We start from the raw sequence: 49,356 nt of genomic DNA on the forward strand, positions 1-49,356 counted from the left end.
TCACCCGGATTTCCCGGTTCCCTTTGGCTTTCGTGCAGGCATCCTTCAAAGGACAGCCTGTACACTCCCGACTCCGGAATAGTGCTCCAGCTTGACGTACTTTTCCTCGACGAGAAAACCCAAAATGGCTGTAAAAACCGTTTCAAGGACGTCTTTCATCCGCTCGGAGCGGAAGCGGTTAATGGTGCGGAAATCCGGCCGCTGTCTGGCCGCAAGCCACATGAACATGATATTTTCGCGGACGGCTTTGCGATCTGACGAGAGGAATAGATTCGCTGGGTGTAGGCGTACACGTTGACTTTCGCAAGCATTTTCGGATGGCAGCTATCCTGCCCCCCACCCGGGTAAGCAGCTGCAAAGATATTGTCGTCTAACCGATTAACCGCATCATTGACAATGCGGACCAGATGCCCCGCGGGAATATCTTCTTCTAAATCCATTGGCAGACAGAGTTGATCCATGTTATATTGAATGTACAAAAGAAGCCCTCCTTTGAATGGTTGCTCGTCACTTCCATTTACTAAGGTTTGGCTTCTTTTTGTTTTACAAAATTAAAAAAGGGGGTATCCCCGTCACCTCAGTGACCTCCATCCGATTCAAGGTTCCGAACAATCTGGTCAAAAAGCGGCATCGAGTTTAAAGACTATGAATGGCCGGAACCAGTACTTCCTAAATTCAGAGAGCATTAAAACGAAGTAACCGACTTCAATCAAGTCGGTTACTTTTTCATATATTGAACTTTTTACTAGCCAGTTGCTCTAAGACTGAGTCAAACCGTACGGGGGACGGTTTATATCCAAATGCTATTGGCTGGAATGAATCATTGTATGGGGTTTCAGGCCAAACGATTTCTAAAGAGAAAATACGGGAACATTAGGTGTGATCACAAGCATTAATCTTCCCATGCCAATAAAACCAGGTGAATCGAATAGCTTAATTATACAGGAAAAAAGGTACAGCCTTCTCATTTATTTTAGGGACTGTACCTTTTTTAATCCAAAGGGACTTTTTCAGTGGCCTCCCCTAACAGAGGGGTTTTCTTTTACCGACAATATGATAAAGTATTAGGACCAATTTACAACGAATCGATGACCGATTGAATCTCACGCAAGCTTTTGATTTCGTGCGACGGTACGATGTCATCCGTACGCTTTAGGCCGTGGCGGTTGATCCACATATTGCGCATACCGACGGTATTGGAGCCGAGAATATCCGTCGTCAGCTTATCCCCGATCATCACACCTTCATCCGCTTGAATCCCTAACAAACCCATTGCGTGTTCAAAGATCGCAGCCGCCGGCTTCCCTTGACCGAAATCTCCGGAGATGACGATATGATCAAAATACGGAGCAAGCTCAGGAACGCCTGCCAGCTTTTCCTGTTGCAAATCGGGCGAACCGTTCGTCAAAAGGAGCAGCTGGTACCGGCCCTTCAGCTGCTCCAGCACCTCGAATGTTTCCTCATAGACGATAGGGCGATTTCTTCGTTCTACGGGAAACAGCTCTCCAAGTTTATAGCCAAGCTCCTTGTCTTCAATGCCTACCGCTTTCAACCCGCGTGTCCAAGACTCGGTACGGTATTGGGGAGCCAGCGCTTGAAGCTTGCGAAATTCTTCTTGTTTCCCTTGGGTAAAATGCGCCCAGAGTCCTTCAAACGGGTTAATTCCGATCATTTTTGTGAACGGGAACGTCTCGTACGATTCATATAAAGCGCGGGCTTCACGTCGTACGGCTTCCTCCAACTGATCCGGATCCACTTGATAATGTTTAGCCGCTTCAGCACAGGTTGCTTGAAAAGCTTCTTTCACACTGCGGTCGTCCCACAGCAGCGTATCATCCAAATCAAAAAGTACTGCTTTGATCGCCATAAAAAGTGTTCCTCTTTCCAGATGTTAATCTTGTATTAACGTTACGTTGTATTTTTCAGCATACTCCTGAAGCTTGATTCTGGCGGAATCGATCGGAAACATATGATAGATCTTGGTGAAAACCCACCGTTTTCCTTTTGCCTTAAAGTTAATGACTATCGCGTCTTTGCTTATGGTAATATCCTTGATTTGGTCCGCGTCATAAAAACGGTCCCCACCAAATCGGCGGGAAGATAAGGTTTTTTTATCGATTTTCAAAAAAGGGCGCCGAATCCAATAAATCAGTAACGCCAGAAATATATAGCTTGCTCCTGTAATCCAATACAGCTGTTCTTGCCCGGGTTGATTCCGAAACACGATAAAGCAAAAAACACCGGTAGCCACGAGCAGCATCGGCAAAAACCAGCTCCGGCCTTTGAATATGACCGAACCGTCGGCATTTACTCCCGATATCTCACCTTTTCCGCTCTTCCTCCGCTGCATATTAGAAATTTTCGTATTTTTACGAACCATACGTTCCCACTTACGTGACATGATGAGTGCCCCTTATATCGTCATTTACACCTTGCGCGAAAATTTATCAATAAATCGGGTTGGATATTCGTATTCCAGAGCGCTTACATCATCCAGACGCTGCCACAAGGAGTCGTCCAGCTTCCAATCCACCGCTCCCATGTTTTCCTCGAATTGTTCCAATGTCCGCGCGCCAAAAATAGGAGAAGTGATGCCCGGTTTATGAATCAACCAGTTCAATGCCACCTGAGCCGGGGTCTTGTCCGTCTCATGGGCAACCGAAATCAATTCATCCAGAATGCGGAAGTTTTTCTCCGTATTGCGAATTTCCCAACGGCTTTCTCCCGTTTTAGACGCCAAACGCCCTTCCGTCGGTTCCTGTCCACGAACATATCTTCCTGTCAAGAAGCCGCCGCCAAGAGGAGCCCAAGGGATCACACCAACGTTTTCCTCCAAACAAAGAGGCAAAACCTCACGATCCATTGTACGGCATACTAAACTGTACTGCGGTTGAATGGAGATAAAACGGGCATAACGATTAAAGTCACTGATGCTTAATGATTTCATCAGCTGATAGGCCAAAAAGTTGGAGCAGCCGATATACCGTACTTTGCCTGAAGTAACCAGATCATCCAAAGTTCTCAATGTTTCTTCTATGGGCGTAATTTGATCCCATACATGCATTTGATATAAATCGATATAATCAGTGCCTAATCGACGAAGACTGGCTTCCACACCGTCGAGAATATGTTTTCGGGATAAACCGACGTGATTGACATTATTACCTGTAGGAAAGCGTACCTTGGTCGCCAAGATCACATCGGAACGACGCTCCCGAATCGCTTTTCCCACGATCTCTTCGGAAACACCGGAGACATACACATCCGCCGTATCAATAAAGTTTCCTCCGCGATCCAAAAAACGATGAACCATTTCAATCGAGTCTTGTTCGTTTGTCGTATTTCCGAATGTCATTGTTCCTAAACAAAGCTCGGAAACGGCAATTCCGCTTTTGCCCAAAACACGATAATTCATCCCTTAACCCCCCTTCTTACTTCTTCTCTTCCTGATCAACAAACTTGATGTTATCCAGTTGACCACGCAAGGAGGTTTTAAAAGAATCGATATACTTCCTTCTTAATCCATTGCGTTCATCCAGTTCGGCATCGGTTAGCCCTTCCGATTTCGCTTTGCGGGCCAATTCGTTAATTCGCCGCACCAATGCATCATGATTCGATTCACTCATGCCGATCCTCCCGGTAATGTCATTTCAAATTATACTTTGACATTACCGAATCTGATTGTCAAGAGAAGCAATACGGCACATGCGCAGCGATTAGGGAAGCAACAATTTTTGTCCTACTTGCAAATGGGAATTCTTAAGATGGTTGATCCCTTTGATCTGATGTATATATTCCCTTATATCCTGTCCTTGGTCCGCATATTGAGAGGCAATGCTCCAAAGCGTGTCCCCCGATTCAACCTCCACGTAAGAATATATCTGAGGCTGCGAGGATGCCGCATGAACATCTTGGTCAAAAAAGAAGCTGAACATCGTAGAGATAAAGAACACTGCACAAAAAAGCAAGGCACCCAAAACGGCAGCGTGAACATATGTTCCCTTATTATTATCATTATGCTTGGTTAGCATTACCTGGCGGGAATGATAGTTATGTATAAGCCGAGAATTTTGAATCATCATGATCGACCTCCAAACATTTGTTCTGTTTTTAATCTATCAGGAACATTTGTTTGTGTCAACCATTTATTCGAACTTATGTTTGTACGAACTCCGGTTCTATGTTATACTTCTAAGTAATGATTACCAAAAATGGAGTGATGATCTTGAGCAAAATTTCCAATCGGCAGCAGGCGATTCTAGACTTTATCAAGAATGAGGTCAGAGAAAAAGGCTATCCCCCTTCAGTAAGAGAGATCGGAGAGGCTGTGGGACTGGCATCCAGTTCCACAGTTCACGGGCACTTGGAACGTTTGGAAAAGAAAGGAATGATTCGCAGAGACCCGACGAAGCCGAGAGCTATTGAAATATTGGACGGAAGCTCGGCGGACGGCGCATTCTCCGTATCGGTTGCCAGAGTGCCTTTGATCGGGCGCGTTACCGCCGGCGTACCTATTACCGCGACGGAGAACATCGAGGATTACTTCCCGCTGCCCAGCCATTATGTAAAAAATGATAACGTCTTTATGCTAAGCGTAATCGGAGAAAGTATGATCGAGGCCGGTATTCATAACGGGGATTATGTTATCGTACGCCAGCAGCAAACCGCCAATAACGGAGATATTGTCGTTGCCATGACCGAAGACGATGAAGCGACAGTGAAAACCTTTTATAAGGAAAAGGATCATATTCGACTGCAGCCTGAGAACCCGACGATGGAGCCGCTGAGACTCAAGAACGTCACGATCTTGGGCAAAGTCATTGGTGTATTCAGAAATATTCAATAATTTTTTCCCTTTCACCGCCGATTCCGCCGGTTGAAAGGGATTTTTTATATCAACGCATTTATGGCGAGTCTTTGGAAAGCGAGGAAGGATTTTACCGCTGAAATCCACTTTTTATGAGCCCAGTGCACCGCAGGAAATCTTGTTGAGCGTTTGCAAGCATATGATCTGCGTAAAATAAGCCTGTTCCGGCGTTATGCGGATAAGCGGCTTGTTTAGGCTTGTTTATATATGATGCTCAATTAGAAAAACCAAAAATCTACGTCGTCACCATAGCTCCACCGTTGACATGAACAACCTCACCGGTCACATAGCTGGAATCATCTGATGCCAGAAACACGTAAGCCGGAGCCAGCTCGAACGGCTGCCCTGCACGCTTCATCGGAGTATCCAGGCCGAAGCGCGATACTTCATACGCCGAATAGCTGGAGACGATCAGCGGAGTCCAGATTGGCCCCGGAGCGACGGCATTGACCCGAATTCCCCGTTTCACCAAGGATAGAGCCAGCGAACGCGTGAACGAGACGACGGCTCCTTTTGTGGAAGAATAATCGATCAGCTCGGGTGCACCTCTATATGCGGTGATCGAGGCCGTATTCACAATCGCGCTTCCCGGCTTCAGATAGGGAAGCGCGGCTTTCGTCATATAGAACATCGGGTAAATGTTCGTGCTGTACGTATTGTGCAGCTGTTCGGCGGAAATGTCGGACACGCTTTCCTGCGGAAACTGAACGGCCTGATTCAAAATCAAGATATCGATTTTTCCAAAGGTGCGGAGCGTTTGATATACCGCTTCCCGGCACACCGTTTCCATCCTCAGGTCGCCGGGTATGAGCAAGCATGCTCTGCCGAGCTGCTCGATGCGCTGTTTTGTTTCGTATGCGTCCCGATGCTCATATAAATACGGGATGGCTATATCGGCTCCTTCCTTGGCAAAGGCGACGGCGACCGCCCGACCGATGCCGCTGTCACCGCCGGTAACGATTGCAACCTTGCCGCGCAGCTTGCCGCTGCCGACGTAGTGCGGGTTTTCAAAAATCGGACGGGGCGTCATTTTGTACTCCAGTCCGGGCTGCACCGGCTGATGTTGAGGCGGGAATGCAACCGGCTCCTCGGTACATTTCGTTTCTTTTCCATAATAGGGATAAACGGGTATCATATTGACCTCCTGAACTTCTTATTCAGATGGCCTATTGTATTCCAGCAGGATCGTAACTGTGCAGCCTGGCTGGAACTTGCGTCCACTCCGCTAAGGGAAAAAGCGATGGCCGCGCCTATGGAGCCTCATTCTACTTACAGAGGTCAGCCAAAAAAACGAATAATGCCCACAAAAAGAAAAATCCCTTAACGCTTAAAGCGCCAAGGGATTCCCCGATTAATAAAGCGTCAAATATTGATCCCGCTCCCATTGATGAACCTGAGTGCGGTAAATGTCCCACTCGATCTCTTTCAGCTCTATGAAGTGTGCAAGTGCGTGATCGCCGAGCGCGTCGCAAATGACATCGTCGCGGAGCAGCTCGTCCAACGCCTGCTTCAAATCAAGCGGAAGACTTGGAATGCCTTGCTCTTCCCGCTCTTCTTCACTCATCACATAAATGTTGCGGTCCGTTGGAGGCGGCAGTTGCATTTTGTTCCGGATGCCATCGAGACCGGCCTTCAGCATGACCGCCAGAGCCAGGTAAGGATTCGCCGCCGGATCCGGATTCCGCACTTCCACGCGTGTGCTGACGCCACGGGATGCAGGAATACGAATCATCGGGCTGCGGTTGCTTGCAGACCAAGCCACATAACAAGGCGCCTCATAACCTGGTACAAGCCGCTTGTAGGAGTTGACCGTCGGATTGGTTATTGCGGCAAAAGCGCGGGCATGCCGCAGTATGCCGGCCATGTATTGTCTGGCTGTCTCGCTTAAGCCCAGCTTATCGCTCTCATCATAGAACACATTCTCTTTGCCGTTGAACAATGATTGATGGCAATGCATTCCGGAACCGTTCACTCCGACCAAAGGTTTCGGCATAAACGTGGCGTGCAGACCGTGCTGTCTGGCAATGGTTTTGACGACCAGCTTGAAGGTCTGAATTTGATCCGCGGCTTTAATCGCGTCCGCATATTTAAAATCGATCTCATGCTGACCCGGAGCCACTTCGTGGTGAGATGCTTCAATTTCGAATCCCATTTCTTCCAGCGTAAGTACAATTTCACGACGGCAGTTCTCGCCAAGGTCGGTTGGTGCCAAGTCAAAGTAGCCGCCCTGGTCGTTTAATTCTGTCGTCGGATTGCCCTTCTCGTCGGTTTTGAACAAGAAAAACTCAGGCTCAGGCCCGACGTTCATTGCGGTGAAGCCCATTTCTTCGGCTTCTCTCAATACGGATTTCAGAATACCGCGCGGGTCGCCCGGGAACGGACGGCCATCCGGCAAATACACGTCGCATATTAAGCGGGCAACACGGTCTTCCGTTACCCAAGGGAACACGACCCAAGTATTCAGATCGGGGTATAAGTACATATCCGATTCTTCAATGCGCACATAACCTTCAATCGAGGAACCGTCGAACATCATTTTGTTATCGAGGGCTTTCTCCAGTTGACTTACAGGAATTTCCACATTTTTGATGGTTCCAAGCAAATCTGTGAACTGAAGTCGAATGAACCTTACGTTTTGTTCCTTGGCGATGCGCAGAATATCTTCTTTGGTGAAATTCTTATCTGTCACTGTGAAATCTCCTCCTTAAACTAAGTGGCAAAATTAACGGAGCATGCCCGGTACGCTTGAAAACGGTACCGGACATGCTCCGGTCAAAGCCTACTTTCTGAAAAAACGGGATAATTCTCCCTGGATCAAGGACACTTGATTAGGACGCCGGCCTCCACCCAAGAGCTGTTGTTTCAGTATCCGGTGAAGCTGCGTGTCGCTCAGCTCTCTACGCTTGACTTCCGTCTGCTCATTGAGTATGGTAGCATCCTCGGAATCCTTATCAACCGGCAGCAGCACCTGCTTGATCCCGGCGATGTTAACGCCTTTCTCGATCAAATCCTTGATCTCGAGGAGACGTTCTACATCATTAAACGAATACAACCTTTGGTTTCCTCCGGTCCGGGCCGGGATGACGAGCTCATGCTGCTCGTAGTACCGGATTTGTCTGGCGGTCAAATCGGTCAGCTTCATTACGATGCCGATCGGAAAGAGCGCCATATTTCTGCGGATTTCATCAGTCATGACCATCACTCCTAAGCTACTCTGGAACCTTACCTCTATTGTAACCTTACCGGAAAACATATGTCAAGCTGTGTTAGGTTTATGCCATATGTTATTTTTGATTACAGCGGCTAACTTCCTATAGCAATAAGTCCTGCTCCTGAGCAGCAGCCGTCAGAGCTTGTCCGCGGCTTTGGCAAGTGAAATAGCTGGCCGAGCTGCGGGAATTAAGCGAGCAGTCCCCGGTCGATCATGTTTTGAATGGCCGTCAGCACACCCATCTTGCAATGGGAGTAGGTTAATCCTCCCTGCATATAAGCGATATAGGGCTCCCTGATCGGAGCGTCGGCAGACAGCTCCAGGCTTCCGCCCTGGATAAAGGTACCTGCAGCCATAATGACGGGATGCTCGTAGCCGGGCATGTCCCATGGTTCCGGCACGACGTGAGCGTCAACCGCGGCGGCTTGCTGAATCCCTTGTACAAAAGCGATTAAATGCTCGGCGCCCGTGAATTGAATCGCTTGGATAAGATCGGTGCGAGGGTCGCTCCAATGCGGGCTTGTCGTAAATCCGAGCTGCTCGAACACCGCGGCGGCGAACACCGAGCCTTTCACGGCTTGTCCAACCAGATGAGGAGCCAGAAACAAGCCTTGATAGATGGATCTTGTCGTACCGAGCATAGCCCCGACTTCCCCCCCGATCCCCGGAGCGGTTAATCGATACGAAGCCAGCTCTACATACTTGGCTTTGCCCGCGATATATCCCCCGGTCTCCGCCAAGGCTCCTCCCGGATTTTTAATCAGCGAGCCCGCCATCAGATCGGCACCGACCTCGGTCGGCTCGACCAGCTCTGTGAACTCACCGTAGCAGTTATCGACAAAGACGATGATATCGGGACGGATTTCCTTGACAAAACGAACCATCTCGGCAATCCGGGAAACGGTGAAAGACGGCCGCCAGGCATAGCCGCGCGACCGCTGGATTCCGACCACCTTGGTGCTCGGGCCGATCCGGCGGGCAATTTCGGCATAATCGGGCGATCCGTCCTCGAGCAATCCCACCTCGCCATACGAAATTCCCCAATCCTGCAAAGATCCGTTTCCGTCACCCGGCTTCCCAATGACCTTATGCAGCGTATCATAAGGTCTTCCGGTGATCATGAGCAGCTCGTCACCCGGCCGGAGCACGCCGAACAATGCCGTGCCGATCGTATGGGTTCCCGATACGAAATGGGGACGGACCAGGGCCGCTTCCGCCCCGAACACATCGGCATATACGAGATCCAGCACTTCACGGCCGCGGTCGTTATACCCATAGCCCGTAGAAGCGGCAAAATGATAATCGCTCACTTTGTGCTTTTGAAAAGCGCGAATGACCTTCCATTGATTCCGGTCGACCACACGGTCAATATCTTTCAGCTTCTCCTCGATTTTTTGCTCAGCTTGCTCCATCAAACGGAGCACTCGATCCGTAAACATACCCTAGACGTCTCTCCCTTGTTCTCCCTCAGCAGGCCGGACTGCATCGTAGGCAGCCAGCATATAACCGATTTTATCGAATGCCTTGTGATTTACTCTTACCTTAAACAGCATATCGCTGCCGTCAACCTCATTCTCAAGCACCTCGCCAATGCGGTAGACCAGCGAGATCATATCCCCTTTGTCCGCCGGAATCCGGAAGGAACGGCTGCCGCCCGTCATACGGACTTCAATCCGCTCTTTGAGCCGAAGTAAATCTTCCTCCCGAAAAGCGGATATTTTCAGGAATTCCCCTTCCGTCGTCAGCATATCGGCCTGCTCCGGCGGGCAAAGATCGATTTTGTTGAATACCGTTATCCGATCTTTCCCGTGGGCGCCCAGTTCTTCAAGCACTTGGTCGACCACCTGCATCTGGGCTGCCATCATCTTGGAAGAGCTGTCCACAATATGCAAAATCAAATCGGCTTCGCAGACTTCTTCCAATGTGGCCCGAAAAGCAGCTACCAAATCATGCGGCAGGTTCTGAATGAAGCCTACCGTATCCGTAACCACGATCTCCAATCCGTTTGGCAGCTTCAGCGAACGCGACGTCGGATCAAGCGTGGCAAACAGCTGGTTCTCGACATATACATCCGCATGGGTCAGCTGCCTCAATAATGTCGATTTACCCGCGTTCGTATAGCCTACCAGCGCGGCTTGATACACACCGGACTTCTTGCGTCTTTCCCGGTGCAGACTCCGATGCCGGACAACCTCCTGCAGCTGCCGCTTCAGCTCGCTGATCCGGTTGCGGATATGACGGCGGTCTGTCTCGAGCTTCGTTTCCCCGGGACCGCGCGTTCCGATACCTCCACCGAGCCGGGACAGATTTTTGCCCTGACCGTACAGCCGCGGCAGCAGATAGGTCAGCTGGGCCAGCTCCACCTGAATAATCCCCTCCCGCGTTTTTGCGCGCTGCGCGAAAATATCCAATATGAGCTGTGTCCGGTCGATGATTTTGACATCCAGAAATTGCTCCAGATTCCGCACCTGAGCTCCCGAGAGCTCCTGATCGAAAATGGCGGTATTCGCCCCGGTTTCCTCGATCATGGCTTTGAGCTCCTCGGCCTTGCCCCTGCCGATAAACCATTTGGAATCGGCATATTCCTTATTTTGCGTAAGCGAGCCGAGCACTTGTACCTTTGCCGTCTCCGCCAGACTGGCGAGCTCGGAAAGCGAAAATTCCGGATCATAGGCTTCCCGCATTTTTTGCTCAGCGGTAACGAGACTGACCAGGATGGCCTTTTCCTGTGCGTTCGGCATCACTTCGTAAGATGTTTTTTTCATATATGTTTATACTTCTCCTTTTTATAATCTCCACTGCTTCGCACTGAAGCAAGAAACAGGAATAAGGAACGTTCACGTTCATTGTAAACGTCCCTTCGCCGAATTACAATTCAATGATGAATTTATAATGATTCTTTCCGGACTGAAAGCGTTACAAACCCTCTTGATGACTCCTAACCGTATTGTTATAAGCCGATTTGTTTTTTTCTAAACGGATTCGTCAGCTGATCTTCATAGAGATTAAAATCCTGCGGGAGCAAATTCATTAAATCCTGTTTGTTCGGCTTCTGGGCTTTGCTTAACAACCGAACCGCCTGATACCGTATGGCTTTCTCAATCAAATTTCTGACATATCTCGCGTTGCTGAAATGCAGCTCTGTCAGCTTTTGAATATAAAGATGCTCTTTTATTTTTTTTATCGTCTCGGGCATTAACACATATTCGCGTTCGGAAGCCATTTTCTCCGATATCTTGATCAGCTGATCCACTTGATAATCAGGAAAATCAACTTGAATGGGAAATCGTGACGGCAGCCCGGGGTTCGTTTGCAGGAAATGATCGATCTCATCAGGGTACCCGGCCAGGATCAGGATAAAGTCGTTCTTGTGATCCTCCATGGCCTTGACGAGGCAGTCAATGCTTTCCTTGCCAAAATCCTTCTCTCCGCCCCGCGCCAGGCTGTAGGCCTCATCAATAAACAGAATCCCGCCCAGCGCCTTTTTGACCATTTCACGGGTTTTTAGCGCCGTATGGCCTATGTACTCTCCAACAAGGTCTGCACGCTCCACCTCGATCAGATGCCCTTTGGACAAGACGCCCATCGATTTAAACAGCTTGGCAACGATTCGGGCCACTGTCGTTTTGCCTGTCCCCGGGTTTCCTTTGAAAATCATGTGGTACACATGAGACCCCGCATGCAGGCCGGCTTCCGTTCGAAATTGCTTGATTTGAAGCACCGCATATATTTGGAAAATCAGTTCCTTAACATCTTCAAGACCAATCATGCCGTCAAGCTCTTTAAAAATGTCCGAAAATGTTTCGAGATGCGCAGGTATGGTTTTCCCGTTAATTTCGATCATCTGCGCTGCAGGCGGTTCCTGGTTGTTGAAGACAACATTAATTTGACGGTCCCTTTTGGTTATTTTACGCGTGTCCTCCTCCATCGCTCTCACCTCTTCACTCATTTTATGCATCAAGCCGCTGTGATCATGTTTTAAACTTTTGGCGCTTGTACTAAGGCTTCCTATTTTTGAATAGGGGATGAGACAATAATCGACACATCCTTCTGTTTACTCACGTGACTTTTGTATAATAAAATTGAACTGACGAACTTATGGGCGGGGACGATCACGATGGACCGAAAAGAGCTGGAGATTGAAGACATTGTTGAACAGCGGGGTATCAGTTTGGGAATGTTCAAGGAATGGAATAAGGAAAGCATCAATAACGAACCAGAAAGCTTATTTATAAACGCGAGCTGATAATCAATGAGGCGGCCCCTAGGGACCGCCCTTTTTTTCGTAAGGCATCAACCTCACTTTGAGATGATGATGGAGAACAGTTTATAATATACCAAGTTTGGCTGCAGCCTTTTGTCATATTCGGATCTGATTCAGTTTACGGTCCAGCACATAAATGTTTCCGTTCAGATCAGAGTAAAGCCTGCCGTTCAGGTCGCTCTATTTCTCGACTTTGCCGTCCGTTTCAATGCGGTATATACCGTGAGCCCCATTTTCTTGATCCCGAGAAAACCGGTTATACGTTCCGATCACCAAGCTCCCATCCTTTTCAGCACTGACCACCTGAATATCGTGAGTATTCAATTGATCATTGATGACGTGACAGTACCCTTGGCTTTGGTCAAAGTCAATTCGCCCGCAAGATCCGCGTTTCTTACAGTGACCTCTTCCGGTGCGGTACGGATCACCCAAGAGGCCCCATCCTGATTTTTTTAGCGCTTCACCGGATCGTATCCACCGGCTCATCGATACGCCATCCTTTGCCTTCGACATAGCGCAATTTAATTGTTTTTTCTTCAAATTCATCAAAGAGCGGTACTTGGAAACGGAAGGATCTCGTTCCTTTGCCGTCTTGGATTAATGTCGCCTTGGCATCTGCCCAGCCCGTCATACTTCCGCCGTCAGCCTCAGGTTGGGCCAATTTCCCTTCAATTTCCACAATAGAGCCGTTCTCCGTCTGCTTTTTCCAATAAGCCTCCGCCTGTTCAGGCGTATAGATCTCTTCGATATAGGAGATGAATTTGTCCTTCGTATCTAAATCGCTGCCCATCCAACGGTAAGGATGTTCTTTCCCCGGAACGGAAAAGGACTCGCTGATGTGTTGTCCGTCGCCGCCCAGCAGAACAGCTGCAATACTTAGAATAAACCCGGTGGCCATGAAAGCAGCGAAGACATCCAGCTTCTTCTTGTGTTTAAGCAGATGAACCAGGGTATCGATCAGTGGAATTAATGTAGCGATGGACAGAGCCGCTACTTCCGACATATGATTCTCCAGGACTTTGAAGACCCATACCGGCAACCCGACATTGATGAATAAAGAAATGAATATCCCTCGTATCACCCTTTTCCGATCCATCTATTACAACCCTCTCTCATTCGTATACAAGCCGTGAAAACCAAAAGGAATGTGATGAGGAACCTCAGCCCGTCCTACCTCCTCCAAGTTGCGGGCATTACATACTAACAAATAGGACCTTCCTTTCAAGCCGTCCAAAACTACGGAAGCAAGAGGCCGTCATCCTCCGCTGTTGCTCCGGGAGAAGGAACAAATCCCGGTTCACCCGGATAACTGCCTTCTTTATGCCAAATCCAGGATTCACCTGTATGCGTATCGATTTTGATCAATTGGTTGCTTACGTTTTCCGGACGAAGCTGACTTGTGCTGATTCCATAGGCATAACGATATTCCCGTCCGTTAAAGCGTTGATAAGGAATAGCCGGAAGCTCTATCGTTTCGGGAGACAATATCTCAATCCGCGCATTAGATGTACCAGGAAGCAGAGTGAATCGTTTGAACTTGGGATGGGACTGCGCCGATTTCTCTCCCATCATTTGATCAATAAACAAATTGTTCACTGCAGCGGCGTTTTCCGACATACAAACATCCACAATAATATCGGAACCCTTCTCATATGCATTAATCTCGTGGTAACCAAAACCCGCATCGCCTTCCACCATTTCTTGCTCCAATGTTGTTAGGCCCATGTGAAATGTTTGCATAACTTCCTCCTATTGCTCGCTTTTTTTAAGCGTACCAACCATGAAACGGAACATATCCTGCAGCTTCGCAGCCTGACGATCCGGATTTTTGTCCAGCAGCTGGTTTATGCGTAATCCATAGGACAAGGTGACAAACATGGAAGCAAAGGATTTGGCATCTACATCAGCCGGTATGGCGCCGTGCTCTTGCCCAACCTTGATCCATGCTCAGACAACAACAAAGAATTTTGATGTACTTCTTCCAAAATCGCTACCGTTTTCATATTATGTCTTTGGCTTAATAAATAAATAAAAATGAGATTACTTACTTCTCTCTCAGCAAACGAGGATACAAGAGCTTGAACAGGCTTCCGGACATCCTTGTCCTTTGATTGATTAACCTTCATGGAAGCTATGATTTAATTCCTCCATATAGCCTAATAGAATTTTCCCGAACAGCTCATCCTTGCTTTTCACATAATGGTATATTGCTCCTTTAGACAAGCCGGTTCTTTCCATAATGTCCTGCAGAGTCGTTTGTTGACATCCCTTTTCTTTAATCAGCTGCTCGGTCGTCGATAAAATAAATTGAAATGTATTTTGATCCATTTGATCCTCCTCTAATTCCAAAAAAACCGACCGTAGGTCTGTATTTTTATGATACATACCGTCAGTCGGTTTGTTTTCACTTTTTTGAAGAGCCCTCTTCATCGGATTTGCATTACGCCAGGCTAACGATTAGTTCACGCAGGGGAAGTTCTTCCATGGAACTCAAACGCTGATCATACTCCCCGAACTGAAGTTTGGCGGTAACGCTGTTCGGTACAATCACGCACCACATGCCAGCACGCTTGGCCGCAAGCGCTCCGTTAGGCGAATCCTCGAACGCTACGGCCGCCTCAGGACGTACGCCAAGCCCCTCCAACGTCTTCCTGTACAGCTCAGGGTCCGGTTTGACCTTGGTCACATCATCGGACGTACGAATGCAATCAAACCACGGAAGGAGACCGAAACGCTCCAAATAACCGGTAACCCATGCTCGCGATGAGCTTGAGGCCAGGCCGACGCGCAGACCCAGTTCTTTCGCTTCCTGCAAATAGGCGCGAACGCCCGGACGTACGTCCGCATGCCGCATTTTCTCCTCATAGGTCATCTTGTGCCTTTGACGTGCTGCCTCCCTATCCCATGCCCGGCCTATTCGCGCTTCTAAATCATCATAAGGATTAAAGGCTTCCGGTCCGGTTCCGATGCATTGCCCCCAAATGTCAAGAGTCAGTTCACAGCCGTGCTGCCGGTACATCTCTTGAAACGATTCAAACTCCGGCGTCTCCGTATCCACAATCAGCCCGTCGAAATCAAACACCACCGCTTGGATCACGTTCGTCATCTCCCTTCATTCCTTGTAAACTATCGTACTATGTCCGGAGTTCCTTGGATAGCATATTTTTACTTCTAACAAAAAAGCGCCTGCCTTCCGGGGCAAGCGCAGCACGCAGCCATCAGGACTCCGCCGCCAGCGTCAGCTTCTTCTTATACACCCATTTGGATAACGAAATGCTGAATTCATAAAGCAGCAGCAGCGGGATAATTACCAGAATATCGGATATGAAATCCGGCGGCGTGACCGTAATGGAAACGACAACCAAAACAAAATAGGCAACTTTTCTCGCTTTCGCCAGCTTAACAGGATTAATCAGCCCGATTTTCGTCAAAAACATCACAATCGCCGGCATTTCAAACAGCAGCCCAAACGGTAAAGTAAGGTTCAGCATAAAACGGAAATATTTGTCCGCCGTATACATCATCAGTACTTGATCCTGGGCCATTTCCTTCATAAAGGAGAGCACCATCGGAAATAAAACAAAATAACCGAAAGAGATCCCTGCAGCAAACAGAACGGCAAGAGCGGGAATGAAAGCGAGCGCCGCCCTTCTCTCATCGGGCTTTAACGCCGGTTTGACAAAGCCCCATGTCTGGATGCCTGCAACAGGTATGGTCACCGCAATCGCAAACACGCCGGAGATCATCAGATACACCCACAGCAAATCGGTCGGACCCAGTACGGTAAGCCTGCCTTCCATGTCGCGAACCAGCCAGGCATATATTGGTTTGGCATATAAAAAGGCGGCGGCAAGCGCAACCAGGAAGGAGCACAAAGTCACGATCAAACGCCTTCTCATTTCTTCCAAATGAGTGATTACTTGCAATTCCTGATCTTGTTGTGCCATGAGATTTCCTCCGTAATCAAAAGATCGCTTCCGGTATGAAACAAGCGGAGGGGGTTCCGCTTGTCCACCGGAAGCGCGCATATTGGCTTGCATTAAGACTGTGTTTTCTCGACAGCAATCAAGTGAGGCTTGGTTTCAGCCGGCGAAGTGTTGGCAACGGCAGCGGAGGCGTGTTTCTCCTGCGTCTTGTCGTTATCGGTCTTCTCTTCGTCTCCACCGATCAATCCCTTCGTGGCGCTTTTGAATTCACTCAAGGTACGGCCAAAAGCTCTTCCGAGCTCGGGAAGCTTGGACGGTCCGAAAATGATTAAGGCAATGATTAAGATTAAGATCAATCCGGGAATCCCGATATTACCAAACGGCATGTAAAGTCAGCTCCTTATTAAAATTGAAAACCGGTAATCGCGATCACTGCCGGACGAGGCATCGTATCTCCCGGACGGCGCGGCCAAGTGCTGGTCGGTTTGCTTGGATCTGTCGTGTTTTCACCCGGATGCTGCACGGCGAGGAACAAGGTGCTTTCATCGGGTGTAAACCAGGGGCCTGTCATCTCGGCTTCGACCGGAGCGGAAGCAAACTGCATCGCAACTCCCATATTCGGACCCGTTGTCGGGATCACAAACATGCCGTTGTTGGCAAATGAAGTGAATACTCCCTTGTTCAAGCTGCCTGAAGATATATCGGTTACTGTCCACAGATTGCCGTTGCTGTCGAAGGTAAGGTTGTCCGGGGCGCTGAAGCCGCTTTGGCGTCCGCCTGCGGCAAAAATCTCAAAGTCAAATTCCATCGCGCCAAGGTCATTGTCTTTCTCAAAGAAGCGGGTGATGTGCCCGTGAATGTTCCCGTGATTGTCATTGTTGGTGTGAGCTACGAAGAAGGTATTGTCAAAAGGACAAATTTCGATGTCCTCAGGACGATCCGTCGGCGTTGCGCCAAGAATCAAGGCCGCTTCGTGCGTATTCACACAAACATCCGCCTGCGTCTGGAATTTGGCCGCGAGCTCTTCTTTTGTCGCTTTAATCAGGCTAGGCACCTTGAATTTTTCATCCTTCAATGCTTTCTGGACGGCTTCGATAGTAAGAGCAATCCACTTGCCTTTCTTCAAATCCGCAGCGTAGAGCGTTCCTTCCGTCAGCAGAGCCGTACTGGCGCGACCCATTTCGGGTACATAATTGTTCTTGGAAACGAATTTGTACACACAGGCATCCTTCTTGTCGTCTCCCATGTATACAACGACACGGCCGTCTTTGCTAAGGCCCATCGCCGTATTCTCATGGTTAAAGCGGCCGAGCGCGGTGTGCTTGCGGATTTCAAATGTCGGATCAAACGGATCGACTTCCACAACCCACCCGTAATGCGTAGCATCCAGCCCCGCTTGTCCGGACGTCTCTTCAAAGTTTTCCTCACAGGTCAGCAGCGTGTTCCACAGCGTCATGCCGCCGGAACAGTTCGCGAATGTTCCCTGAACATTCACCGCCCCATTCACCGCCTTCGTTCCTGCAGCAGGACCCACTAATTTCGTTGGCGTCAAACCGGTCACGCGGCGTGCGTATTTCGATTGGGTGTCGAGCTTCCAGACCCCTTTTTCGTCGCGGCGCACTTCGATGACCGACCCGCCCTGAACATACAGCATTTTCTTGATCTGCTCCGCCGTATAATTCCCGTCGGCGCCCGGCTGGCCATGGACGAACACATCGCTGGAGTATTCATGGTTTACCCACAGCAAGCCGTGCGTATTGGAGCCGTCGATCGGAAAATAGACGGTAAAATCATTGTTAAAACCAAACGTATCTCCTGCTTCGTTAATGACGTCTCCGTACGCAGCCACCACATCGTATTTAAATCCTTTTGGAAGAATCACATCGTCTACCTTACTGTGCGCAATCGGCTCAAAAAAACCGGACACTTTGTTGCTTTTGTAACCAAACAAGTGGTCAGCCGTCCTGGCGGCATAGGCTTTATCGCCGCCGGTCAGGGACCCTAGTCCGGCAGATGCGGCGGCCAGCGCAGCCGTACCTGTACCCAAATAAGCAAGAAACTTTCTTCTGTTCATCTCCATACCATTACACCGTCCGTTTCTCCGTATTGGTAATGATTGTTTTCAAAGCTATCATACGGGTCAAACGTAAAAGGAAGATTAAGGCGGTATGGATTTTTTGTAAATGAGCGTATGAAAATGCATTGTATATTCATCTATTTTATCGTATATTTATTCATGAATTGTCGGATATAACCTATAAACGAGGAGTCGAACGAGACATTGAGCACGGCCTTTTTTTCATATATCGAGTCATTGGCCCTGAGGACATGGCCCGCGGAGACGGAAGAATACCACAACGGTTGGTTTTTTCGGGCCTCCGGCGGGATCACCAGACGGGCGAACAGCATCTGGACATCCGACGGCACAGGGCCTTGGCAGCTGGATGACGCCAGGCCCAAGATGGCCGAGGCATTCTACCGGAAGCACCTTCTTCCCTTGCGATATCATATCAGCGACGCATCGCCCGCGGGCTTGGACGCTTGGCTGGAGCGGCAAGGATATGCAAAGGAAACCCCATGCTCCGTAATGATCGCCGATACGGACGAGGTTTGCGAAAGGACCGAAGCATCCCGTAACACCAAAATCAAAACGGTCGTCCAGCATCGGCATGACCCGGCGTGGGTGGAGCATTTTATACATATGGAAGGGTTTAAATCCGAGGCTGCCGGTTTTTATGACGGCTTATTCCATCGGGTGAAGCCCGACAAAGGGTTTGTGAGCCTGATTGACGGAGAGCGGTGCGTTGGGGCAGGTATGGCCGTTGCCGAGGATGGTTGGGCAGGTTTCGTCAATGTTGTGATTCATCCTCAGGAACGCGGCCGCGGACTGGGAAAGCTGCTTCTGCACGAATTGGCCCAGTGGAGCCGCGGCCATGGAGCCTCCCGATTGTACTTGCAGGTCATGAACGACAATGCCCCCGCGATTCGGCTGTATAGCAGTACAGGCTACAAAAGACTCTACGGGTTTCATTATCGTACACAGACTTCATCATAACTTTATGCATAAAAAACTCCCTGTTCCGTAAGCTTTCAGCAGCATACGCAGCAGGGAGTTTCAGTAAATACACTTATGATTTTTTCTCATCCTGAGGCTTGCTGTTATCTTCTTTATCCCCGGATACGAGGCCGCGAGTGGATTCCTTAAATTCGCTCAGCGTTCTGCCGAAGGCTCTCCCCAGCTCGGGAAGCTTGGACGGTCCGAACAGCAGCAATACTACGATCACGATCAATACGAGACCGCCGATACCGATATTACCAGGCAAGTCATTCCTCTCCTTTACGTTCAAACAGGTGTAGCTTTATTATATCAGCTTGTTTATGGAAAAGAAACCGTTCCCGCATTGTGCCTCGCCAACCTGCCATTCTATTCCGCTATTCAGATTTCCGTCTGCTGTCCGAATACCATCCTGACCTTGTCCCACTGCCATTTGGTTAAGGCTAATGTCTCCCTGCCTTTATGCCAGGCCATCATGAGCACCCTGGAATCCATTGGCGAGACCGCGGGGTCTTCATATCCCAGAAACCGGGCGATATCGAGCGCCCTTACGGCGTGATAACGGTGAGTTATAATGACGGACGAGGTCCAGCCGTTACTGCGCATGATTTTTTGGCTGAACAGCATATTTTCGTAAGTGTTCGTTGCTTCATTTTCCAGGTAGATGTCGCTCTGGCGGACCCCCTTATCCACCAGATAATTGCGCATGCCTTCCGCTTCCGTAAGCTCGGCGTTCGCATGATCGTATCCGCCGGATACAATAATATGTTTAATGGTACCCGATTCATACAATTGAACCGCACGGTTCAAGCGCTCCTGTAATGCCGGACTCGGTTCCGTTTGCCACAGTGCGGCGCCTAGCACGATCCCTACCTCTTTGGGCGGGAGCTTGCCTTCCGGCAAGCTGGCCATCTTCCATTGAATGAATAGCACCCACAGGAGAGCGATGGCCGTAACCATCAGCATCACTTTGACCGGAAACCTTAAAGCTTTCGCCAACCGGGGCGCAGAATTTCCTCTTCTTACCTTCACTTTCAAACCGAACACTCCCATACCCCAATCATTTCAAAAAACGCTCCACCGCTGCAAATAATTGCGGCGCTTCCGGCTCCATGCAAATCAGATGACGGGAATGCGGAAAGTAAATCAATTCCCTTTCCCCCTTCAGCTTGCGGTAAATATACTCTGCGCTTCGGGGGTGTACAATTGGATCCCGTTTTCCTTGAGCAATCAGCGTCGGTACCGTAATCCGCGGCAGCTCACGCAGCTTCGTATAACGAGCCAGCTTCGTAAATTGAAGGGCTGCAGGAAGAGGCGTATGTTTAATACGGTACATTGGCTCCAAGTCCCTGCAGCGGAGGCGGCCGGCCAAATCGCGAATAAACAAGTACGGGCTGAAGTAAATCGCCGCGGCATTAAGCAGCACCAGCCTGCGTACTGGGAAGCGGTTGGCCAGATAAGCGGAGAGGAGTCCGCCCATGGAAAAGCCTACTACCTCAATCTCCCCAAACTGCCGCGCAAGCCGATCGGCCTCCCGCGCAGCCGCTCTCAGCCAATCCCGCCATGTGACGTCACCGAGTCCCTTCAAGCCTTGATCATGACCAGGCAGCGTAGGCACATGACAATGAAAGCCTTGCTCGCGCAAATGCTCGGCCAGCGGCATGACCTCGTAAGGTCCGCCGGTAAATCCGTGCAGCAGCAAACAGCAGCGGCCATCTAATGACGGCGTGCCGGGAGCGGATGCCGAAGCATCCGGTTCAGGGCAGCCGCTGATATGAAGCGTCATAAGTACTTCTCCCCTTTAATGACGATGGAAGTTGTCGTTTCGTTCCGTTCTCCATAAAAATATTTAACCACAGCCGGATATATACGACTCTTTCTCCCCGGGTTTGATGTCAAAAAAGCAGCGTGGCGAACCACGCTGCTTTCTATTTTTCAGTTATCTCTATCGATTGGATCGTGACTTTCTCCGTCGGTACGCTCGGCGTCGGCTCATTCCCTTGCTTCACCGGTGTAGCGGCGATGTTCAGCACAACATCCATGCCCTCCACGACTTTGCCGAAAATGGTATATTTCTTGGGCAGGCCTTTGCTGTCCTCGCCCGTACAAATGAAAAACTGGCTGCCGTTCGTGTTTTTGCCCGAGTTCGCCATAGCGACAATGCCCGGCTCATATTGATGAGGCGAATTCAGTTCATCCTCGAACTTATAGCCGGGACCTCCCGTTCCATTGCCGAGCGGGTCGCCGGTTTGGATCATAAACGACTGGATGATCCGGTGGAACGTGATGTCGTTATAGAAGCCTTCTCTCGATAGGAAGACAAAATTGTTAACCGTCTTCGGAGCGTCTTTGGCGAACAGCTCGATCGTGAATGTGCCTTTGGAAGTCGTCACCTTCGCATGATACGTTTTGTTCGGATCAATCTTCATCTCTGGAGGAGATGACCAGGATTTCTTCCCGGCCGGCTCTTGGGACGATGCATTTTGCCCGGCAGGCTGGCCGCCGCTTTGAGGAGCGTTCCCCGTATTCGAAGGCGCAGTTTTCGTGCCGCAGCCCGTCATCATCAGGGCCAGGAGCGCTGCAGTGCAGAACCAGATGGCTATTTTTCGTAATCGCAAAGCTTTCATCCTTAGCAATTCACTCCAATGCTGTTATGTCGAAATGCGGATAGTATCCGGTGTTCATTATACTACGGATGTACGCCAAATTAAAAAACCAAACGAAGTGCCTCATTACTGCCTTTGAGCGTTCGAAGCTCAGCGTACCCATCCTGGTATCGGCTCCTCAGGTATGACGGCCCCAGGCTCGGAGGCCGGCGGGAACTGGATACCGGGTCCGCCGGAGCCGTCTGCCGGAGGAGCCGGCCCTGTGCCGCCGGTACCATTATCGAAGTCTGTGCGGGGTTTATCGGTGCCGGTGCCGCTACCGTTTTGGCCGCTGTCCGGTGTACGTTTGCCGCCATTCTGACGGCCTGGCCCCGTCTGCCCTCCCGGACCATACCCGTTCCCCGGTCGATCGGTTCCCGGCAGGCCTGTTCCCGGTCTCTCTCCCGGCCTTGTTCCAGACTCTCCAGTGTCTGGGTATTCCGTTCCAGGATCATTCGGATCCGCTTGCTCTTCATTCGGATCCGTACCCGGCAGCTCCGGATGCAAAGGATTCGAATCGTCGCCTTGCTCCGGAACCGTGACGGATACTACGTTGGAACGCGGGCCTGCCGTATTGTTTTCCCCATTCAGCGGCACAACAACATATTGATAAGTATCCGGCTGTATGGCGGAAATATCGTTTACTTCCGTTGCTGTCGTGGTGATGAGAGGTTCTGCCGGGAAATCCTGCATTTTGCTGTCCTTGCGGAATAATTGATACGATACCCCGGAGCCCACGCCGCTCCAACGGAGATGGACCGATCGTTTATCCTGTTGATATTCCGCCGTCAAGTCACCGATTGCTTTTGGAGGCGCAGCAGGCTCCTCCACGCCGGCCGGCCTCTTAAATGACCTGACCGGACGATTCATCAGCGATTTCTGCATCACTTCTTTGAAGATCGCCGCGGCGCTGCCGCTGCTCATCGATACATAATGCTTCGAATCGGTCTTGTCGAATCCCATCCAGACCGCAGCTGTCCATTCCGGGGTATAGCCGACAAACCACAAGTCCCGCATGTATCGTTCCAACCCTTTGATATCCAGCTGCGTCGAGCCGGTTTTACCTGCAACCGGACGTTCGAATTTTGCCGCCGTACCGGTTCCCCCGGGTTCAACCACCGTTCGCAGCATCTGGGTCATATACCAAGCCGTTTTGGCGCTCATCACAGGCGACTTCCGCTCTTCTTTAAACGAAGCTACCTCACCCTTGTCATTCGTAATTTTGATAATCGCATGAGGTTTGTTCATATACCCATTGTTGGCAAATGCGCTGTAAGCTCCGGCCATCTGAAGCGTGGTTACACCTTTGTGCAATCCCCCCAGCGCAATGGCCAGGTTGTTATCCTCGGGCGTCAGCTCGATTCCCAATTTGCGGACGAAATCCCTGCCGGTCCTGACCCCGATCTCATTCAACAGATCGACGGCAGGCATGTTGATCGATCTTCTGATCGCTTCCTGCATGGTGACCTCGCCGCGATAAACGCCATCGTAGTTTCTGGGCGAATACCCGTTGTACGATCTCTGTTCGTCTCTAAGCCGCGAGTATGGCGTATACCCTTTTTCTTCAATTGCAGGCGCGAAGACCACAAGCGGTTTAAACGCCGAACCCGGCTGTCTAGGTTGAGACACGGCACGGTTCAACCCGCGAGTCACATAGTCCCTTCCTCCGATCATGGCGACGATGCCGCCATCCTCATTATTCAGAATGACCATGCTGCTTTGCATTTTTTGCTGCGGACCGTCTTTTTGGAAAAATTTATTATTCGCATACGTTTGTTCCATGATTCTCTGAGCTACAGGGTCTAAGGTCGTGTAAATCTTATACCCTCCCCGCAGCAAATCATCTTCCTCAAAGCCGTACATATCCTGCGCTTCCTTGAGCACATAGTCGATATACGTTTGGTAATTGCTTTCCGCCACACCCTTCGGAGGCGTATACTCCACGGCGGCCGCTTCCGCCCGCTGCGCTTCGGTAATATAGCCTTGCTCCTGCATCAGTTTAAGCACAACCGCCCGGCGCTCCATAGATTTTTCAGGATCGTTCAACGGATTATATGCATTCGGCGCCTTGGGCATAGCGGCGAGCGTTGCCATTTGCCATAATTTCAGTTGATTTAAATCCGACACGCCGAAGTATACTTTGGACGCCGCTTTCACACCGTAAGCTCGCTTGCCAAAATAAATACGATTTAAATAATAGCTTAAAATTTCATCTTTCGTATATCTTTGCTCGAGCGCTACCGCAATGGACATCTCCGTCGCTTTGCGGAAAAACGTTTTGTCCGAGCTCAAGAACACGTTTTTGGCCAACTGCTGCGTGATCGTACTGCCGCCCTCCACCATGCTGCGGGCGACGATATCCTTGACCAAAGCGCGGCCGATGCCCAAAAAGTCAACGCCTGCGTGTTCCTCGAACCGTTTGTCCTCCGTGGCAACAAAAGCTTTTTTCAGCAGGTCCGGAATTTCGGACGAATCTACATTCTCCCGGTTTTCCACTTTCAACGAACCCGCTTCCTGCCCATGCACATCATAAATGTGGGACGCTTCGCTAAACTCTAATTTATCCAAATTTTCGGTCAAGATCCGGTTGCCGTTGACGATAATAAAGATATACACTCCCATGGCACAGATCGCCGCCACTGCTCCTGCAACGAAGGTCCACCAAAACACTTTTCCTATCGAAACTTTCTTTGCCTTCTTTTTGACCTTGCCCGACGCCGGTTTTTTCTCCATGGATGCTTTTCTCGGTGTCTTGCTGTTTCTTTCCGTCATGCCCCGACTCCCTTTCTTTATCTGTCTCTTGCGATTTACAGGATCTGAACCTGCAGCACTGCCTCTTAAAGAAAGAACAACCCAAGGAATCAGGGTTGCTCAGGGAACTGTATTCTAATAGACGTACCGGATGACCAAAATGTTGCTTCCAAAAATTTGTGCTCTTGGCGCAGTCAAACGTGATTACTCGCCGCTTTCCGGCTGCTGCATCAAAGAAACCGCACGCTGCGGGGTAAAGGTCGAGATGGCATGTTTGTATACCATTTGCTGACGGCCTTCACTATCAATGATAATGGTAAAATTATCGAATGCGCGAATCACGCCGCGAATTTGAAACCCATTGGTCAGATAGACGGTGACTGGAATGTTCTCCTTGCGTAGTTGGTTTAAAAACGTGTCTTGAATGTTGATCGTCTTATTCATCCATGGGCCCCCTCCAAAATAATTAACGGTCAAGCTTAAGCTTTTGTGCTATTATAGCATGAATCTGTTCCAGGTGTGTAGGAAATTCTGCCAATTCACTCACATCAACCCATTCGATATCCTTCATGCGGCGAAACCATGACAACTGCCGCTTGGCAAAATGACGGGTGTCCCGCTTAAGCAGCACAACCGCTTCCTCAAGCGAATAATGGCCCAAGAGATAACCTGCAATCTGTTTGTAGCCAAGCCCCTGCATCGCAACCGACGACGGACTGCAGCCTTGTGCCAGCAAGCCTCTTACCTCCTCCACCAAGCCTTGCTGCATCATGGAATCGATTCGCTCTTCAATACGTTTATATAGTAAAGCTCTATCCATTGTCAACCCGACGATACACAATTCGTACGGCGACTGTTTTTTTTGACGTTTCAACTGATCCGACAACCGCTCTCCGGAGACATGAAAAATTTCGAGCGCCCGGATAATCCGCCGCTGATCGTTGGGATGCAAACGCTCCGCGCTTTCCGGGTCTACCTGCTTAAGCCGTTCATGAAGAGCTTCCGCGCCTTGCGCTTGGGCAAAAGCCTTCTGTTCTTCGCGGAAAGCGTCGTCCGAGCCGGCATCGCTGAATTGAAAGTTATAGCACACCGACTCGATATACAATCCAGTGCCACCGACGATAAAAGGCAGCTTGCCGCGTCCATGGATCTCCCGGATCAGTTCTGTGCATCTTTCTTGAAATTCCGCTACGGAAAACGGCTCATCCGGATCACGGATATCGATCATATGGTGCCTGATTCTGGCCCGTTCTTCGGGAGTAGCTTTGGCTGTGCCGATGTCCATCCCGCGATATACCTGCATCGAGTCTCCAGAAATGATTTCCGCGTTGTATTGTTCAGCCAGCGTAAGGCTCAGCTTCGTCTTGCCGACGGCAGTAGGGCCGACCAGCACAAGGAGCCTTGGCCGCTGCCGGTCCGTTTCTGTCAGCATCTGATCACTCCATAAGCAATTTTGTTCCCGGAGAGGTGCACTTCGGCAAAACCGAGGCGGGCGAATTGCTCGCTGTCGCGGTGCTCCTTCATGACGACGGCCCTGCGGGAAGCCCGTATCGCTTCCTGCACGCTCTCTTCCGACAGCGGCCGGTCGTCGGCTAATCCGCGAATCGCCCCTATGGAAGCCGACTCTGTGATCGGCTTGCGGAACATCGGATCGAAATAAACGACATCGACGCTGCTGTCCGGCAGGTCGCGCAAGTAGTCCAAATGGTCCATTTGGATCACCTCAATACGGCGCATGGCGTCATTCAAGCCGGCCACATCGGAATGATAGGTCTTCAGACCTTGCTGCAGTAAAAAACAAGGAATGCCCGCATTCTCAATCGCCGTCACCTTGCCGTCCGCCCCTACAGCAAAGGAGAAAACGAGCGCATCGGAGCCGAGTCCGGCCGTACAATCGACAATCCGGTCACCGGGTCTGACGCCTGCGATCTCCAGGAGGGGATCGCTTTCGCCTTTGAGCAGCCGCTTGATGCGAATAACCGCCGTACTGGGATGAAAAAACAAGGGTGCCCGCCGGGCATGATGATACTCGAGCCTTTCCTTGGACACCAGAAGGATCTCCTCGTCCCCGTATCGCCGCCTCAACTGCGACAAAGACATCTGCCGGCGTTCAATATAGCGGCCGTTCAGCAGATGCGCGAGCCGCCGGGCTTCTTCCAGCTGCGCGGGACAGGGATCATAGGAGGTAGTAACGAACAACGCTGATCACCCTTTACGGTTATGCTTCAATATTCACTACCATTATAATGCAATTGCGCGGGAACGCAAATTCCGCGTCCCGCTTTTATTGTACCCGTTTGAACATTTTTTCCAGCTCATAGGTGGAGAAGCTGACGACGATCGGCCTTCCGTGCGGGCACGTGTACGGATTGCGGCAGGCCGCAAGCCGGTCGAGCAGCGTTTCGATCTCCAGCGTTCCGATGCTTTGATTCGCTTTGATCGATGCTTTGCAGGAGCACATGATCGCCGCTTTTTCCCGCAGCTTGCCGATATCCACCTGCTTCTTCTCGCTTAACAGCCATTCGATCATTTCTTCTACAATCGCCTGCTCATCGCCTTTCGGCAGCCAATGCGGATAAGCGCGGACAAGAAAGGACGTTCCTCCGAACGGCTCCAAATACACCCCTGCCTGCTCGAGCTGCGGAAGCTTGTCCGCCAGTCTTTCGGCCTCTACTGCCGTAAACTCCAGGGTAATGGGAACGAGCAGCTCCTGGCTTGCCTCTTCAGGCCTGCCGAACATGTCAAAGAAACGCTCGTAATTGATCCTCTCATGCGCCGCGTGCTGGTCGATCAGGAACAAGCCTTCCTCGTTCTGGGCGACGATATAAGTGCCGTGAAGCTGCCCGATGGGCTGAAGCTTCGGGAAACCCGGCAGCGCCGGCGGAGTCTCCGGCTCCGGTGCCAGCGTGCGCAGCAGCGCGCCGGAAGCGGCGGCCGCTTCGCGCGGCTGCAGCCGCTCGCGCGGGGCCTCCGCCCGCACAGGTGCCGGCGGCTCACCGCGCGGCGCCGGCTCCGCCGCGAATGCGGGGCGCTCCGGACGCGGCGCATCGCCTGCAGGCGGCTGTGCCCACGGTGCCCGGGGCGCCTGGCCGACCGTGCCCGTCAGGCGCTCCGCGGCTGCGGGGGCCTGCGGCCGATACAGCTCGAGCTGCTCCTGCACGAGCGGCTCGCGCAGCCGCTTTCCCGCACCTCCCGGCTGTCCGGCCGAGGGGATCAACCGCTGCCGGCCGAGCGTTTCGCGCGTTTCGCGCTCGATCAGCTGCATCAGCTCGGGCTCCTTGCTGAAGCGCACCTCCAGCTTGGCCGGGTGGACGTTCACGTCGATCAGTGTCGGATCCATCTGCACGTGCAGCACCGCCACCGGGAAGCGGCCGATCGGCAGCAGCGTGTGATAACCCTGCAATAGAGCCTGTACCATCGGATAATTGCGGATATAGCGCCCGTTGATCACGGTCGTCATGCCGCCGCGGTTGGCCCGCGTAACCTCCGGCTTCGCGATAAAGCCTTCCAGCCGGTAATCCAGCGTTTCGCCGTAAACCGGAAGCATACTCTTGGCCACAGCGGTACCATAGATCGACGCAATGGTCTGAAGCAGATCCCCTCCCCCGGGCGTCTGCGCCAGCACATGCCCGTTATGCTTCAGCGTGATGGCAATGTTCGGATGCGCTAGCGCCAGACGGTAAATATAATCCGTCACGTGCCCGAGCTCCGTTTGGATCGTCTTCATATATTTCAGCCTGGCCGGGGTGTTGTAAAACAGCTCCCGTACCGTAATATCCGTTCCTTGGGGTGCCGTGGCATCGGAACGCTCCAGCACGCTGCCGCCTTCCAGCACAAGGCGCGTCCCGAGACCGCTTGAATCCGGGGAAGTCAGCAGCTCCACCTTCGATACCGCCGCAATACTGGGCAAAGCTTCCCCGCGAAAGCCGAGCGTACGGATTTGGAACAAATCGTGAGAGCTTGCGATTTTGCTTGTGGCATGGCGGTAAAATGCCGTTTCGCAATCCTCGCGATCCATCCCCGACCCGTTGTCGGTCACCCGAATGAGCTGCAGACCGCCTTCTTCAATGGTGACATCGATCCGGGAGCTTCCGGCATCGATGGCATTTTCCACAAGCTCCTTCACGACCGAGGAAGGCCGTTCGACCACTTCGCCCGCGGCGATCTGGTTGGCGATATGTTCATCTAAAATGGTGATTTTTCCCATATGCCCGGACTCCTTTACGCGGTTGGTTTCTTCACTTGCTCAAACCCGATCGTGATATTCCTGCCGTCATCGCTCCATTTCAGGGCACTCCATACGGAAGCCGCCTGACGAAGGCTCACAAAGCCTGTACCGTCTTTCAGCAGAAGCTCTCCGCCGGCAGAACCAAATTCGAATTGGCCGTCTGCGGAACCGATCCGTACCGTCCGGTTCGCCTCGTTCCACTCCACGGTACCGCCGATCAGAGCCGCCAGCACACGAGAGGGAACATAGGTTTGACCTTGTTCACGAATAACCCGGAAGGTGTTGTTCACGGCTAAACCGTTCACGGTCAAGTTCAGCCGCATCAGCGACAGGTCGATGCGGTTCGCACCGGCCAACCGGAGAGCCGTCAGCAGCTGCGGAACGTCTCCGCCCTCTACTTTAATGTCCGGCTCGATCCCCACTCCGTTCACTTTTCTGAACTTGGGAGTCAAATACTCTTGGATGGTAAGCTTCAAGGCACCGCCCGATTTCAGCGGAACCACCTGCTGCACACTGCCCTTTCCGTACGTTTTCGTTCCGATGACCTTAATCGCGCCATAATCCTGCAAAGCCCCTGTCAGCACTTCCGACGCGCTTGCGCTGTTTTCGTTGACCAGGAAATAAACCGGAAAAGGCTGCGTTGTCCCGTTCGTTATTTTCACCGGGTCGTCCACGTTATCGCGGTCCTTGGTATGCATCAGCGTACCCTCTTTCACGAAAAGCCTTGCCATTTGCTGAGCCGTCTCCAGAATGCCGCCGGGATTATCACGCAGATCCACGATCAGGCTTTGGATTCCTTGCTCCTTGAGCGCCGCCAGCTCTTGACTCATCTTCTCATCTGCGTCGCTGGAAAATCCGATCACCTTCAAATACCCGATGCCCGGCTGAAAACGCCCGGCCGTTACACTGGGAACCTGCACTTTTTGACGCTCGATCGTCAGGTCCTTCGGTTCGCCGTCTCGCGTGATTTGGAGGTTCACCTTCGTTCCGGGCAAACCGATAATCCTGGAGGTAACTTCCTCCAACGTCTTCCCGATTGCGGATTCTCCCTCCACCCTGACAATCAGGTCGCCTGCCTTCAGTCCCGCTTGGCTGGCCGGAGAACTGCCAAACACTTCGGTGATGTAGAGCCCGTCCTCTTCCATGGTTACCCTGACGCCGATTCCGACGTATTGATTCTCGACCGAGGCTTCAAAAGACTTCAATTCTTCCGGCGTAAAGTATACCGTATACGGATCGTTCAACGCATCGATCATCGCTTGAATGGCCGCATCGGACAATTTGCTTCCGTTCGGGGAGCTCACATGGTTTTGCTCCAGCAGCTCCAGCACTTCCGTCACGCTCCCCGCGCCCGCAGCCCAAGCCGGGGCTGCGGCCGGAAACAGAAGCGACAGCGATAGTACGGCAGGAATCGCCTTGCGTAAGAGCAAGTTTTTCATTGTTCGTTTCATGATTAGTCCCTTCTCCCCACAGCCTCTTCGCCTTGCGAATCTTGATTTAGGAGGACAGTTGTTTTTTTAATTCATATAAAAAGTTCATGGCCGCCATCGGCGTCATATTCACCAAATCGGCCGAACGCAGCTGTTCAAGCACCTTGTCCGCTTTGGCCTCCTTTCGGGAAGGCTTGTCCGCCTTCTCCTCGGGTATAGGGAAGAGGCTCAGCTGCACGACCTCTTGCTGCCCGGACTGAACCGGCTCGGACTCCTTTACCTGCGGAGGCGGCATAGGTTCATTGCGTTCTCCGCTTTCGCCGGCAGATGCCTGAAGCTGTCCCTGCAGCAGCTCTCCCCGCGCTTCAAACGCATGAAGCAGCTCGTAAGAGCGGTCGATGATCCTGGACGGCAGACCGGCGATTTGCGCGCAATAAATGCCGTAGCTGGTGCTTGCCGCCCCGCGGATCAGCTTCCGCAGGAACGTGACCTGCTGTCCGCTTTCTTTCACCGCCATGCAGTAATTGCGGAGTTCCCGCAGGCTTTCTTCCAGGTGCGCCAACTCGTGAAAATGAGTCGAAACCAGCGTTTTGCACCCGATCTGGTCGTGCAGATATTCGATCACCGCCTGTGCGATCGCCATGCCCTCGCCCGTGGACGTCCCCCGTCCCAGCTCGTCAATGATGACAAGACTTTTGGCGGTCGCCTTCTCGGTCATCACTTGAATATCCATCATCTCGACCATGAAGGTGCTCTGCCCGCCGATCAGATCGTCGGCCGCGCCGATGCGCGTGAAAATACGGTCAACGATCGGTATCCTTGCGCTCTTCGCCGGAACAAAACAGCCGATTTGCGCCATCAGGACAATCATCGCCACCTGGCGCATATAGGTGCTTTTACCCGCCATATTCGGACCGGTAATCAGCAGGATGCTGCCATCCTCTTTAGACAGCCTGGTTTCGTTGGCAATGAACACGCCGTTTTCCAGCACCGCTTCCACGACGGGATGACGCCCTTGCTCAATGAGCAGCTCATATTCGTCACTGATTTCAGGCTTTGTAAAGCGATTCGCGCTGCTCACGTGTGCCAGCGACTGGTACACATCCACCGTCGCAATCAGCTCGGCCAGCTGCTGCAGCCTTGGGATGTGTGCAGCGAGCTTGTCCCTCAGCTGGATAAACAGCTCGTATTCGAGATCGACCATGCCTTCCTGGGCTTCAAGAATGAGGGCTTCCTTTTCTTTTAGCTCGGGCGTAACGAACCGCTCGGCGCCGGCCAGCGTCTGCTTCCGTTCATAACGGCCTTCCTCCAGAGAGGCCAGATTCGACTTCGTCACCTCGATGTAGTAGCCGAACACTTTGTTAAATCCGATTTTGAGCGATTTGATCCCTGTTCTCTCCCGCTCATGCTTCTCCAGCTCGGCGATCCACTGCTTGCCGTTCGTGCTCGCCTCGCGAAGCTGATCCAGACGGGCGTTCAGCCCCGCCCGGATCATCCCCCCGTCCCGAATGGAGACGGGAGGGTCGTCCACGATGGCCTCTTCGATGGAGGCCATCAGATCCTGGCACGGATCGATCCGTGCCGCAAGCGCCGCCAGCGTGGCGGAGCCGCTGGTTTCACAAAGCTGCCGGAGCTTGGGCACCTGCGCGAGCGATGCCTTGAGCGCGACCAGATCGCGCGCGTTGGCGCTGCCGTAGGCAATGCGGGCCGTCAGCCGCTCCAGATCGTAAACCTCCTTCAGCGACTGCTTGAGCTCGTCGCGGACGATCAGTTGGCGGTACAGAAGATCCACCGCTTCCAGCCTTTCCTCGATATGCGTCCGGTTCATGAGCGGCTTCTCGATCCAACGGCGCAACAGCCGCCCGCCCATCGCCGTCACCGTCTTGTCGAGCAGCCACAAAAGCGTCCCTTTCTTCGAACGGTCGCGCACCGTCTCGACGAGCTCCAGATTACGGCGTGTGAACGGGTCCATCACCATATACTGGCTGGGCTCATAGACCCGGATATGCTTGATGTGCGTCAACGAACGCTTCTGCGTCTCCTGCAGATATTCCATCAAGAGCGCCAGCGTATCGCGGCCGCCCTCCGGAAGCGAGCGAAGCTGCGCCTCCGAGAAATGGCCTTCCGGAGACAAGCCTCCTCCTGCCGACGACCCGTCGCGCTCCCGCGGTGTCATCACCGCCGATTTCATCCAAGCCGCCGCCCCGCTGCGGATTCGCTCCAGCAGCGCGGCACTGCCCAGCACCTCGGACGGGCTGTACACATTCAGCTCGTCAAGCAGCAGCTCAAATGAGCCCTCCAGACGCGTCACGTAAAGCTCTCCGGTAGAAATGTCGCAAGCGGCAAAGCCGTAGCCTTCTCCGGAACGGACGACGGCAACGATATAGTTATTGCTCGTCTCGCCGAGCAAACGCGCGTCCATCACCGTGCCCGGCGTCACAATGCGAACGATTTCCCTGCGGACAGGCCCCTTCGCTTCAGCCGGATTCTCCACCTGTTCGCAGATGGCGACCTTATATCCTTTTTCTACCAAGCGGGCAATATAGCTTTCCGCCGAATGATACGGAACGCCGCACATCGGTATGCGCTCTTCCGCGCCGCCGTCCCTGCCGGTCAGCGTGATTTCAAGCTCGCGGGAAGCCAGCACCGCGTCATCAAAAAACATTTCATAGAAATCGCCTAAACGGAAAAACAAAAAAGCGTCCTGCACCTCCGCCTTGATGGCGAGGTACTGTTCGATCATGGGTGTATATTTGGCCATGCTTCATCCTCCAGATGCCTGCTGCGAAATCGCCCGCAAACATGCGTTTAACGATCCGTCGTGTTCTTATGTACAGCCGCGTTCTGCGGGCAGCAAGAGTTTCCGAAAGTTCGCCAAGCTTTGCAAACCTTCGTTACTCTATCTTTTAATTCTATCATGCCAATCATTATATCACGAAAAGATAGAGAACACTCGCGTTCTCTTCTATGCAAAGGGAGAGATTTTCCATTTGGGGCGGATGTCCTCCCGTTCATTCCAGGACCTCATCTGCAGCATCATGCGGCGAAGCGGAAGGAGATAGGATTCATGGCGCGCGTAACCGGGCAGCTTCTCCACATCACGCCAAAGCGCCGAAAGCAGCGGCCGGATGCGTGCTTTGTCCCCTTGATAATAGGCTCTCGTCACCTCGGGCTCCGCAAGCGGCCGCTGTTTCAGTTCAAGGTAATGTTCGGCCACCAGCTTCGCGAGGGCCAGCACCCCCTTGGCTACCGTCGGAGAAACCATCCAGCTCGGCAGGACGCGGTATTCGAATCCACCGTGCCTGGCCTTGCGAAAATCGCCCAGAAATCCGTATTGCGGCTTGCGCCAGCCGGTCGTCGTGTCCTCAAGCAGGGTCAGCGGGAGTGCAATATAGTTATCCAGCGCCCGCAGCAGCCTGCCGTCCAGCGGAGTCCCGCTGAAGTGAATATGTCCTCCCAGCGGAAGCCCGCGAACGGGCATTCCGCCCGCCACCCAGAGCAGATCCGAATCCGTGATCCGCTTTGCGGCAAGCTGCATCGTCCTGTGAAGATGAATGAGGAGCTCCCTCACCTCGGTGCTCGGCTTCGGCCGCAGCTCGGCCAGGGGGAATATTTTCCTTCGGCTTCGGAGCACGATGGCATCGCAGCCGAAGGGACCATCCTTATCGACATAACGGGAGGCGAATTTGACTTTCCCCCCCGGGGTAAGCAGCAGAAATTCAGGGTCCGCGCCCAGCATCACTTCTTTGTGCCGGCTGAAAACGCCGGAAGCCAACTGCTCGTCAAAGCGGTTCATCGCTTCGGCGAACAGCTCGGCCAGCCGGGGCGTCAATTGGGGAATCGCCTCCAGGCGAAGCACGGCCATCGTGCCGTCCGGCCTGACACCAACGCGGACAACGCCGTAGTCGAGTCCAAGTGCATAGATCGTTTTCACGGCTTCGCGCATCGCATGCGCGGCGTAATATGTAGGCCGGTCGGTCCCGAGCTCCGTCCATTCGGCCGCCGCCCCATCACGAATCCGCACCCCCGAAGGCGCGCCCGAACTGTAGTATACGCCAAAAGATTGATGAAACAAGGATAGCGCCTGCAGATGAAAAACGGGCACCGCATAGATATGGGTCCAGCGCCTCCCTTTCCCGGGAGCGGCGGCTGCGGCGGTCAGGTTCGTCCGCGCGGCTGACGACGGGTTCCCCTTTGCGGATGGGTCCTCTTCCAAAGCACAGTCTATTCCATGCATTTTCAACAGCTCTGCCACTCTTGCAGGCTGTAAAGAAAGGAGCAGGCTTTTGACCGGTTGAAGCGCCTCGGCATGGCCTCTTTCCGGATGGTAAGCGCCCCAGTGGATGATAAACCATGCTTCTTGTTCAGAAGGCAATCGGCTCCCGTGAGCAATGGTCAGCTTGTCTAACAACAGTTCCAGCGCAGGTTCGTTGGAATGCAGCAAAAATGCGCGCATAAGGAGGTCCTCCTTCTTCAAGTTTGCGGTAATGTCCAGGCGATGGCCAAGCCGGCAGGACTGCTGACAAGCAGTCTTGGCACATACCCGCCCTGCCCAACCAGCCCATTTTTAAGCGGACAACCGCCGGGAACAAAAAAGAGGGCTGACGCCCTCTGCCGAAATGCCTTGTTCCGGCATATGATGTTAAGGAAAGATCGGATCAGTCCAGTTCCTCGTCTAACAGATCGGGATCCAGGTCCTCATAATCGCCGTCCTCGGTGCTGTCGAAATCCACATGCTTGTCGTCGAAATCATCGCAGCCGTTAGGGCATACCACCACGCATACCTTCGTCTCTGCGATCATTTCCACCTTAAATTCCCGTTCCACGCGAATAAGCACAGTATCTCCATGAGAGGAGATGCTTGCTTCCACGCAGTTCGGTTCCTGGGTAGCGACAGCCGACACTTCCGCTGTAGACGGCTTATGCTTTTTATCAAGATAGTGAAGCGACACCAACTCCGAATAAGATACGGTTTCTTTCGCAACATCGGTTTTGGTATTCCGGTCGTAGGAATACCATATGTTGACGTCGTAAGTACCTACCACTTCCACATGTTCACCCGACTTTACCGCATCGTATTGGTTGTTGATGATCCAAGCACCCAAAATACTTGTCGGAGCATGAGGCGGAGTGATCGAGTTGGTTACTTGTGAGAATTTGCGTCCTTTGCCACAGACAGCCTTCGTATAGATCTCTCTGCACTGCAAATCTTTATCTATTGACATCCTTCTAACCTCCTCCATACAATCATTCATTACATTTGTATGCAGGACATTCGTCTAGTGTGCCATTTTCTTTGTCATTTTTAATGAATTTCAAAAGTTTCTCAGAAACGTGCCGTTGTTAAGCGTCCTGCCCCACAGGACGTTTTTCCCGTTTGGCTACGCTAAAATAGACCTTCCTCTCTTCCGTGATCTGCAGCAGCTCGGCGCGAATCTCGAACTCTTCTCGCGTTGACGGCAGCGGCATGGATTTGAACTGCTTTTCCAGCTCCGCCAGCCGGTTCTCCGCTCTTCCCGTACAGCGCGGCATCTTCACGTCCTCTGCGAGTTCCTCAAACACGCCAGCCGGCAGTTCTCCGTGCGGCAGCATTTGATAGACCCTGGCGACAAGCTGTACCCTCCGCCGAATCGCTTCCAATTGCCGCTCGCGCATATAGAAATAGGCGGGCCGCGGCGCCCGGATCGCCTGCTCCAGCATATCTTCAGCCTCCAGCAGTCCACCGCCTCCGCTCCAAATATGCTCTGTATCTCTCAAATGGCGCGCTAGCTCGTTAAAAATCTGCGAGAACAGCAGCACCACCCTCACTTTGTATTCGAGCAGATTCAAGCTCGACACCATGTACCCCGCATATTGCCTTTTTCAGATGTTATCCTTGATGAGCCTTGAGCACAAAAAAAGGAACCGCCCGCTGAGCCGATTCCCGTATACTCTTTACCGCCTTCTCCCTACCAGCTTGCCTTCGAGGTAAGCTACCCCTTGATACATCACCGTCGCCGCGATAGCAATGATAAACAAGCTGCCGATCACCAGCGTGAAGTTGAAGACCTGAAAGCCATAGATGATCAAGTAACCCAGCCCTTGTTTGGATACGAGGTATTCGCCCACGATAACCCCGACCCAAGACAATCCAACATTCACCTTAAGCGTAGAAACGATGGTGGGATAGGAGGCGGGTAAAATGACTTTACGGAAAACCGTACGCCGGCTCCCGCCGAAGATCTGCACGACCTTGATCAAATTCGGGTCCACCTCACGGAAGCTGTTATAGATGACCAATATCGTGATAATCACGGTGATGGAAAGCGTGGTGGCGATGATCGACATCATTCCGGGCCCGAGCGCCACGATAAAAAGCGGCCCGAGCGCTACTTTGGGCAAACTGTTCAAGACGACAATGTACGGATCCAGCACCCGTGAAAGAAACGGGGAGAACCAGATGAGTGCTGCAATGGAGGCGCCCATGACCGTGCCCAGCAGGAAGCCGACCACCGTCTCCCATACCGTTACCCAAGTGTGAACCAGCATAGTTCCGTCAGCCGTCTTCTCCAGCAGCAGCCCTGCGACCCGGCTGGGCGAGCTGAACAGCAGCCCGTCAATCCATTGAAGCCGGCTGGCCGCTTCCCATAACCCGATAAACAAAATCAGCATGGTCCACTGTGTCAAACGAACATAGAAGGCAAGCTTTCGCTCCCTGCTGCGATACTGCTCGAAGACTCGCTCGGCCAACGGATCCATGGAGACTCCGGTCTCATTCCGAAGTCCGATTCGTTCACTCCGCTCCACTTTTGTTCCCTCCCCTCTTGTCCATCTGCTCAAAAAGCCCCCACAAATAATGAAACAATTCATGAAATCCGTGCTCCTCCCGTGCTTTGAGCGGCAGCGCCCTGCGGATCGCTTCGGGCACTTCCACCTCCGCCAGCACGCGCCCCGGATTCGGACGCAGCACGATAATACGGTCGCTCATGGCAATCGCTTCGGAAATATCGTGCGTCACGAGCACCGCGGTTTTTTTCCGTGCCTTCAGCGTTTGGGCTACCAGGTCCTCAAGCTGCAGCTTGGTTTGGTAATCGAGTGCGGAGAACGGCTCATCCAGCAGTAAAATATCCGGTTCGGGAGCAAGTGTCCGCACAAGCGCCACCCTTTGCCGCATTCCCCCGGAAAGCTGGTGGGGATAACGGTCAACCTGATCGCTCAGGCCCATTTCATCCAGCAGCGCCAGTACGGACGAACGGGTATGCTCATTCAGCCGGCCGAGCAGTTCCAAACCGATCGACGCGTTCTCATCAATGGTGCGCCACGGGAATAAGTAGTCCTGCTGCAGCATATACCCCACCTTGGCCGTCGGCTTCCGAATCTCCTCCCCCAGAATGCGAATGGTCCCGGAAGTCGGGGGCAGCAGTCCGCTGATCAGTGAAAGCAAGCTCGTCTTGCCGCAGCCGCTTGGACCGATCAGGGTCACGAATTCACCCGGACGGATGGTAAGATCAATATCTTTAAGCGCTGTGAAAGTGCCTTTCCTATTGACATACACCTGCGACACGCCGTTCAATTCCACGGCGGATATCATGCTCATCCCTCCCTTGCCTTGTCTTGATGAAGATAGCGAAGAGGCGCCCGGCTTTGATTTCCATGACCGCCCCTATCGCTGCTTGATCCTCCGTCTTTCCTCATTCTTTTACGGTTTGCTTAGCCTGTTCGGCAAAGCGGGTATCGACAAGCGTTTGGTGATCCACCCGCTGCTTCAGCTCTCCAGCTGCCTGCATGATGTCCTGAAGATGGTTCCACTCCTGCTCATCGACAATCCCGTCGGTTGCGAAGGAGCCCTGACTTTTATAGCGCTCTACGACGCTTTTTATAATTTCCTTATCCGTATCCTGGAAAAACGGCGCTATCGCCTCCGTTATTTCGTCGGAACCGTTTTTCTGCACCCAATTCTGGGCCTGCTGCACCGCATTCGCAAACTTTTGAATCGTTTCATGATTTTGATCGATGTAGCTTTTTTTGGCCATAAAGACCGTGTAAGGCAGCTTCCCGCTTTCTGCCCCGAACGAGGCGATCACATACCCTTTTCCTTCCTTCTCGAACATCGTCGCCTGCGGTTCGAACAGCTGCACATAATCACCTGTTCCGGAGGCGAACGCCGTAGGAATGTTGGCAAAATCGACGTTCTGGAGAAGGTTCAAATCCTTATGCGGATCGATACCGTGTTTTTTCAGCGTATACTCTCCGGCCATCTGCGGCATTCCGCCTTTTCTTTGACCAAGGAAGGTGCTCCCCTTCAGTGTATTCCAATCGAAATCGCCCTCCGGTTTGCTGCGGGAAACCAGAAACGTACCGTCTGTTTGCGTCAATTGAGCGAAGTTAATCACCGGATCGGCACTGCCCTGCTGATGCACATAAATGGAAGTTTCCGATCCGACCAGCGCGACATCGATGCCTCCTGACAGCAGTGTCGTCATCGTTTTATCGCCTCCGAACGTTGTCGTCAGCTCGATATCCAATCCCTGATCCTTAAAAAATCCCTTGCTGATCGCCACATACTCCGGGGCATAGAAGATCGAGCGCGTGACCTCGCCCACCCGCACCTTCTGAATGTCTCCCGCCTTTTCCGGGCTACAGCCTGCAAGCACCGCACCCACAGTCAGTATGAGCGCAAGCACAATAGCATACCCTTTTACCCGCCGCATCGTTTTCATAGGCCAGTCCCTCCCTGTCTGCTTCTACAATTCTTGATGCCATCATATGCACCCGCCCAAGGAAAGGTTCAGGATGGACCGCCGGAAAAGTCGTCAACATGGAATAAGGCATTCCCCGAATGCCCAAGGAATGCCTTGTTAATGAATGAATGTTTAGAGCCTGTAAATATCCGAATATTTCTCGCGCAAGTAATCCACCAAATAGTCGGGATTCAACTCCTCTCCGGTGACCTGCGTAATGATTTCCGTTGGCGTCAGGCTTTTGCCGTGACGGTAAATTTTGTCCGTTAGCCAGTCCTTGATCGGATGCAGATTTCCTTCCCGAATCAGGGCGTCCATGTCCAAATCCTGCCGAAGCGTACGCATGATCTGCGCCGCGTACATATTGCCGAGCGCATAAGAAGGGAAATAACCGAAAGCGCCTCCGGACCAGTGCACGTCCTGAAGCACCCCTTCCCCATTGTGGGCCGGTACGACTCCAAGGTAGTCGCGGTATTTTTCGTTCCAGATCTCCGGCAGGTCAGCCACCTTCACGCTGCCGCTGAACAATGCCTTTTCAATTTCGTAGCGGACCATAATATGCAGATTATATGTAAGCTCATCGGCCTCGATGCGGATCAGCGAAGGCTTCACTTCATTGGTAGCCCGGTAAAAGTCCTCCATAGCGACATGGTCGAACTGTCCGGGGTAATTGTTCTGCAGCTTCCCGTAGTATTGGGTCCAGAAAGGACGGCTCCGGCCGATCATATTTTCCCAGAAGCGGGACTGCGACTCATGAATGCCCATCGATGTGCCGGTGCACAGAGGCGTGCCGATCAGATCCGGCGAAATGTTCTGTTCGTACAGTGCATGCCCGCCCTCATGGATCGTACCGAACAATGCACTGTTCACATCGTCGGGCAAATACCGGGTCGTAATCCGCACATCGCCCGGATTCAGACCGGTAGCAAACGGATGGACGGTTTCGTCCAGTCTTCCGGCCTCAAAATCATAGCCCATTTGCTCCAGGATATACAGGCTGAACCGCTTTTGCTTTTCCTTATCAAACTCCTGTTTTAAAAAGGACGTATCCGGTTTATGCGGCGAAGACTGAATGGCGGTAAGCAGCGGCACAACCTTCTCACGGAGCGCGCCGAATACCTGATCGAGCTTCTCCACCGTCATGCCCGGCTCATACATATCCAGCAGCGTGTTATACTTATGTCCCTTGTAACCCCATAAATCGATAAACTCCAGATTCATATCCACAATTTTTTCCAGATAAGGCTGGAAGCCCACAAAGTCCGCCTGTTCTTTAGCTGCTTCCCATGCCGCTTCCGACTGGGAAGTGAGCACAACGTATTCCTGATAGCGTTTGGGAGGAATTTTTTTACTGCGGTCGTACTCCTTCCGGCATTCGCTGACGATCTTCCTATATAAAGGATCCAGCCGGTCGTTCACCTCAGGGGAAGCAAAATAGTCCAGAAACGCTCCCATTTCATCCGACACCGACATTTTGAACAGCTCGCCGGAAAGCTCGCCTACCACCTCGGAGCGCGTCGCAATCCCTTTTCTCGGCGCTCCCGTGCGCATATCCCAATAGATGAGTCCTACGGCTTCCTCGTAGCTTTTCATCTTTTTTAAATAGTGCTTGAAGTCGTTCAACTTTGTTTCAAAGCTTGATGTCGTCACTCGGCATGCCCCTTTCCTTTATCGGTATATCTTGATCATACTTCCTCTTGAAAACAGAAGCAAATTTCTCCAAAATGGGGTATGATAGATAGAGGAGGAGAGTGAACACCATGCATATTACTTTTACCGAAGAGGCCGCCAGGGAGATTGATTCAAAGTTGAGCGCCGCTGCCGGCGGCAAGCTGAAGCTGGTCTATGACGCGGAAGGCTGCGGCTGCGCGGTCAGCGGCGTGCCGACGTTATGGATTACGGACAAGCCCGACAGCAACGATTTCACGGTTCAGGACGAGCCTTACCCTCTGCTGATGGATCGCAAGCATGAAGTGTTTTTCGAGGAGCGCATGACCATAGATTACAAAAAGAGCGGTCATTGCTTCGTATTGACAAGCGGCGGCCAAATTTACAATGCCCACATGCGGCTTTTGGACAAAAGATAATATAAAGAGCAAAGAAAACTGGATCATAGATTTGACCTATTGGGGAGGACTAGAGATGTCTATATTATCCGATATTATCGAACACAATCAGGCATTCGTGGAGGCCAAAGCGTACGAGCAGTTTAAAACCACCAAATTTCCCGATAAAAAAATGGTCATCCTGACCTGTATGGATACACGTCTTACCGAGCTGCTGCCCAAAGCGATGAACCTGCGCAACGGAGATGCCAAAATTATCAAGAATGCCGGGGCGATCGTCTCCCATCCGTTCGGAAGTATTATGCGGAGCATCATTGTGGCGGTTTATGAGCTCAATGCCAAGGAGGTCTTTGTTGTCGGCCACTACGAGTGCGGCATGACCGGACTGAATGCGAAAGATGTACTGAACAAAGCCCGCAGCCGCGGCGTAACGAGCGAGCTGATCGATACGCTGCAGAATGCGGGTATCAATCTTGACGGTTTTCTGACCGGCTTCGATTACGTGCACGACGGTGTCGTCAACAGCGTAAAGCTGATCAGAAACCATCCGCTGCTGCCCAAAGATTTGCCCGTGCACGGCTTAATCATCCATCCGGAAACGGGCCGCCTGGACATCATCTCCAACGGATATGAGGCCATCGGCTGAACGTATCCATGGACTAAACGAAATCATCGCGGAGCTGCCGATATGCGTTATCGGCCTTCACTGCGATGATTTTTTTATTTCAGCTTCTCCATCATCCGTCTCCCGCTTCAACCGCTGCTTCCGCTTGAGCTGTTTCTGAAGCTCCCGCTCCGCCACGACCGTGCTACGGTCGCGCAAGGTATGCTTATGAATCAGAAACGCATCGTTCATATCCGTTGGCTGTCCCCATACTTTGCCGGTGCGGGCGCAAGCCTGACCGCATAAGGTTGTCAGTGTCTCGTCCTTCAAGGGGATGTCCAGATCCGAGTAGATGAAGCTCGCCGGATCCATGCATTCCTGCAAACGAGCCTGAAGGCGCTCCCTGAACTTCTCTCCATCGATGCCAAGTCGTTCCAGCCGTTCCTTGTCTAGCCGCTGGATGGCGCTGGTTAGCATTTTGACCGCTCCGGACAGATTGCCCCGTCTTTGATGGTAAAGCGAAACAGCCACCTGAATCAGGCCGACATACGCTTCGCTGTTCGGGTCTTCCGGATGCTCCTTCCAATATTCTTCCAGCACTTCGTGACATTCGAAAAAATCCCGCTCGGCATGAAAATGAAACAAATAGTCGATATAAGCTTTCGGGTATAAGTTCATCGGCATTCATCCTTTGGACGTTCATCAGATTTTAATTTTATTTTAACCTTTTCGTTTAAAATGTGAAACCATCGTCAACATTGATCGTAGTACATCTTGAAAATACTATATATACTGGAGGATGCTCATGATGTGGAAGAAAAAATTGTCTATGATTCTGTTGGCTAGCGTGGTCGCTTTATCGTTTACAACGGTCACCCTGCCTGATCAGGCGGACGCCAAAAGATCATACAGCTCTTCGAAGAAAAGCTTCAGCCCAAGCTCGGGATCGACAACTCAAACGCCAAACAATAATATCAATCGAAACCAATCGACGACGTCCAACCAACAGGCTGGTACTGCGGCAACGCAAAAACCCGGATTTTTCGGCGGCGGTTTGATGAAAGGCTTGATGATCGGCGGTCTGGCAGGCATGCTGTTCGGCGGCTTGTTCGGCGGTATGGGCTTCCTTGGCGAAATGCTCGGCATGATTGTCAACCTGCTTGCGATCGCGGCACTGGTTCTCATCGTGTTCCGTCTTATCGCATTCTTTAAGGACCGCAAAAAAGAAAAACTCAACGAAGAACCGAAGCGTTTGTAATGTATAAAACTCTGTTCAAAAGAGGTTAGCGCGCTAATGAGACTTTCGGAACAAGATATCATCAATGCCATTTGCCTGAATATTGCTGAACGCAAGCAAATTCAGCCCACGCAGGTTGAAGTGGAGCTCATGTGGGATGAGGATTTGGGCTTCTCGGCGGAAGTGCATGCGGAAGGACGCAGCCAAATTCTGATTGCCGCCAATATGCTGGAAGCGATCGAACGGTATCTGCTGAAGGAGTACAACATGCGGGTGTTCCGCGATCAAATCCAGCTTAACCTGGAAGACGAAATCGTTGCAGACATCGTACAATAACGGCAGCAGCCCCAGCCCCCTGTCAAGAAAATCTTGGCAGGGGGCTTTCGTTTATTTCACAATCTATTTTATCTATGAAAATACCCTATTCATTTCCAACGCAACTTATCACCCTCTTTTTACGTTTAATAGAGTAGACTTACTAGAAAGAGGTTGATCTATGTTGAAGCGCAAGGCATTGCTGTCCTTGTCGGTCTTGACCCTGTTCTTTTCTTCCACTGGCTCCGTAATGGCCGCAGACAAAACGACCAAGTATCGTGTCTATCAGGATACCCGCATCATACTGGAGACATCGGATTATAAATCTGCTGAAAATTACGCCAAAAACTATCATCGGAGCCATGTCGAGGACATCGCCACACGTCAATGGCTTTGGGATAGTTATCCCCGCTACAAGGTTTACCAGCACGGCTACAGCTCAACCGCCTGGGAATTTGCCACGCGGGATGCGGCGATAAGGGAAGCCGCCAAATGGGGATTCTCCAGTGTGCGCGATTTGCAATCGGGCGGTTGGATTTGGAATAACTATCCGAAGTACCGTGTGTACCAAGGCGAAATCACGCTGGACCATTGGAAGTTTCAAACCTTGGTCGAAGCCATGGCCGAAGCCAAGAAATGGGCCAATTCCTACATCGTCGATTTGGATACAAACCGCTGGGTATGGGATAACGTAACGGAAAGCAGAAAATCGGAGCTTCGCCGTTCCGGAAAGAAGATATATCAGGTCTACCAAGGTACATACACCACAGATAGCTGGAAGTTTGCATACCTTGGCGATGCGGTGAACGAATCGCTGAAATGGTCTAATTCTATCATTCGCAATACGGAAAACGGTAAAGTCGTCTATTCCAACGTGAAACCTTACAAAGTATATCAGTATGATAACTTTCTTCAATCGTTTCTCAGCTTGAATGATGCGATCAATTATGCCAAGCTTTACGATCACACCAAAATCATGAACGACAATGCGCCGGCCGTGGGCGGCAAATCCGGTCCTATTTGGAATAATTATCCTTATTATCAAGTGTACCAAAACGATAAATGGATTGCCGATTTCTCTACGATACCTGCCGCTTTACGGTATGCCAAAGGCTATGCCAATGCTTCGATCCGCACTTACAGCGACGGAATAAGCATTTGGGATAACCTGCGCAAGCTGCAGTTCTGGGGTTGGAACGGCACCTCCAGCGATGCGACGATTCGCGCTCATGTCAACAACACTTCAGGGCTTGATGTCGTTTCGCCGACTTATTTCCAACTCGCGGACCCTACGGGGAACATCACGGATTCCTCGAACAAAGAAACCGTAGCTTGGCTCAAACGGCAGGGATATACCGTATATCCCCTTGTCGCAAACCAGTTCGATTCGGCGCTGACGACTCAGTTTTTGGCTAAGCCGGAGGCCCGCACCAAATTTATCAACGACCTGGTCAGCAAAGCGGTTGCTCTTGGCGCAGACGGGCTTAATATCGACTTTGAGAATCTGGCAGGTTCCGACAGAGACCGCTTCACCGCGTTTATGCAGGAGCTGACGCAAAAAGCACGTGCACAGAAGCTCATCATCTCGGTCGACCTGCCGCGCGGCAGCCTTAGCTGGAATGATAAAACGGCTTTCGATCACGAGAAGCTCGCAGGCATCGTTGATTACATCATTACGATGACCTACGATCATCATTGGAAGGGCAGCACCGAGCCAGGTTCGGTCGCAGGTCTTTCTTGGGTGGAGGAAGGCGTGAAGGAGTTTTTGTCCTACGGAATTCCAAGGGACAAGCTGATTATGGGGATTCCCTTCTACGTTCGGGAATGGCAGGTGGATTCCTCGGGCAAGCTGGTCAGCAACCGGGCCTTGTTCATGAAGGACCTGCCCAAGCTGATTGCCGAGAAGAAGGCGTCGATGACTTGGGACAGCCGGTTTAACCAATACAAGGTGGAGTACAAGCAGGACGGCTTCACCAACGTATTTTGGCTTGAAAATGAAGAATCGGTCAAAGCCCGTCTTGCCATTGCCAAGAAGTATGATCTGGGCGGTGTAGCCGCATGGCGATTAGGCTACGAGCCTCGTGAGCTCTGGAATGCCATGATACAAGAAAAATAAAATGATAAAAACGGACAACGTTTCCTCGTAAGGAACGGTTGTCCGTTTTTTCGATGTGCCGAAATCCGGTGACCGCCTGCTCAACAAATTCCGGTAGGAGCTTATGTAACGATAGCCGGAGCTTGCGGTACGCTTATCTCTGATGATCAGAAAAGCCGTCGAGAAACAGAAAAGCCCCGCCAAATATCCCGCGGCAATATCGGTTATGTAATGAACGCCAAAATAGACCCGGTTGTATCCGACTCCGAGAATCATCAGTGCTCCGGCACTAAGCCATATCGAAGGCCCGGACGAAGCATCGGCCGCCATATTCGCTTGGCCCCAAGCGTCCCAATCGGTTTACATCGTCTCGTAGTACCGACATCATGATCAAGGCAAATCCCATTGCGCTAACCAATGCAACCGCCACTGCCCATCTTTTTTTCTAATCAAGCCTATGACCTCTCCTTTGGTTTAGATTGCCATTTCTCTTAGAAATCGTACCGGAATCTATCAGGTTCGGTCAACCCTGGTTACAGGATTTCCCGCATTCAGGGGCCTGAACATAAATAAGGCCGAGGAAATTTGATCCCTCGGCCTTGCAAGAACTCTTTATAAATTTAGCAGCTCCCGCAGCTCTTCAAGATCGCTTACCGGAGACTGGCATGCGTAATTTTCACACACATAGACCGTTGCCCGTCCACCTAGCGGCAGTTTATCCTGCACGAGCGGGATCAAACGTCCGGTCTCTTCAGCAACGGCCGGATCGGACGTTCGAAGAATCGTCAGCGCGTTCGGGAGGAATGACTGCCGCACCTCCCGGATCATCGCTTGGGTATCGTCCTTTACCGGATCTCCGGCGATCACGATTTCCGTCGGCGCTCCATACGCAAAGTCTACTGCCATCAGAAACAACGCATGACCTGAAGGATAGCGCTCCACCGATCCGGCGAAGGCTTTCAACTGCTGCTCTGCTTTTTGCGACAATGCCGCATTGTAGGTGTAGCGCGACAGCTTCTGCAGGTTTAGCGCGGCAGCCGAATTTCCCGACGGCATAGCGCCGTCGTAGATTTCCTTCGGTCGCGTGAAGAGCTGTTCCCCGTCTTCTCCGTAAAAGAACAAGCCGCCCTTGGCTTCATCCCAGAACAACCGCAGCATCTCGTCATTCAGCTCTACCGCCTGACGGAGATAGTCTGGCTCAAACGTAGCCTCATAAAGCTCAATCAATCCCCATACCAGGAAGGCGTAATCGTCGGCATAGCCGAGATAAGCCGATTCTCCGTCACGGTAACGAGCTAAGAGCCTTCCATCCTCCCTGCGCAGCTTCGTCAATATGAAAGCGGCCGCTTTCTTTGCCGCATCGGCATACTCCGGGTTATCCAGCGCCTTGGCCGCTTTGGCCAAAGCCATGATCATCAGACCGTTCCAGGAGGTCAGAATCTTGTCGTCTTTATGCGGATGGATGCGCTGCTCACGGTGGGCAAAAAGCTTTTGACGGGAAGCCTCCAGCCGCTCTTTCAGCTTTAATTCGTCCAATTGCTTCAGGCGGGCCATGGTTTCTACCGTAGCGTGAATCAGGTTCGGGATGCTGTGCCCCTCGAAATTGCCGTCTTCCGTAATATCATAGACTTCGCAGTACAGCTCTCCCTCTTCCTCCCCGAGCACCTGCTTCACTTCTTGAGGAGACCAGACATAAAATTTCCCTTCCTCCCCTTCCGAATCCGCATCCTCCGCCGAGTAGAACCCGCCTTGGGGATCGGTCATATCCCTTAGCACATAAGCAATAATCTGCTCCGCCACGTCAGCGTACCACCGCTTTCCCGTCGCCTGATACGCTTCCACATACGTCATCGTCAGCAAAGCGTTATCGTATAGCATCTTTTCAAAATGCGGCACCAGCCACTTCTCGTCCGTAGAATACCGTGCAAAGCCATATCCGATATGATCGTACATGCCTCCGCGGAACATCGCATCAAGCGATTTCTCCACCATATGCAGCGCTTTCTCATTGCCCGTCCGTTTCCAATATCTCAGCAAAAACGATAAATTATGGCTCGTAGGGAACTTCGGCGCATCCCCAAACCCGCCGTAGCTTGCATCAAACATACGTTCATACATCTCGAACGCGCGATCCAGCAGCCCCTCCGATAAATCCCCCTCCAGATTGGCGATCAGCCGCTTCTGCGTCTCCTCCACAACCTGCTCGCCGATCTCGATCACCTTGTCCTGATTCTCCTTCCACTTCCCGGCGATTTGCGGTAAAATATCCATCAACCCATGACGCCCATATCTGCGGGCCTTGGGGAAGTACGTTCCGGCAAAAAACGGCTTCTTCTCCGGAGTCATGATGATCGTCAGCGGCCATCCCCCCTGTCCGGTCATCGCTTGACAAACGGACATGTACAGATGATCGACATCCGGACGCTCTTCCCGGTCCACCTTGATCGAAACATAGTCGCGGTTCAGCAGCTCCGCCACTTCTTCATCCTCGAACGATTCTCTTTCCATAACGTGACACCAATGACAGGTGGAATAGCCGATGCTCAGAAACACCGGCTTGTTTTCTTTTTTCGCCCGGTCGAAAGCTTCTTTTCCCCACGGATACCAGTCTACGGGGTTGTAAGCGTGCTGCAGCAAATAGGGAGATTTTTCGTTGGCCAGTCGGTTGGGTTTATGCTTTGTTGTCAAGAAGCATCGCCTCCTTGTTCCATTGGTTATTTTTGTTATTTGAAGCTTAGCATATTCTGCAGTAAAAAGAAAAACCCATGTTTAAAAAGCAAACAATCGCAGAAAACGGAGCATTGTCGCATAATAAGGACGTGAATAATAGTCTTCTGCGGACTGGAATGATTCCAGCATGAGATGAGGCACAATTAAAACCGTTGTGCTTCCACCAATGAAAATAGCCGCTCTTCCTTCGAGCAAACGTGCGGCAACCACATCAGGCCTTTCGGTATTGGAGATTGTCGGGAAAATGGAGAACGGAGCATCCTCAATAAATTCTTCGATATATCCCACAAATCCTTCTCTGGGGCCGCGCACGGTGGTTTCGGTAACCGGTTCATCAATGCTCCGCATTTCCCATGCCCGGGCACCCGGAACATAAACGTAGTCTAAACCGTCAACAAACAAAATAGGATCCCCCTGCATCAGCAAGGCGATACCTTTTTTCATCGATCTCTCTTTTTTTATGCTGCTCATGCTAAGGACGTTTTTTTCAACATAAGTCAGCAGTTCTGTTCCTTCGATTTCATGAAAATCAAGATTCATCAAGGGTTTAAGAACATTTTCGTTTACCGTGGTTTTTTCGTATAAGCCGTCAATAGCGACTAAAAAAGCTTGGATCTCTTGCTTCTTGCCGATCGAAAAAGAACGAAACACGATGTCCGAGCTTTCTTGAAATAATTCTTGCATGTAGGAAACAAGTGAAAATGATTGCTCGGGGAATGAAGCCCAATGAATAGGATACACAAAGGGGGCAGGCGGATTGTTCATCCGCCTCTTTTAATTTTTTCTGGCATTTTTCATAACTTCCGCAGGTAAATCTTCGACCGTAATGGAACTGCAAAATAGACTTAAAACGTCCATTAAGGCCATTATTCCGAATTTTACCCTTCGTGCTTTGTTATTCTCCTATTCGTTACCGTTAATTTATATATTTTACTGATCACAGGCAAGCAAAGAATAAGAATGGTCAAGATCATAAAAGTTAAAGATAGCGGTCTTGTAAAGAAAATCGTCATATCGTTTTTGGAGATTAAAAGAGATTGCCTTAAGTTTGTTTCGATCATCTTGCCAAGGACAACAGCCAGAACGAAAGGCGTTAGCGGAAAGTCAAACTTTTTCATGAAATAGCCCAAGAGCCCGAATATCATCATTAAACCTATATCAAAAAAGCTGTTTGACAACGTATAAACACCGATAAAGCAAAGAGCGGCGATC

The 49,356-nt window shown here is 51.5% G+C and carries 50 protein-coding genes and 2 pseudogenes; 8 read left to right on the forward strand and 44 right to left on the reverse strand.

Features of this window, described 5'->3' with window-relative positions; translation table 11 throughout:
• From NR121_RS25405 to yneA, 7 genes and pseudogenes are all read right to left on the reverse strand, one after another.
• Positions 1-49 (reverse strand): hypothetical protein (locus NR121_RS25405; RefSeq protein WP_483874594.1); only part of this gene is annotated, 49 nt, incomplete at its 3' end.
• Between the two features lie 29 nt (positions 50-78).
• Positions 79-479 (reverse strand): annotated as a pseudogene (locus NR121_RS25505) (transposase); the annotation flags it as partial.
• 596 nt (positions 480-1,075) lie between these two features.
• Complete coding sequence (locus NR121_RS22190; protein ID WP_054818218.1) at positions 1,076-1,867, reverse strand: HAD family hydrolase; 792 nt, start codon at positions 1,865-1,867, stop codon at positions 1,076-1,078.
• Between the two features lie 24 nt (positions 1,868-1,891).
• Entirely contained in the window at positions 1,892-2,401 is a 510-nt protein-coding gene (locus NR121_RS22195) for a hypothetical protein (RefSeq protein ID WP_171005805.1), read from the reverse strand.
• 24 nt (positions 2,402-2,425) lie between these two features.
• The gene (locus NR121_RS22200; RefSeq protein ID WP_062408735.1) at positions 2,426-3,415 is read right to left on the reverse strand and encodes an aldo/keto reductase; all 990 of its coding nucleotides are present in this window, start codon (positions 3,413-3,415) and stop codon (positions 2,426-2,428) included.
• A gap of 16 nt (positions 3,416-3,431) precedes the next feature.
• On the reverse strand, positions 3,432-3,626 hold the full coding sequence (locus NR121_RS22205) for a DUF896 domain-containing protein (protein WP_054818217.1): 195 nt from the start codon (positions 3,624-3,626) through the stop codon (positions 3,432-3,434).
• Positions 3,627-3,716: 90 nt separating this feature from the next.
• Complete coding sequence (yneA, locus tag NR121_RS22210) at positions 3,717-4,082, reverse strand: cell division suppressor protein YneA (RefSeq protein ID WP_235594301.1); 366 nt, start codon at positions 4,080-4,082, stop codon at positions 3,717-3,719.
• Positions 4,083-4,225: 143 nt separating this feature from the next.
• Here yneA and lexA point away from each other — a divergent pair, with 143 nt between their 5' ends.
• Positions 4,226-4,846, forward strand: a complete 621-nt coding sequence (gene lexA, locus NR121_RS22215) for a transcriptional repressor LexA (RefSeq protein WP_062408736.1) — start codon at positions 4,226-4,228, stop codon at positions 4,844-4,846.
• Between the two features lie 256 nt (positions 4,847-5,102).
• Here the strand turns inward: lexA and NR121_RS22220 are convergent, their stop codons facing one another.
• The 6 genes from NR121_RS22220 to NR121_RS22245 all read right to left on the reverse strand — a co-directional run bounded on the left by NR121_RS22220 (position 5,103) and on the right by NR121_RS22245 (position 12,006).
• Positions 5,103-6,002 carry an SDR family oxidoreductase gene (locus NR121_RS22220; RefSeq protein WP_054818216.1) on the reverse strand — a complete coding sequence of 300 codons (900 nt, stop codon included), beginning with the start codon at positions 6,000-6,002 and terminating at the stop codon, positions 5,103-5,105.
• A gap of 216 nt (positions 6,003-6,218) precedes the next feature.
• Positions 6,219-7,556 carry a type I glutamate--ammonia ligase gene (gene glnA, locus NR121_RS22225; protein WP_062408738.1) on the reverse strand — a complete coding sequence of 446 codons (1,338 nt, stop codon included), beginning with the start codon at positions 7,554-7,556 and terminating at the stop codon, positions 6,219-6,221.
• Positions 7,557-7,646: 90 nt separating this feature from the next.
• A complete protein-coding gene (locus NR121_RS22230) occupies positions 7,647-8,060 on the reverse strand; it encodes a MerR family transcriptional regulator (protein ID WP_054818215.1) in 414 nt (137 codons plus the stop codon).
• Positions 8,061-8,266: 206 nt separating this feature from the next.
• Positions 8,267-9,517 carry a methionine gamma-lyase family protein gene (locus tag NR121_RS22235; RefSeq protein WP_256831949.1) on the reverse strand — a complete coding sequence of 417 codons (1,251 nt, stop codon included), beginning with the start codon at positions 9,515-9,517 and terminating at the stop codon, positions 8,267-8,269.
• A 3-nt stretch (positions 9,518-9,520) separates the two neighbouring features.
• Positions 9,521-10,843, reverse strand: a complete 1,323-nt coding sequence (gene hflX, locus NR121_RS22240) for a GTPase HflX (RefSeq protein WP_062408740.1) — start codon at positions 10,841-10,843, stop codon at positions 9,521-9,523.
• 185 nt (positions 10,844-11,028) lie between these two features.
• Positions 11,029-12,006: an AAA family ATPase gene (locus NR121_RS22245; RefSeq protein ID WP_054818214.1), complete on the reverse strand. Its 978-nt coding sequence runs from the start codon at positions 12,004-12,006 to the stop codon at positions 11,029-11,031.
• 189 nt (positions 12,007-12,195) lie between these two features.
• On the opposite strand from NR121_RS22245, the gene NR121_RS22250 reads away from it, so the two are divergent.
• Positions 12,196-12,324: a hypothetical protein gene (locus NR121_RS22250; protein WP_256831950.1), complete on the forward strand. Its 129-nt coding sequence runs from the start codon at positions 12,196-12,198 to the stop codon at positions 12,322-12,324.
• Between the two features lie 198 nt (positions 12,325-12,522).
• Here NR121_RS22250 and NR121_RS22255 read toward each other — a convergent pair whose 3' ends face one another.
• From NR121_RS22255 to NR121_RS22290, 8 genes and pseudogenes are all read right to left on the reverse strand, one after another.
• Positions 12,523-12,828 (reverse strand): hypothetical protein, encoded by a 306-nt coding sequence (locus NR121_RS22255; RefSeq protein WP_256831951.1) that lies wholly within the window; start codon positions 12,826-12,828, stop codon positions 12,523-12,525.
• A complete protein-coding gene (locus NR121_RS22260) occupies positions 12,803-13,438 on the reverse strand; it encodes a DL-endopeptidase inhibitor IseA family protein (RefSeq protein WP_062408741.1) in 636 nt (211 codons plus the stop codon). Before NR121_RS22260 ends, NR121_RS22255 begins: the two co-directional genes overlap by 26 nt.
• A gap of 3 nt (positions 13,439-13,441) precedes the next feature.
• Positions 13,442-14,082, reverse strand: a pseudogene (locus tag NR121_RS22265) (carotenoid oxygenase family protein).
• Between the two features lie 375 nt (positions 14,083-14,457).
• Entirely contained in the window at positions 14,458-14,670 is a 213-nt protein-coding gene (locus NR121_RS22270; protein ID WP_054818209.1) for a TetR/AcrR family transcriptional regulator, read from the reverse strand.
• A gap of 112 nt (positions 14,671-14,782) precedes the next feature.
• The gene (locus NR121_RS22275; protein ID WP_054818257.1) at positions 14,783-15,439 is read right to left on the reverse strand and encodes an HAD family hydrolase; all 657 of its coding nucleotides are present in this window, start codon (positions 15,437-15,439) and stop codon (positions 14,783-14,785) included.
• Between the two features lie 121 nt (positions 15,440-15,560).
• Positions 15,561-16,289: a twin-arginine translocase subunit TatC gene (tatC, locus tag NR121_RS22280; protein ID WP_054818256.1), complete on the reverse strand. Its 729-nt coding sequence runs from the start codon at positions 16,287-16,289 to the stop codon at positions 15,561-15,563.
• Between the two features lie 92 nt (positions 16,290-16,381).
• On the reverse strand, positions 16,382-16,654 hold the full coding sequence (gene tatA, locus NR121_RS22285) for a twin-arginine translocase TatA/TatE family subunit (protein WP_054818208.1): 273 nt from the start codon (positions 16,652-16,654) through the stop codon (positions 16,382-16,384).
• 17 nt (positions 16,655-16,671) lie between these two features.
• Complete coding sequence (locus tag NR121_RS22290; RefSeq protein WP_256831952.1) at positions 16,672-18,348, reverse strand: PhoX family protein; 1,677 nt, start codon at positions 18,346-18,348, stop codon at positions 16,672-16,674.
• A gap of 201 nt (positions 18,349-18,549) precedes the next feature.
• On the opposite strand from NR121_RS22290, the gene NR121_RS22295 reads away from it, so the two are divergent.
• The gene (locus NR121_RS22295) at positions 18,550-19,323 is read left to right on the forward strand and encodes a GNAT family N-acetyltransferase (RefSeq protein WP_054818207.1); all 774 of its coding nucleotides are present in this window, start codon (positions 18,550-18,552) and stop codon (positions 19,321-19,323) included.
• 73 nt (positions 19,324-19,396) lie between these two features.
• On the opposite strand, the gene tatA (NR121_RS22300) is transcribed toward NR121_RS22295, so the two are convergent.
• The 18 genes from tatA (NR121_RS22300) to NR121_RS22385 all read right to left on the reverse strand — a co-directional run bounded on the left by tatA (NR121_RS22300) (position 19,397) and on the right by NR121_RS22385 (position 40,747).
• The gene (gene tatA / locus NR121_RS22300; RefSeq protein WP_062408745.1) at positions 19,397-19,591 is read right to left on the reverse strand and encodes a twin-arginine translocase TatA/TatE family subunit; all 195 of its coding nucleotides are present in this window, start codon (positions 19,589-19,591) and stop codon (positions 19,397-19,399) included.
• 113 nt (positions 19,592-19,704) lie between these two features.
• A complete protein-coding gene (locus NR121_RS22305; protein WP_235594341.1) occupies positions 19,705-20,355 on the reverse strand; it encodes a SanA/YdcF family protein in 651 nt (216 codons plus the stop codon).
• 28 nt (positions 20,356-20,383) lie between these two features.
• Positions 20,384-21,109: an alpha/beta hydrolase gene (locus NR121_RS22310; RefSeq protein WP_082660765.1), complete on the reverse strand. Its 726-nt coding sequence runs from the start codon at positions 21,107-21,109 to the stop codon at positions 20,384-20,386.
• Positions 21,110-21,251: 142 nt separating this feature from the next.
• Positions 21,252-21,950, reverse strand: coding sequence for a peptidylprolyl isomerase (locus NR121_RS22315; RefSeq protein WP_054818206.1), 699 nt, complete (start codon positions 21,948-21,950; stop codon positions 21,252-21,254).
• Positions 21,951-22,079: 129 nt separating this feature from the next.
• On the reverse strand, positions 22,080-24,740 hold the full coding sequence (locus NR121_RS22320) for a PBP1A family penicillin-binding protein (RefSeq protein ID WP_082660766.1): 2,661 nt from the start codon (positions 24,738-24,740) through the stop codon (positions 22,080-22,082).
• A gap of 183 nt (positions 24,741-24,923) precedes the next feature.
• Entirely contained in the window at positions 24,924-25,163 is a 240-nt protein-coding gene (gene hfq / locus NR121_RS22325) for an RNA chaperone Hfq (protein WP_054818203.1), read from the reverse strand.
• 22 nt (positions 25,164-25,185) lie between these two features.
• A complete protein-coding gene (gene miaA, locus NR121_RS22330) occupies positions 25,186-26,151 on the reverse strand; it encodes a tRNA (adenosine(37)-N6)-dimethylallyltransferase MiaA (protein ID WP_054818202.1) in 966 nt (321 codons plus the stop codon).
• A complete protein-coding gene (locus NR121_RS22335) occupies positions 26,145-26,918 on the reverse strand; it encodes a class I SAM-dependent methyltransferase (protein ID WP_054818201.1) in 774 nt (257 codons plus the stop codon). The genes miaA and NR121_RS22335 overlap by 7 nt, the downstream gene beginning before the upstream one ends.
• Positions 26,919-27,003: 85 nt before the next feature.
• Positions 27,004-28,926, reverse strand: coding sequence for a DNA mismatch repair endonuclease MutL (gene mutL / locus NR121_RS22340; protein WP_137669721.1), 1,923 nt, complete (start codon positions 28,924-28,926; stop codon positions 27,004-27,006).
• A gap of 14 nt (positions 28,927-28,940) precedes the next feature.
• Positions 28,941-30,398, reverse strand: coding sequence for a S41 family peptidase (locus NR121_RS22345; protein WP_062408749.1), 1,458 nt, complete (start codon positions 30,396-30,398; stop codon positions 28,941-28,943).
• Between the two features lie 46 nt (positions 30,399-30,444).
• Positions 30,445-33,138: a DNA mismatch repair protein MutS gene (gene mutS / locus NR121_RS22350; protein ID WP_074726865.1), complete on the reverse strand. Its 2,694-nt coding sequence runs from the start codon at positions 33,136-33,138 to the stop codon at positions 30,445-30,447.
• A gap of 204 nt (positions 33,139-33,342) precedes the next feature.
• On the reverse strand, positions 33,343-34,833 hold the full coding sequence (locus tag NR121_RS22355; RefSeq protein ID WP_054819915.1) for a putative amidoligase domain-containing protein: 1,491 nt from the start codon (positions 34,831-34,833) through the stop codon (positions 33,343-33,345).
• 202 nt (positions 34,834-35,035) lie between these two features.
• A complete protein-coding gene (locus NR121_RS22360; protein WP_054819914.1) occupies positions 35,036-35,602 on the reverse strand; it encodes an outer spore coat protein CotE in 567 nt (188 codons plus the stop codon).
• Positions 35,603-35,720: 118 nt separating this feature from the next.
• Entirely contained in the window at positions 35,721-36,218 is a 498-nt protein-coding gene (locus tag NR121_RS22365; RefSeq protein WP_054819913.1) for a hypothetical protein, read from the reverse strand.
• A 93-nt stretch (positions 36,219-36,311) separates the two neighbouring features.
• Positions 36,312-37,115, reverse strand: a complete 804-nt coding sequence (locus tag NR121_RS22370) for an ABC transporter permease (protein ID WP_062410942.1) — start codon at positions 37,113-37,115, stop codon at positions 36,312-36,314.
• Positions 37,116-37,149: 34 nt separating this feature from the next.
• The gene (locus NR121_RS22375) at positions 37,150-37,947 is read right to left on the reverse strand and encodes an ABC transporter ATP-binding protein (RefSeq protein ID WP_054819912.1); all 798 of its coding nucleotides are present in this window, start codon (positions 37,945-37,947) and stop codon (positions 37,150-37,152) included.
• Positions 37,948-38,047: 100 nt separating this feature from the next.
• Positions 38,048-39,067 (reverse strand): ABC transporter substrate-binding protein, encoded by a 1,020-nt coding sequence (locus tag NR121_RS22380; RefSeq protein WP_174350085.1) that lies wholly within the window; start codon positions 39,065-39,067, stop codon positions 38,048-38,050.
• Positions 39,068-39,229: 162 nt separating this feature from the next.
• Complete coding sequence (locus NR121_RS22385) at positions 39,230-40,747, reverse strand: carboxypeptidase M32 (protein ID WP_256831953.1); 1,518 nt, start codon at positions 40,745-40,747, stop codon at positions 39,230-39,232.
• 110 nt (positions 40,748-40,857) lie between these two features.
• Here NR121_RS22385 and NR121_RS22390 point away from each other — a divergent pair, with 110 nt between their 5' ends.
• On the forward strand, positions 40,858-41,184 hold the full coding sequence (locus NR121_RS22390) for an iron-sulfur cluster biosynthesis family protein (protein WP_062408757.1): 327 nt from the start codon (positions 40,858-40,860) through the stop codon (positions 41,182-41,184).
• A gap of 55 nt (positions 41,185-41,239) precedes the next feature.
• Positions 41,240-41,809: a beta-class carbonic anhydrase gene (locus NR121_RS22395; RefSeq protein WP_054819917.1), complete on the forward strand. Its 570-nt coding sequence runs from the start codon at positions 41,240-41,242 to the stop codon at positions 41,807-41,809.
• A 57-nt stretch (positions 41,810-41,866) separates the two neighbouring features.
• On the opposite strand, the gene NR121_RS22400 is transcribed toward NR121_RS22395, so the two are convergent.
• Positions 41,867-42,445, reverse strand: a complete 579-nt coding sequence (locus NR121_RS22400; RefSeq protein WP_256831954.1) for a DUF309 domain-containing protein — start codon at positions 42,443-42,445, stop codon at positions 41,867-41,869.
• Between the two features lie 127 nt (positions 42,446-42,572).
• Between NR121_RS22400 and NR121_RS22405 the strand changes: the two genes are divergently transcribed.
• From NR121_RS22405 to NR121_RS22415, 3 genes are all read left to right on the forward strand, one after another.
• Positions 42,573-43,025: a hypothetical protein gene (locus NR121_RS22405; protein WP_306274610.1), complete on the forward strand. Its 453-nt coding sequence runs from the start codon at positions 42,573-42,575 to the stop codon at positions 43,023-43,025.
• 36 nt (positions 43,026-43,061) lie between these two features.
• Positions 43,062-43,340, forward strand: coding sequence for a YxcD family protein (locus tag NR121_RS22410; RefSeq protein WP_054819911.1), 279 nt, complete (start codon positions 43,062-43,064; stop codon positions 43,338-43,340).
• 160 nt (positions 43,341-43,500) lie between these two features.
• On the forward strand, positions 43,501-45,435 hold the full coding sequence (locus NR121_RS22415) for a glycosyl hydrolase family 18 protein (protein WP_256831955.1): 1,935 nt from the start codon (positions 43,501-43,503) through the stop codon (positions 45,433-45,435).
• Here the strand turns inward: NR121_RS22415 and NR121_RS22420 are convergent.
• The 4 genes from NR121_RS22420 to NR121_RS22435 all read right to left on the reverse strand — a co-directional run.
• Positions 45,385-45,744, reverse strand: a complete 360-nt coding sequence (locus NR121_RS22420) for a phosphatase PAP2 family protein (RefSeq protein ID WP_054819910.1) — start codon at positions 45,742-45,744, stop codon at positions 45,385-45,387. The genes NR121_RS22415 and NR121_RS22420 overlap by 51 nt on opposite strands.
• A gap of 282 nt (positions 45,745-46,026) precedes the next feature.
• The gene (locus tag NR121_RS22425; RefSeq protein WP_256831956.1) at positions 46,027-48,102 is read right to left on the reverse strand and encodes a thioredoxin domain-containing protein; all 2,076 of its coding nucleotides are present in this window, start codon (positions 48,100-48,102) and stop codon (positions 46,027-46,029) included.
• A gap of 81 nt (positions 48,103-48,183) precedes the next feature.
• Entirely contained in the window at positions 48,184-48,909 is a 726-nt protein-coding gene (locus NR121_RS22430; protein ID WP_256831957.1) for a spore germination protein, read from the reverse strand.
• A 113-nt stretch (positions 48,910-49,022) separates the two neighbouring features.
• The coding region (locus tag NR121_RS22435; RefSeq protein WP_256831958.1) for a tripartite tricarboxylate transporter permease at positions 49,023-49,356 on the reverse strand (334 nt) is incomplete at its 5' end.

It is taken from the genome of Paenibacillus sp. Pae15 (genome assembly GCF_024519685.1).
Taxonomy (GTDB): Bacteria; Bacillota; Bacilli; order Paenibacillales; family NBRC-103111; genus Paenibacillus_G; species Paenibacillus_G naphthalenovorans.

Bases quoted from the DNA above. Each gene is read 5' to 3' on its own strand.
- NR121_RS22430 (WP_256831957.1), bottom strand. From the start codon at position 48,909: ATGAACAATCCGCCTGCCCCCTTTGTGTATCCTATTCATTGGGCTTCA.
- tatA (WP_054818208.1), bottom strand. From the start codon at position 16,654: ATGCCGTTTGGTAATATCGGGATTCCCGGATTGATCTTAATCTTAATC.
- yneA (WP_235594301.1), bottom strand. From the start codon at position 4,082: ATGATGATTCAAAATTCTCGGCTTATACATAACTATCATTCCCGCCAG.
- NR121_RS22420 (WP_054819910.1), bottom strand. From the start codon at position 45,744: ATGGCGGCCGATGCTTCGTCCGGGCCTTCGATATGGCTTAGTGCCGGA.
- NR121_RS22290 (WP_256831952.1), bottom strand. From the start codon at position 18,348: ATGGAGATGAACAGAAGAAAGTTTCTTGCTTATTTGGGTACAGGTACG.
- NR121_RS22345 (WP_062408749.1), bottom strand. From the start codon at position 30,398: ATGAAACGAACAATGAAAAACTTGCTCTTACGCAAGGCGATTCCTGCC.
- NR121_RS22255 (WP_256831951.1), bottom strand. From the start codon at position 12,828: ATGAGCCGGTGGATACGATCCGGTGAAGCGCTAAAAAAATCAGGATGG.
- NR121_RS22195 (WP_171005805.1), bottom strand. From the start codon at position 2,401: ATGTCACGTAAGTGGGAACGTATGGTTCGTAAAAATACGAAAATTTCT.
- mutL (WP_137669721.1), bottom strand. From the start codon at position 28,926: ATGGGAAAAATCACCATTTTAGATGAACATATCGCCAACCAGATCGCC.
- NR121_RS22320 (WP_082660766.1), bottom strand. From the start codon at position 24,740: ATGACGGAAAGAAACAGCAAGACACCGAGAAAAGCATCCATGGAGAAA.
- NR121_RS22315 (WP_054818206.1), bottom strand. From the start codon at position 21,950: ATGAAAGCTTTGCGATTACGAAAAATAGCCATCTGGTTCTGCACTGCA.
- NR121_RS22395 (WP_054819917.1), top strand. From the start codon at position 41,240: ATGTCTATATTATCCGATATTATCGAACACAATCAGGCATTCGTGGAG.
- NR121_RS22260 (WP_062408741.1), bottom strand. From the start codon at position 13,438: ATGGATCGGAAAAGGGTGATACGAGGGATATTCATTTCTTTATTCATC.
- NR121_RS22190 (WP_054818218.1), bottom strand. From the start codon at position 1,867: ATGGCGATCAAAGCAGTACTTTTTGATTTGGATGATACGCTGCTGTGG.
- NR121_RS22270 (WP_054818209.1), bottom strand. From the start codon at position 14,670: ATGGATCAAAATACATTTCAATTTATTTTATCGACGACCGAGCAGCTG.
- NR121_RS22220 (WP_054818216.1), bottom strand. From the start codon at position 6,002: ATGATACCCGTTTATCCCTATTATGGAAAAGAAACGAAATGTACCGAG.
- NR121_RS22400 (WP_256831954.1), bottom strand. From the start codon at position 42,445: ATGAACTTATACCCGAAAGCTTATATCGACTATTTGTTTCATTTTCAT.
- NR121_RS22375 (WP_054819912.1), bottom strand. From the start codon at position 37,947: ATGATATCCGCCGTGGAATTGAACGGCGTGTCGCAGGTGTATGTCAAT.
- NR121_RS22245 (WP_054818214.1), bottom strand. From the start codon at position 12,006: ATGGAGGAGGACACGCGTAAAATAACCAAAAGGGACCGTCAAATTAAT.
- NR121_RS22365 (WP_054819913.1), bottom strand. From the start codon at position 36,218: ATGGTGTCGAGCTTGAATCTGCTCGAATACAAAGTGAGGGTGGTGCTG.
- tatC (WP_054818256.1), bottom strand. From the start codon at position 16,289: ATGGCACAACAAGATCAGGAATTGCAAGTAATCACTCATTTGGAAGAA.
- NR121_RS22410 (WP_054819911.1), top strand. From the start codon at position 43,062: ATGAGACTTTCGGAACAAGATATCATCAATGCCATTTGCCTGAATATT.
- miaA (WP_054818202.1), bottom strand. From the start codon at position 26,151: ATGCTGACAGAAACGGACCGGCAGCGGCCAAGGCTCCTTGTGCTGGTC.
- NR121_RS22405 (WP_306274610.1), top strand. From the start codon at position 42,573: ATGATGTGGAAGAAAAAATTGTCTATGATTCTGTTGGCTAGCGTGGTC.
- NR121_RS22355 (WP_054819915.1), bottom strand. From the start codon at position 34,833: ATGCGCGCATTTTTGCTGCATTCCAACGAACCTGCGCTGGAACTGTTG.
- NR121_RS22390 (WP_062408757.1), top strand. From the start codon at position 40,858: ATGCATATTACTTTTACCGAAGAGGCCGCCAGGGAGATTGATTCAAAG.
- NR121_RS22200 (WP_062408735.1), bottom strand. From the start codon at position 3,415: ATGAATTATCGTGTTTTGGGCAAAAGCGGAATTGCCGTTTCCGAGCTT.
- NR121_RS22205 (WP_054818217.1), bottom strand. From the start codon at position 3,626: ATGAGTGAATCGAATCATGATGCATTGGTGCGGCGAATTAACGAATTG.
- NR121_RS22415 (WP_256831955.1), top strand. From the start codon at position 43,501: ATGTTGAAGCGCAAGGCATTGCTGTCCTTGTCGGTCTTGACCCTGTTC.
- NR121_RS22235 (WP_256831949.1), bottom strand. From the start codon at position 9,517: ATGTTTACGGATCGAGTGCTCCGTTTGATGGAGCAAGCTGAGCAAAAA.
- NR121_RS22370 (WP_062410942.1), bottom strand. From the start codon at position 37,115: ATGGATCCGTTGGCCGAGCGAGTCTTCGAGCAGTATCGCAGCAGGGAG.
- NR121_RS22310 (WP_082660765.1), bottom strand. From the start codon at position 21,109: ATGACGCTTCATATCAGCGGCTGCCCTGAACCGGATGCTTCGGCATCC.
- NR121_RS22360 (WP_054819914.1), bottom strand. From the start codon at position 35,602: ATGTCAATAGATAAAGATTTGCAGTGCAGAGAGATCTATACGAAGGCT.
- NR121_RS22250 (WP_256831950.1), top strand. From the start codon at position 12,196: ATGGACCGAAAAGAGCTGGAGATTGAAGACATTGTTGAACAGCGGGGT.
- hflX (WP_062408740.1), bottom strand. From the start codon at position 10,843: ATGAAAAAAACATCTTACGAAGTGATGCCGAACGCACAGGAAAAGGCC.
- NR121_RS22230 (WP_054818215.1), bottom strand. From the start codon at position 8,060: ATGACTGATGAAATCCGCAGAAATATGGCGCTCTTTCCGATCGGCATC.
- hfq (WP_054818203.1), bottom strand. From the start codon at position 25,163: ATGAATAAGACGATCAACATTCAAGACACGTTTTTAAACCAACTACGC.
- NR121_RS22380 (WP_174350085.1), bottom strand. From the start codon at position 39,067: ATGCGGCGGGTAAAAGGGTATGCTATTGTGCTTGCGCTCATACTGACT.
- mutS (WP_074726865.1), bottom strand. From the start codon at position 33,138: ATGGCCAAATATACACCCATGATCGAACAGTACCTCGCCATCAAGGCG.